General features: G+C 46.7%; 57 protein-coding genes, 3 pseudogenes, 1 CRISPR repeat array and 1 other annotated feature. Of the genes and pseudogenes, 3 read left to right on the forward strand and 57 right to left on the reverse strand.

The genetic code is table 11. From position 1 onward, the window contains the following. The 12 genes and pseudogenes from AN618_RS03985 to AN618_RS04035 form a co-directional block, all read right to left on the reverse strand. Window positions 1-790: pseudogene (locus tag AN618_RS03985) on the reverse strand (IS200/IS605 family accessory protein TnpB-related protein); the annotation flags it as partial. A gap of 48 nt (window positions 791-838) precedes the next feature. Beyond that, window positions 839-925 (reverse strand): annotated as a pseudogene (locus tag AN618_RS13025) (IS607 family transposase); the annotation flags it as partial. A 56-nt stretch (window positions 926-981) separates the two neighbouring features. Next, entirely contained in the window at window positions 982-2,739 is a 1,758-nt protein-coding gene (locus AN618_RS03990) for an ASKHA domain-containing protein (RefSeq protein ID WP_066352387.1), read from the reverse strand. Between the two features lie 148 nt (window positions 2,740-2,887). Beyond that, on the reverse strand, window positions 2,888-4,282 hold the full coding sequence (locus tag AN618_RS03995) for an MFS transporter (protein WP_066352389.1): 1,395 nt from the start codon (window positions 4,280-4,282) through the stop codon (window positions 2,888-2,890). A 63-nt stretch (window positions 4,283-4,345) separates the two neighbouring features. Then, entirely contained in the window at window positions 4,346-5,566 is a 1,221-nt protein-coding gene (locus AN618_RS04000) for a uroporphyrinogen decarboxylase family protein (RefSeq protein ID WP_066352390.1), read from the reverse strand. Between the two features lie 6 nt (window positions 5,567-5,572). Then, a complete protein-coding gene (locus tag AN618_RS04005) occupies window positions 5,573-6,205 on the reverse strand; it encodes a cobalamin B12-binding domain-containing protein (RefSeq protein ID WP_066352391.1) in 633 nt (210 codons plus the stop codon). A gap of 253 nt (window positions 6,206-6,458) precedes the next feature. Then, complete coding sequence (locus tag AN618_RS04010) at window positions 6,459-7,631, reverse strand: MFS transporter (protein WP_245628388.1); 1,173 nt, start codon at window positions 7,629-7,631, stop codon at window positions 6,459-6,461. A gap of 139 nt (window positions 7,632-7,770) precedes the next feature. Further along, window positions 7,771-8,994: a uroporphyrinogen decarboxylase family protein gene (locus tag AN618_RS04015; protein WP_066352392.1), complete on the reverse strand. Its 1,224-nt coding sequence runs from the start codon at window positions 8,992-8,994 to the stop codon at window positions 7,771-7,773. Window positions 8,995-8,997: 3 nt separating this feature from the next. Next, window positions 8,998-9,630: a cobalamin B12-binding domain-containing protein gene (locus AN618_RS04020; protein WP_066352393.1), complete on the reverse strand. Its 633-nt coding sequence runs from the start codon at window positions 9,628-9,630 to the stop codon at window positions 8,998-9,000. Window positions 9,631-9,657: 27 nt separating this feature from the next. Continuing rightward, window positions 9,658-10,887 (reverse strand): uroporphyrinogen decarboxylase family protein, encoded by a 1,230-nt coding sequence (locus AN618_RS04025; RefSeq protein WP_066352394.1) that lies wholly within the window; start codon window positions 10,885-10,887, stop codon window positions 9,658-9,660. 76 nt (window positions 10,888-10,963) lie between these two features. Then, window positions 10,964-11,587, reverse strand: a complete 624-nt coding sequence (locus AN618_RS04030) for a cyclodeaminase/cyclohydrolase family protein (protein ID WP_066352395.1) — start codon at window positions 11,585-11,587, stop codon at window positions 10,964-10,966. A 45-nt stretch (window positions 11,588-11,632) separates the two neighbouring features. Then, the gene (locus AN618_RS04035) at window positions 11,633-12,427 is read right to left on the reverse strand and encodes a formate/nitrite transporter family protein (protein WP_066352525.1); all 795 of its coding nucleotides are present in this window, start codon (window positions 12,425-12,427) and stop codon (window positions 11,633-11,635) included. A gap of 338 nt (window positions 12,428-12,765) precedes the next feature. Here AN618_RS04035 and AN618_RS13950 point away from each other — a divergent pair, with 338 nt between their 5' ends. Beyond that, entirely contained in the window at window positions 12,766-12,975 is a 210-nt protein-coding gene (locus tag AN618_RS13950) for a methyl-accepting chemotaxis protein (protein ID WP_425402669.1), read from the forward strand. A gap of 114 nt (window positions 12,976-13,089) precedes the next feature. Here AN618_RS13950 and AN618_RS04045 read toward each other — a convergent pair whose 3' ends face one another. From AN618_RS04045 to trxA, 20 genes and pseudogenes are all read right to left on the reverse strand, one after another. After that, complete coding sequence (locus AN618_RS04045) at window positions 13,090-13,560, reverse strand: HAD family hydrolase (protein ID WP_066352400.1); 471 nt, start codon at window positions 13,558-13,560, stop codon at window positions 13,090-13,092. 359 nt (window positions 13,561-13,919) lie between these two features. After that, on the reverse strand, window positions 13,920-14,138 hold the full coding sequence (locus AN618_RS04050) for a transposase (protein WP_066352402.1): 219 nt from the start codon (window positions 14,136-14,138) through the stop codon (window positions 13,920-13,922). 102 nt (window positions 14,139-14,240) lie between these two features. Next, a CRISPR array of direct repeats spans window positions 14,241-15,278; the repeat unit is 30 nt; unit sequence GTTTCAATCCCACTATGGTTCGATTAAAAC. 99 nt (window positions 15,279-15,377) lie between these two features. Then, on the reverse strand, window positions 15,378-17,570 hold the full coding sequence (locus tag AN618_RS04055; RefSeq protein WP_066352403.1) for a CRISPR-associated helicase/endonuclease Cas3: 2,193 nt from the start codon (window positions 17,568-17,570) through the stop codon (window positions 15,378-15,380). Beyond that, a complete protein-coding gene (gene cas5, locus AN618_RS04060; protein WP_066352404.1) occupies window positions 17,555-18,271 on the reverse strand; it encodes a CRISPR-associated protein Cas5 in 717 nt (238 codons plus the stop codon). The genes AN618_RS04055 and cas5 overlap by 16 nt, the downstream gene beginning before the upstream one ends. Beyond that, window positions 18,250-19,179, reverse strand: coding sequence for a type I-B CRISPR-associated protein Cas7/Cst2/DevR (cas7i, locus tag AN618_RS04065; protein ID WP_066352405.1), 930 nt, complete (start codon window positions 19,177-19,179; stop codon window positions 18,250-18,252). The genes cas5 and cas7i overlap by 22 nt, the downstream gene beginning before the upstream one ends. After that, window positions 19,172-20,683, reverse strand: coding sequence for a hypothetical protein (locus AN618_RS04070; protein WP_066352406.1), 1,512 nt, complete (start codon window positions 20,681-20,683; stop codon window positions 19,172-19,174). Before AN618_RS04070 ends, cas7i begins: the two co-directional genes overlap by 8 nt. Before the next feature lie 14 nt (window positions 20,684-20,697). Beyond that, complete coding sequence (cas6, locus tag AN618_RS04075; protein ID WP_066352411.1) at window positions 20,698-21,441, reverse strand: CRISPR-associated endoribonuclease Cas6; 744 nt, start codon at window positions 21,439-21,441, stop codon at window positions 20,698-20,700. Between the two features lie 10 nt (window positions 21,442-21,451). Continuing rightward, a complete protein-coding gene (gene cas2 / locus AN618_RS04080) occupies window positions 21,452-21,718 on the reverse strand; it encodes a CRISPR-associated endonuclease Cas2 (protein ID WP_066352412.1) in 267 nt (88 codons plus the stop codon). A 5-nt stretch (window positions 21,719-21,723) separates the two neighbouring features. Further along, on the reverse strand, window positions 21,724-22,593 hold the full coding sequence (cas1b, locus tag AN618_RS04085; RefSeq protein ID WP_083515035.1) for a type I-B CRISPR-associated endonuclease Cas1b: 870 nt from the start codon (window positions 22,591-22,593) through the stop codon (window positions 21,724-21,726). Window positions 22,594-22,696: 103 nt separating this feature from the next. Beyond that, window positions 22,697-23,308 (reverse strand): lysophospholipid acyltransferase family protein, encoded by a 612-nt coding sequence (locus AN618_RS04090; RefSeq protein WP_083515036.1) that lies wholly within the window; start codon window positions 23,306-23,308, stop codon window positions 22,697-22,699. A 23-nt stretch (window positions 23,309-23,331) separates the two neighbouring features. Further along, window positions 23,332-24,093, reverse strand: a complete 762-nt coding sequence (locus AN618_RS04095; protein ID WP_066352419.1) for a YlmH family RNA-binding protein — start codon at window positions 24,091-24,093, stop codon at window positions 23,332-23,334. A 108-nt stretch (window positions 24,094-24,201) separates the two neighbouring features. Then, window positions 24,202-24,720 (reverse strand): tryptophan transporter, encoded by a 519-nt coding sequence (locus tag AN618_RS04100; RefSeq protein WP_066352421.1) that lies wholly within the window; start codon window positions 24,718-24,720, stop codon window positions 24,202-24,204. A 45-nt stretch (window positions 24,721-24,765) separates the two neighbouring features. Beyond that, a pseudogene (locus tag AN618_RS04105) lies at window positions 24,766-26,115 on the reverse strand (TrpB-like pyridoxal phosphate-dependent enzyme). Window positions 26,116-26,173: 58 nt separating this feature from the next. Then, window positions 26,174-26,473: a binding site (T-box leader), on the reverse strand. Between the two features lie 101 nt (window positions 26,474-26,574). Then, on the reverse strand, window positions 26,575-26,796 hold the full coding sequence (locus tag AN618_RS13465) for a GerMN domain-containing protein (protein WP_222926305.1): 222 nt from the start codon (window positions 26,794-26,796) through the stop codon (window positions 26,575-26,577). Window positions 26,797-26,805: 9 nt separating this feature from the next. Next, the gene (locus AN618_RS04110; RefSeq protein ID WP_222926307.1) at window positions 26,806-27,558 is read right to left on the reverse strand and encodes a hypothetical protein; all 753 of its coding nucleotides are present in this window, start codon (window positions 27,556-27,558) and stop codon (window positions 26,806-26,808) included. Window positions 27,559-27,579: 21 nt separating this feature from the next. Continuing rightward, window positions 27,580-28,005 (reverse strand): Fur family transcriptional regulator, encoded by a 426-nt coding sequence (locus AN618_RS04115; protein WP_066352423.1) that lies wholly within the window; start codon window positions 28,003-28,005, stop codon window positions 27,580-27,582. Further along, window positions 27,995-28,807 carry a metal ABC transporter permease gene (locus AN618_RS04120; protein WP_066352425.1) on the reverse strand — a complete coding sequence of 271 codons (813 nt, stop codon included), beginning with the start codon at window positions 28,805-28,807 and terminating at the stop codon, window positions 27,995-27,997. Before AN618_RS04120 ends, AN618_RS04115 begins: the two co-directional genes overlap by 11 nt. Window positions 28,808-28,821: 14 nt before the next feature. Continuing rightward, complete coding sequence (locus AN618_RS04125; RefSeq protein ID WP_066352428.1) at window positions 28,822-29,568, reverse strand: metal ABC transporter ATP-binding protein; 747 nt, start codon at window positions 29,566-29,568, stop codon at window positions 28,822-28,824. A 12-nt stretch (window positions 29,569-29,580) separates the two neighbouring features. After that, on the reverse strand, window positions 29,581-30,492 hold the full coding sequence (locus AN618_RS04130; protein ID WP_066352430.1) for a metal ABC transporter substrate-binding protein: 912 nt from the start codon (window positions 30,490-30,492) through the stop codon (window positions 29,581-29,583). A 127-nt stretch (window positions 30,493-30,619) separates the two neighbouring features. Next, complete coding sequence (gene trxA, locus AN618_RS04135; RefSeq protein ID WP_066352432.1) at window positions 30,620-30,934, reverse strand: thioredoxin; 315 nt, start codon at window positions 30,932-30,934, stop codon at window positions 30,620-30,622. A gap of 136 nt (window positions 30,935-31,070) precedes the next feature. Here trxA and AN618_RS04140 point away from each other — a divergent pair, with 136 nt between their 5' ends. After that, the gene (locus AN618_RS04140) at window positions 31,071-31,841 is read left to right on the forward strand and encodes a helix-turn-helix domain-containing protein (protein ID WP_066352438.1); all 771 of its coding nucleotides are present in this window, start codon (window positions 31,071-31,073) and stop codon (window positions 31,839-31,841) included. Here the strand turns inward: AN618_RS04140 and AN618_RS13855 are convergent. The 24 genes from AN618_RS13855 to yabG all read right to left on the reverse strand — a co-directional run bounded on the left by AN618_RS13855 (window position 31,838) and on the right by yabG (window position 56,290). Then, window positions 31,838-32,122 (reverse strand): CC/Se motif family (seleno)protein, encoded by a 285-nt coding sequence (locus AN618_RS13855; protein WP_263870384.1) that lies wholly within the window; start codon window positions 32,120-32,122, stop codon window positions 31,838-31,840. The genes AN618_RS04140 and AN618_RS13855 overlap by 4 nt on opposite strands. A 186-nt stretch (window positions 32,123-32,308) precedes the next feature. Next, window positions 32,309-33,454 carry a mannitol-1-phosphate 5-dehydrogenase gene (locus AN618_RS04145; RefSeq protein ID WP_066352440.1) on the reverse strand — a complete coding sequence of 382 codons (1,146 nt, stop codon included), beginning with the start codon at window positions 33,452-33,454 and terminating at the stop codon, window positions 32,309-32,311. After that, the gene (locus AN618_RS04150) at window positions 33,451-33,915 is read right to left on the reverse strand and encodes a PTS mannitol transporter subunit IIA (RefSeq protein ID WP_066352441.1); all 465 of its coding nucleotides are present in this window, start codon (window positions 33,913-33,915) and stop codon (window positions 33,451-33,453) included. Before AN618_RS04150 ends, AN618_RS04145 begins: the two co-directional genes overlap by 4 nt. A 13-nt stretch (window positions 33,916-33,928) precedes the next feature. Continuing rightward, window positions 33,929-35,980 (reverse strand): BglG family transcription antiterminator, encoded by a 2,052-nt coding sequence (locus AN618_RS04155; protein WP_066352442.1) that lies wholly within the window; start codon window positions 35,978-35,980, stop codon window positions 33,929-33,931. 58 nt (window positions 35,981-36,038) lie between these two features. Continuing rightward, a complete protein-coding gene (locus tag AN618_RS04160) occupies window positions 36,039-37,403 on the reverse strand; it encodes a PTS mannitol transporter subunit IIBC (RefSeq protein ID WP_066352443.1) in 1,365 nt (454 codons plus the stop codon). 175 nt (window positions 37,404-37,578) lie between these two features. After that, entirely contained in the window at window positions 37,579-38,502 is a 924-nt protein-coding gene (locus tag AN618_RS04165; RefSeq protein WP_066352444.1) for a beta-1,2-mannobiose phosphorylase, read from the reverse strand. 107 nt (window positions 38,503-38,609) lie between these two features. Next, window positions 38,610-39,173: an aminoacyl-tRNA hydrolase gene (gene pth / locus AN618_RS04170; RefSeq protein WP_066352446.1), complete on the reverse strand. Its 564-nt coding sequence runs from the start codon at window positions 39,171-39,173 to the stop codon at window positions 38,610-38,612. Between the two features lie 49 nt (window positions 39,174-39,222). Further along, window positions 39,223-39,918: a 50S ribosomal protein L25/general stress protein Ctc gene (locus AN618_RS04175; RefSeq protein WP_245628393.1), complete on the reverse strand. Its 696-nt coding sequence runs from the start codon at window positions 39,916-39,918 to the stop codon at window positions 39,223-39,225. Continuing rightward, entirely contained in the window at window positions 39,915-40,853 is a 939-nt protein-coding gene (locus tag AN618_RS04180) for a ribose-phosphate diphosphokinase (protein WP_066352451.1), read from the reverse strand. The genes AN618_RS04175 and AN618_RS04180 overlap by 4 nt, the downstream gene beginning before the upstream one ends. After that, a complete protein-coding gene (gene glmU, locus AN618_RS04185) occupies window positions 40,837-42,234 on the reverse strand; it encodes a bifunctional UDP-N-acetylglucosamine diphosphorylase/glucosamine-1-phosphate N-acetyltransferase GlmU (protein WP_222926309.1) in 1,398 nt (465 codons plus the stop codon). Before glmU ends, AN618_RS04180 begins: the two co-directional genes overlap by 17 nt. Before the next feature lie 118 nt (window positions 42,235-42,352). Further along, entirely contained in the window at window positions 42,353-42,613 is a 261-nt protein-coding gene (gene spoVG / locus AN618_RS04190; protein ID WP_066352452.1) for a septation regulator SpoVG, read from the reverse strand. Window positions 42,614-42,661: 48 nt separating this feature from the next. After that, entirely contained in the window at window positions 42,662-43,486 is an 825-nt protein-coding gene (gene purR / locus AN618_RS04195) for a pur operon repressor (protein ID WP_066352455.1), read from the reverse strand. After that, window positions 43,483-44,241: an NTP transferase domain-containing protein gene (locus AN618_RS04200; protein ID WP_066352540.1), complete on the reverse strand. Its 759-nt coding sequence runs from the start codon at window positions 44,239-44,241 to the stop codon at window positions 43,483-43,485. Before AN618_RS04200 ends, purR begins: the two co-directional genes overlap by 4 nt. After that, on the reverse strand, window positions 44,238-44,939 hold the full coding sequence (locus tag AN618_RS04205) for a GntR family transcriptional regulator (RefSeq protein ID WP_066352457.1): 702 nt from the start codon (window positions 44,937-44,939) through the stop codon (window positions 44,238-44,240). Before AN618_RS04205 ends, AN618_RS04200 begins: the two co-directional genes overlap by 4 nt. A gap of 11 nt (window positions 44,940-44,950) precedes the next feature. After that, the gene (ispE, locus tag AN618_RS04210) at window positions 44,951-45,805 is read right to left on the reverse strand and encodes a 4-(cytidine 5'-diphospho)-2-C-methyl-D-erythritol kinase (protein ID WP_066352464.1); all 855 of its coding nucleotides are present in this window, start codon (window positions 45,803-45,805) and stop codon (window positions 44,951-44,953) included. A gap of 81 nt (window positions 45,806-45,886) precedes the next feature. After that, window positions 45,887-48,514: a cyanophycin synthetase gene (gene cphA, locus AN618_RS04215; protein ID WP_066352466.1), complete on the reverse strand. Its 2,628-nt coding sequence runs from the start codon at window positions 48,512-48,514 to the stop codon at window positions 45,887-45,889. Window positions 48,515-48,595: 81 nt separating this feature from the next. Beyond that, window positions 48,596-49,402, reverse strand: a complete 807-nt coding sequence (locus AN618_RS04220; RefSeq protein WP_066352542.1) for a cyanophycinase — start codon at window positions 49,400-49,402, stop codon at window positions 48,596-48,598. A 71-nt stretch (window positions 49,403-49,473) separates the two neighbouring features. Beyond that, window positions 49,474-51,093 carry a DUF3794 and LysM peptidoglycan-binding domain-containing protein gene (locus AN618_RS04225; protein WP_066352469.1) on the reverse strand — a complete coding sequence of 540 codons (1,620 nt, stop codon included), beginning with the start codon at window positions 51,091-51,093 and terminating at the stop codon, window positions 49,474-49,476. Window positions 51,094-51,275: 182 nt separating this feature from the next. Then, window positions 51,276-51,503, reverse strand: coding sequence for a hypothetical protein (locus AN618_RS04230; RefSeq protein ID WP_066352471.1), 228 nt, complete (start codon window positions 51,501-51,503; stop codon window positions 51,276-51,278). A gap of 159 nt (window positions 51,504-51,662) precedes the next feature. Then, window positions 51,663-52,313 (reverse strand): CAP domain-containing protein, encoded by a 651-nt coding sequence (locus tag AN618_RS12580; protein WP_083515038.1) that lies wholly within the window; start codon window positions 52,311-52,313, stop codon window positions 51,663-51,665. A 177-nt stretch (window positions 52,314-52,490) separates the two neighbouring features. Continuing rightward, window positions 52,491-53,495, reverse strand: coding sequence for a chymotrypsin family serine protease (locus AN618_RS04240; RefSeq protein WP_066352474.1), 1,005 nt, complete (start codon window positions 53,493-53,495; stop codon window positions 52,491-52,493). Between the two features lie 95 nt (window positions 53,496-53,590). Beyond that, window positions 53,591-53,851, reverse strand: a complete 261-nt coding sequence (locus tag AN618_RS04245) for a Veg family protein (RefSeq protein ID WP_066352476.1) — start codon at window positions 53,849-53,851, stop codon at window positions 53,591-53,593. 134 nt (window positions 53,852-53,985) lie between these two features. Then, window positions 53,986-55,434 (reverse strand): stage II sporulation protein D, encoded by a 1,449-nt coding sequence (gene spoIID / locus AN618_RS04250; protein ID WP_342670461.1) that lies wholly within the window; start codon window positions 55,432-55,434, stop codon window positions 53,986-53,988. Between the two features lie 4 nt (window positions 55,435-55,438). After that, window positions 55,439-56,290, reverse strand: coding sequence for a sporulation peptidase YabG (gene yabG, locus AN618_RS04255; protein ID WP_066352480.1), 852 nt, complete (start codon window positions 56,288-56,290; stop codon window positions 55,439-55,441). Window positions 56,291-56,396: 106 nt separating this feature from the next. Here yabG and AN618_RS04260 point away from each other — a divergent pair, with 106 nt between their 5' ends. Then, on the forward strand, window positions 56,397-57,188 hold the full coding sequence (locus tag AN618_RS04260; protein ID WP_066352482.1) for a glycosyltransferase: 792 nt from the start codon (window positions 56,397-56,399) through the stop codon (window positions 57,186-57,188). Here AN618_RS04260 and AN618_RS04265 read toward each other — a convergent pair. Then, a complete protein-coding gene (locus AN618_RS04265) occupies window positions 57,181-57,651 on the reverse strand; it encodes a ribonuclease H-like YkuK family protein (protein WP_066352484.1) in 471 nt (156 codons plus the stop codon). The genes AN618_RS04260 and AN618_RS04265 overlap by 8 nt on opposite strands. Between the last annotated feature and the right edge of the window lie 20 nt (window positions 57,652-57,671).

A 57,671-nucleotide genomic window follows, 5' to 3' on the forward strand; every position in this document is an offset into this window, starting at 1 on the left:
GCCATCTGTAATATTCCCTCTTATCCGTATTGCCGCTTATAAGTTCGGGCATCGGAATTTTGCCGTGTCCTGCTAATTGCCCGTTCTCATCTGTTTCCGCCCATGCTATATGGTCCGGATATGCGTTGACGTCTATTCCTATAACCCCATTTTCTTTTGTTATCGCAACTTCCGGGAAGTTTTCTTCAATCGTAAAGTAAGCATATACCTTCCCATTTTTGAGCTTTAGCTCGACAGAATAAGGCTGTCCGCAAGTGCTTATTGCTTGTAGTAATTCCTCCCGGCTCTTCCCTTTTTTCCATCCCGGTTGCATCCTTGCATATGCATACCTTCTTTCACCTACGTTGATTCTAAGTACAGCACCATTTTCATCTATCTCGATTCTCGTATTCAGGTTCCCTTTCTTGGTCTTGTCTCCCCTAGAGTAGAGATTGCCTTTCCTTCTTTCTTGCCATTCATGTTGCAGCTTCTTATATGCATTTCCATTTATGTGTTGTTTCTTTAGCTTTTCAAACAAACTCCTGCCACCGAAAATAACTTTGCCTGGATTTTCGCCTCTTTCTTTACAAGACTCTAGAACGCTTTTTGCCTTCATTATCGCATCATCTACATACTTCGAATTTAAACTGAAAATCCCTTGAAGTTCTCTTTTGAGTTCATTTCTGCTATATCCTTCTAAAAGTCTGTTATATGCGAATCTTGTGCAGGATGACCATCTTCTCAAAAGGTCTAATACTTCCTGCTTATCTTCGTTGCTATCAAAAATCAGCTTTGCCTGAATTGTTATCATGCCTTTTAGCACCTCTTTGGCCATAAATCCTTGCTGTATCTATGAGGTTGTTTTCAATCCTTCCTTTTCCCGGTTTATTAGCATTCTTCTGTTGATGCCATATATCTCCTTGATTTTTTGCACACTTAGTAACATTCAACATCACCTAATCAAAATTATGCCTTTTTGCATTATTATTTTCAACTGTTGTATTAAAATTCAATTTTCTTGGCAAAAATCCGGCTGAATTCGCTCACCGCGCTGAGTTCTATATAATGGATCTTGCGGGAAAGTGCAAGTGCCCGCTCGTATTCTTTTTCGGATACAAGCGCAAGTTTTGCCCCGGTCCCGGCGGCATTACCCACGGGTTTAATCCTGCCTTCCAGTTCGGGCGGGATGAGTCCTATCTTACATGCGCTTTCGGGTTTCAGATAATTCCCGAAAGCCCCCGCCAGAAATACTTCCTTTATGTCCTTCACCTTAGCCCCGAAAGTATTTAACAGAATTTCGATTCCTGCGGCTATGGCTCCTTTTGCCAACTGCAGCTCCCTTATATCTTTCTGGTTTATATACACGGGCTGCCCGGTCGGCGTATTCTCCTCTATAATAAATGCCCTTATTCCGTTTATCTCTCTAATTCTGTCTTTGTAAATTTCCCCTTCCCCGGAAAGTTCCTCAGGCTTCAAGATTCTTCCTTTTTTGTCCACGACGCCCACTTTCAGAAGCTCCGCCACAATATCCAAAAGTCCCGACCCGCATATACCTACAGGCTCAACCCCGCCTATCACCGTGTACTTTATTTCTCCGTCTATTTTCGCATGATCTATAGCTCCGGTCGCCCCCCTCATGCCGCAGGCTATGTGAGCACCTTCGAAGGCAGGCCCTGCAGCGGTGGAACAGGCAAAGAGCCTTTCTTTAGTCCCCAGCACCATCTCTCCATTAGTGCCTATATCTATCAGCAGCCTGAGGTCATCGTACTTGTCCATCTCGCATGCCAGGGCCGCGCCAACCGTGTCGGCCCCGACAAACCCGGCAATGTTCGGCAGTGTAAAAACCTTGCCGTTCGGGTTGATGTTTATGCCAAGTTCAGCCGCATCCACGACCATCGGCTCTGAAAAAACGGGCACGTAGGGAGCTAAGGCCAGGTGTTTTGGCTGCACCTTTAAAAACAGGTGCTGCATGGTCGTATTGCCCACTATTGTAACTGCGTAAATGTCCTCGCGCTTAAAATCGGTGCCGCTCAGCGCCTTGTCGATTAAATTGTTGATTTCATTTATCACTTCTGCGTGAAGTTTTTCCAATCCATCCGGCGTCTCGGAAGCCAAATTTATTCTTGAAATAACATCGGCCCCGTACTTAGTCTGCGGATTAAGTGCAGATACCCTTGCTATTTCGCTGCCGGTGCTCAAATTTATAAGATAGCCTGCTATCGTCGTCGTGCCGATGTCGAAAGCCATCCCTAAAATTTCCCGTCTGGTATCCCCTTTTTCAACGGCCAGGACTTCATCTTCCCAGGTTACCACGGTGACTTTAAAGTTGCTTTCCCTAATCCTCTCGGGCAATTCCCTCAAAACTTTAAGGCTGGGCTTCAAGCCTATATTCCCTCTCAATCTATCCCAATCATCCCTGTTATCTTCCAGCGATGGCAGTGGCAGATCCAAGTACCGCTTCTTCACCAGCGGGTCCAACACTACCTTTCGTTCAACACCTTCCGATAAGATCTCGTACTTTTGCTCCTTTTTCGGAATTTCTACGATGACATCCTCAGTAACCTTGAACTGACACGCAAGGACTTCTTCACTAGAATTTCCTTTTACTATCTTAACCTTGCATTTTTTGCATTTCCCCATACCCCCGCACGGAAACTCGAATTTTATGCCGTTTTCGGTAAAAACTTTCTTCAATGTGGCATTTTCTTCCGCTGTTGCATGGATGTTTTCCGGGAGGATTGTAACCGTGTACGTTTCCATAAAAACACCACCTGCAAATAAAAAAAGTTTTTACTTATATTACCTTACCATAATACTGAGAAGAAAAAAAGATGTATTTAAAACTTTATACGTATAATAATAACACCGGTGGCGAAACCCACCGGTGTTATTAACTTTTCCTGCTTATTTACGCTTTTGCTCCTTCAGCTTCTGCTCTCCTCTGATTAATTTCATTTTGCAGCTGAATCAGTTTTTCTCTTGTTAACTTATAACCGAACGCAAGCACTAATGCAGAGGCCAAAGCAAAGATACCAGGAATGAATACAAACACATTTATTACCGCATTTTTCAGAGCTAGGGTGGCTGTAGCCGGATTAGCACCAGGCACAAACCCAGCAGTAGCTAGAACAAAGGGGATTATAGTTCCTCTCGAAATAATTGCGGTTTTCAAAGATAGGTTCATCAATCCCATAACGAAGGGAGATGCATCTTCTCCCGTTTTCCATTGGGCATAAATCGACACATCTGAATACAGACTTACCATAACCGATGCCAAAAGTCCGAGAAATACTCTGGCTATCAAAACAAACACAAAAAACATCGTTATATTCATTCCTACGAATTTGCATATAATTAGCGAAACTGCCAATCCGAATAAACCTACGATAGAAGCATTCCTAGTCGAAAGACTTTTAGATAGGCTACCTGCTATATAGGCTCCTATTACCTGGGCTATGCCGCCGAGTAACAGATAGGTAGGGTAAAGAGCCATATTCTGTGCTACATAGGTAAAGTAGTAAGCGGCTGCTGCTGTCATGATAAAGTTAACCATATACCTGAGAAAATCGGATATAAGAAGCACTATAAGAGGGGGATTTTGTATAAGGCTGTTAATCATAGCTCTAATTGTTACAGTAGAACCTTTTGATGGACCCTGCACTTGACCAGTAGGTTCATAACCTTCAGTTATCTTGAAAACAAACCAGTAACATATCATCATCAGGAATGCCATTATTCCCGCAAGAAGTGTATAACCCAAAATTTCATTGTTAGTAACCTTTCCTAAATATACAGCTAAAGGAGGTCCTGTATAAGAGAAGACTACACCAGCCAGCGATGTGTAGGTAGCACGTCTTGAGGCCAGAAAAGCTCTCTCTTCCGGATTATTAGCCAAAACGGGAATAAGCGAAACGTTAGCTACCCATGGTATATTCCACGCTATATGGCTCAAAATAAACCCCAAACATACGATAATTGCCGCTATTGTTTCACTAGGCCCTATCTTAGTGTACTGAAACATATAAAGGATTACTACTATCGGTGGAGCAATTAACATCCACGAACGGTTTCTTCCCCATTTCATCGGCTTGGTTCCACTAATAATCGCACCGTAAAAAGGAGATAGCAGAGCATCAACTACACTCGTAACCGTACCTATTAGTGCCACCATAGGGAGCGAGAATTTTGCTACGTTTGTCAAGAAGAATACAAACAAGTACAATTCCACACTAGTCATCATGGAAAAACCGAAATCGCCAATGCCGTAAAAAGTTTTTATAGCTTTGCTAAGAGGCTTTTTCATTTTCCCCCTCCTCTTTAATTTCAATACCCGGCCCCGGCTTAAACGCCAGGGCCGGTGCATCTTCTAACCGTATTTTTCTACCGCTTCGATTAAAGCAGTAATATTCTCGGTGGGGGTTTCCCTAGGAGCCGTACCTATGTTAGCGCTGAGTATAAATCCGCCACCCGGCTTTACCTGTTCTAATAAATTCTTTACGTATTCTTCAATTTTCTCCGGGGTTCCGCCCACTATTAAGCTCATCGGAATTCCGCCCATAACGCAAGTATGTCCTTCCAAAACTTTCTTTGCCTTCACGACATCGGTCTTTTCAAAGTATGCAATGCCCCATCCCTTGGGAAGCTCTAATATGGTCTCAAGGTGCGCATCATGGCGTCCCTCGAAAAACACCTGTGCTTTCATACCTTCATCGGCCAGTCTCAGAATCACTTCCTTCAAAGTTGGCCAATAAAATTCTTTGTACAGCTTGGGGGATAGATACTCGTTCAAATGCAGAGGTATCATAACCCACTTTAATCCTCTCTGTTTATAGGAAAGTGCATACTTCACAATTGGTTCAACCAAAGCTTCTGCCGCTTTTTTAACCTTATCCGGATATCTTCTGATGTCCAAAAGTACGTTTTCAATCCCCCTCAAAAAGTCTCCTATTATATCTAGCGGCGCATAAGCCCCGCCCATGGGTATAGACGGGTATCCCAACTTTGCGGTTATTGCCCCAATTTCGCGGCCTGCTGCTCCGTACCTTGCAAATTCAACCCCTAGCCTTACCATTGTAGCCATGGCCTGCCGCGGTGTCTCTAAATTGCGGCATGCCCTAGGCAGCACAGTTTCAGCAACAAATTTGACTGGGTCTTCTATCAATTGGTCATATTCGTCGGCTTCCATGAAGGTTCCACCAATAAATTGTGGAGATGCGTCTTCCGATATCTCCCTTCCCGGATACCGATAATACTTGTCTCCTAACACATCATGCATCGGTCCGGTTATAAAAGTAGTATTCGCCGCAATATCAGGATATTCCGAAAACGCCACACTAAATACGCGTCCATCTAAGCCCGTTATTCCCGAACTGGCCCAATCAAACTGAAAATCGGTCAAGAATTTTTCAATGGCTTTTATAGCCTTTTCATAATCATAGCAAAATTCGTGCTGTGTTATGCCGGAATAAGCCGGAATTATATCTCCGCCAAATCCTCTAAGAGGAACCCTATCCGGTTCTTCAAGATTAATCGCCGCCATAATACGAGCATACCGCTTTTCAGCAAGCTCCTGTGCATTGCTCACCATACCGAATCACACCTCCATCCCCAGAAGTTGTTTGCAGAGCCTTACTCCTTTCGCCGCATCGTCAGCCCAAGCATCCGCTCCGGCGTATTCCTTGACGCTCTCGTCTACCCTGCCTCCACCTATTATTATCTTTATGCCGTCCCTCAACCCCGCTTCCTTCAATTTGTCCACCGTCTTCTTCATCGAGGTCACTCCTGCAGTTATAAGACACGACATGCCTACTATGTCCGGCTTGTGCTCCTTCACCGCTTCCACAAACTTCTCCTCCGGCGTGTCTATCCCTATGTCTATCACTTCAAATCCCGAAGCTTCGGCAAATACCTTGAATATGTCCTTGCCTATGTTGTGCACGTCTTCTTTTACCGTCCCTAATACAATCTTGCCTAACTTCTTCTCGCTTCCACCTTTAATCTTGGGCAGCGTGAATTCCATTATTTCTTTAAAAATCTCGCCACCTAGAATGAGTTCGGACAGGAAGTATTCGCCCTTTTCAAACCTCTCGCCTATTTTTCCCATGGCATCCCTACAAACTTCCAAGAGCTTCTGTGCATCCCCTCCGCCTTCTAGGTACTCCTTGGCTTTATTTACCGCCTCTTCTTCCTCCATTTCGACTATGCTCTTTAAAACATCCTCCAGCACGCTCTAACCTCCTTATAAAAATTCTAAATTATTATAGCGTGTTATACTTGTATATGTTTTATCTTATATTTCATCTTTTGTCAATTTTATGATTTTTTAAATGGCAAAAGCTCTCCATCCCGCACTTTAGTGAGTAAGGCAGGACAGAGAGATTTAATGACTTTTAACAAATATGGTCCAAAAAAGCATCCCATCACAACACTAATAAAGACATAAATATGCGGATGTGACGCTCCAAAAGTCGGGTGCTTTATTAACCTGCTTTTGAAACCGAAGGCGACTTCCTCGCCCCCGTTAATGCGTATATCAATGCACTTATAAAATACGCCACCATTGCGATAAATATAGGAAAACGTATATAACTATTTATCCTCAAAAGAAGCGCTATATAATATGTCGAAATAAATCCTCCAAGGTTCATAAAAGCCATCAGCGTACCGGACGCCGATGCAAAGGCCGCTGGCGGAACAATAGATCCTATTATCATCATCACAGCAGGCATTAAAACGCTAAATCCCAACCCCACGAGGGTGGAACCTACCGTCAGCATCATTAAGCTATTAGCGTAATACACACACCCCATGCCAGCCGATATAACAAGCAAGCTCAATGTAATAGCGTGAAGTTTTAAGTATTGATGTAGTTTTCCGAAAATCGCTCCTCCAATCATTCCTCCGACGGTGAACATTGAGAGCACGACTCCCGCCGAGGCCGCATCCCCCAGATTCCCGGTAATAATTATCGTTGACATATTAACTAGCATAGGGTAATTCAACATCGTAGCAGTACCAAAAAGCGCCGCGATTAAATAAACCGCGCCCGGCATTTTAACCTTAGCCGCTGCGCCTGCTGCAGTTTCTTCCTTCTTCTTTTCGGGTTCGGGGAGCATAAAAAGCACCATGAAGAAGGTTATAAGTGCTAATAAGTGCGGCAAAAAGGCATGTTTCCAACTTATCGTGCACAAAATCGCACCTAACATTTGAAGCACTATACCGCCTAGGTTCATAATTACACCCGAAAGCCCAAGCATATTGGCCCTCTGCTGTCCTTCAAATAGCCCCAAAATTAGTGCAGTTCCAAGGGGGGATATTATACCAAGGCCTATTCCAAATAATGCCCTAGCCACCAGTATAACGGTGAAATCATTCATGACAAAAGGCGCAGCTCCTGCTACAGCAAAAAGAAGGGTACCTATCAATAATAGAGGTCTGTATCCAACCCTGTTTCCTGCAACCATACCGGACCAGGCGGTTGCCGGTATAAGAAAAAGCGATGGCAAAGTAGATGCCAATAAAATAGTGCTGAAGGGAAGTTCCGGGAAGGCTTCCGCTATGTTTTGCAGCGCCGGTGTTATAGTCCCTATACCCATCGCGATAAAAAATACCGACATTACCGCAACAACTGTCGCAGTATTACTTTTTCCCACCACTCCCACCCTTTCTTAAAAAAGTGTAATTGTACAATTTATATTCTTATTAAATTTATTTTATTTCTGATATTTTACTTTACTATCGTGCTTTTAAGTTTGTGCCGATCGCCGGCTTCACCGGCGATCGGCAATTAATTTAACCGTACTTCTCCACAGCCTCTATAAGCGCCTTTATGTTCTCGACCGGTGTCTCTCTCGGGGCAGTCCCAACGCCGGGGGCCAGGATAAATCCGCCGCCGGGTTTTACTTTCTCGAGCAGATTTTTAACGTACTCGTCGATTTGAGCCGGCGTTCCTCCAACTATAAGTCCCATGGGAATTCCGCCCATTACGCAAGTATGACCTTTCAAGACTTCCTTTGCTTTTACAACGTCGGTCTTCTCAAAATATGCTACTCCCCACCCTTTTGGCAACTCTAAAATTGTCTCGAGATGTGCATCGTGCCTTCCTTCGAAGAATACCATTACTTTAAAGCCTTCGTTTACAAGCCTTACGATGACTTCCTTCAGCGTGGGCCAGTAGAATTCTTTATAAAGCTTGGGCGAGAGGTATTCATTCAGGTGGAGTGGTATAAAGGCCAAAGTAGCGCCTATATTCTTGTGAGCCAGTGCATAATTCATTATCGGCTCTACCAATGCTTCGGTCGCTGCTTTTACCTTGTCAGGATACCTCCTGATGTCTAACAGTAGATTCTCCACGCCTCTCAAAAAGTCACCTATCAGGTCCAGCGGCGCATAGGCACCTCCAAGAGCCATTGCGGGATAGCCCAACTCCTGCATCAAACCGACAGTCTGCATCATCATAGCATTAAATTTGGATATTTCGGTGCCGAGCCTAACCATCGTCGCCATAGCCTTGCGGGGTGTTTCCAAGTTGCGGCAGGCCCTGGGTAGCACCGTTTCGGCTATGAACTTTACGGGATCTTCTATAAGTTTGTCGTATTCATCGGCTTCCATAAAAGACCCGCCGATAAACTGAGGGGATGAATCCTCCGAAATTTCCCTGCCCGGATACCTGTAGTATTTGTCCCCCAATGCATCGTGCATCGGCCCGGTTATGAAGGTGAGGTTTATGGAAATATCCGGAAATTCCGAAAACGCTACGTTGAACACACGCCCGTCCAAACCGCTCACGGAAGCTGCAAAAGGCCAGTCACAGGGGAAGTCTTTTAAAAACTTCTCCATCGCCTTCAGAGCTTTTTCGCTGTCATAGCAATATTCGTACATGCTCAGGCCGGAATAAGCTGGAACTATGTCACCACCCACACCTGCAAGGGGAACTTTGTCGGGTTCCTCAAGGTTCATTGCCGCCATTAAACGGGCTAATCTTTTTTCGGCAAGTTCTTTCGCATTGCTAACCATTTTTTAACCCTCCACACCTATAAGTTGTTTGCAAAGCCTCACGCCTTTTGCGGCATCGTCCGCCCACGCGTCGGCTCCCGTGAATTCCTTCACGCTCTCGTCTACCCTGCCTCCTCCAATTATTATCTTTATGCTGTCCCTCAACCCAGCTTCCTTCAATTTGTCCACCGTCTTCTTCATCGAAGTTACTCCAGCAGTTATAAGACACGACATGCCTACTATGTCCGGCTTGTGCTCCTTCACCGCTTCCACAAACTTCTCCTCCGGCGTGTCTATCCCTATGTCTATCACTTCAAATCCCGAAGCTTCGGCAAATACCTTGAATATGTCCTTGCCTATGTTGTGCACGTCTTCCTTCACAGTCCCGAGAACTATCTTGCCTATCTTCTTGACCGAACCGCTCTTTATCTTCGGCAACGTAAATTCCATTATCTGCTTGAATATCTCGCCGCCCAAGATAAGTTCGGACAGGAAGTATTCTCCCTTCTCAAACCTGGCTCCTACTTCGCCCATCGCGTCCCGGCATACTTCTAGAAGCTTCTGCGGGTCCCCTCCACCGTCTAAGTATTCCTTCGCCTTCTTTATAGCCTCCTCTTCTTCCATCTCGACTATGCTCTTTAAAATTTCATCAAGCATCAGTAAAACCTCCTTTGAAAAATTTTTTCAATACCTGCCGTACTTTTCGACAGCTTCAATTAAAGCCCTAATATTTTCTACCGGGGTTTCTCTCGGAGCAATCCCCACGCTGGTCGCGAGTATGTATCCTCCACCGGGTTTAACTTCGTCCAACAGTTCCTTAACGTAGGCATCGATTTTTTCGGTCGTCCCGCCGACTATCAAACTAATCGGCACCCCGCCCATCACGCACGTATGTCCCTTCAAAATTTCCTTTGCTTTCCTGACATCGGTTTTTTCAAAGTAGGCTATGCCCCATCCTTTCGGGAGGTCGAGGATGGTTTCTAAATGCGCATCGTGTCTGCCTTCGAAAAACACGAATGACTTTATGCCTTCCTTTGCAAAGCCCAGTATTACCTCTTTCAGATAAGGCCAGTAGAATTCATTGTAAAGCTCCGGTGATAGGTATTCGTTCAAATGCAGCGGTATAAAAGCATATTTGACTCCCAAAGGCTTTAAAGCCAATCCTGCTTTTAAAATTGGTTCTACCAGCGCTTCGCATGCTTTTTTTACTTTGTCCGGATACCTGCGAAGGTCAAGTATCAAATTGAGTTCATCCCTCAGGCCATCTCCTATGAGATCTAAGGGGGTGTACCCCAAGGTTATGGGGATAGCCGGGTAACCTAATTGGGCCAGTTCTTTTCCAACTTCAATGGTAAAATTCTTTATTTTTTCGGCCTCCATTCCCAGCCTTATCATGGCAGCCATCGCTTTGCGCGGAGTATTCATATTGCGGCAAATCCTCGGAATTATCGTTTCCGCTATGAACTTGACCGGATCTTCTATTAAATCGTCGTACTCTTCCGGTTCCATAAATTTCCCGCCGATGAACTGCGGCGAACAATTCTTTTCGATTTCCCTGCCGGGATACCTGGTGCATGTATCATCTATTATGTCATGTATCGTACCAAACATCGCCATTCCGACCGTCGCCGAAACATCCGGATCATCGGCAAAAGCGTATGTAAACGGTGGCACCCCGACTCCCACAAAACCCGCCGCAAAAGTCCAGTCACAGGGGAAATCTCTGTTGAATTTGACAATCGCTTCTTTAGCCTTGTCATAATCGAAACAAAATTCTTCCTGCGTTATGCCCGCATAAGCTGCTATCACATCGCCACCAACGCCGCTGAAGGGCACCCGGTCAGGTTCTTCCAGGTTTACCGCCGCCTCGATCCGCGCAAGTCTTTCCTTCGCTAATTCTTCCGGACTTTTCATTTTTTACACCTCTTTTTTAAAAATTGTGGAACCGCTACTTGCATATCACCTCCTCATAAGTCTTTTCTAAAGAGGTTTACAATTTTTTCAGCACTTCATCATAAGCTTCATCCGCCAGAGCGTCCGCTTCTTTGCAAATTTTTTCTACGTATTTTCCTGTATTCTCCACGAATTCTCTGTCGTCGATTCCGCCTAGGTTTATGAGTACATTCAGTTTCCCTCCGTGCACCGCTGCTTTTAAAAGGAGCGCACCGACTCCCACGTCGCTTATGGCAAGTTTTGAGCCTATCTCGGCCAACCTTTTTTGAAGTTTCAGGGCTTCGAGCGAATATTCCATTATCTTTAACGGCACCTGGCACGCGTTCTTCAAAGCCCTATTTAAGGCTTCCTTTTTCTTTTGCTTTTCTTCCTCGGTATTTTTAGGAAGCTTGTATGCGGCCGCTACTTCTTTGAAAACCTCGGCGTCCTCATCAACCAACAAAAGCAATTTCCTTTGAAGTTCCCTGGTCTTCTCCAGTATATCCTTTACTTCCGGCTCTACATCCTTGTATTTTTCCTTTCCTATAGTCAGATTGCAGACCATCCCCCCTAGCGCATTTCCCAGCGCCCCAGCAAGCGCTGCAGCGCCTCCTCCACCAGGAACCGGTTCCTTGGACGAAAGCACTTCCACAAAATCTTCTAAACTGCTCTTTATAAACATACGTTAAATCTCCGTCCTTCCTCAATTAGTCGTATTGCAAATGACTTACATTTTTAAATCGCTATTTCTCGCCTCACCAAAATACGCGAGGAAGTACACTAACGGAACTATTAATGCCCCTCCTATCATATTCCCCAAAGTGACGGGGATCAAGTTCCTTGCGAATATTTCTCCCCAGCTTATATCCAATCCCCCGAACTTTGCCAGGGGAAGGAAAAACATATTCGCCACACTGTGCTCATAGCCCGAAAGCACGAAAAGCATTATGGGAAACCAGCACGAAAATATCTTGGAAATTATGTCCTGCGATGAAGTTGCCATCATCACTGCAAGGACCACCAGGATGTTGCACAGTATCCCTCTCACCAAGGGCACCGCAAAATTCGAAAACATCTTGTTTTGTCCAATGGAGAGGGCCAGGTCTTTAACACTGCCTTGTAAATATCCGCCACTTGCAATAAGATATGCGAGAAGTACGGAACCTATAAAGTTAGCCGCATATACTGTAATCCAATTTCTACACAGCGCTGCTCCATCAATTTCCCTTCTCAAAACCGAAAATACCATCAAATTATTCCCCGTAAAAAGCTCGGCGCCGCAAATCACTACAAGCATGAGGCCAACCGGAAAGACCATGGCACCGGCAAATTTCATAAGACCGGCATCGATATTCTTTAATGTCTGCATTATCGTAATAGAGGCGAATCCACCGAAACCTATATAGATTCCAGCCATCAATCCCAAAAGGATCATTTGCAAAAGGGAAAGTTCTGCCTTCTTTTTCCCTATTGCGATAGTAGACTCAATTATTTCCCGCGGCGCTAAAAACCTCTTTTCCATTTTTGACTCCTTCCCCACTATTGTCATAAATATTAACATGTATATACATCTTAAGAATATCACAGAATTATTAAATTGTCAATATTTTTTAATTGTATTTGCATTTTGTGATTTTTCGCAAGCCAAAGTTTTTTAATGCTATATTTTCTTACTTCTATAAAATTTGTTATAATAACAGAAAAATAAACAAAAAGTAATTGTATTATGTCCTCGAAAGTAATAAACGGCAGTATTTCCTCTAAAAGCGAACAAACGGGCGCCAAGGACTTAAGCAGCACAACAATGAACATTTTAGTGATATAGCGGCTAAGTCTCAAATATTAGGTATCAACGCAGCAATAGAAGCCGCCAGGGCAGCTCAGACAGGACACGGATTTGGAGTAATAGCCACAGAGATAAGGAAGATGGCTGAAACCAGTAAAAAATCAATAGAAGAAGTAAAAGCTTTGACTTTGAATGAGAGAGAGGATATCAGAAATAAACGAGGACATCAAAGTTACATTCGAATTTTCCCGCAATCAGGCTGCAGCTTCCCAAGAAATCTCTAAGGCCATTCAGGGGTTGATAGAACACATTGAAAAGCTCGAGAAAATATCAAAATTGTTATAAAAAAATAAAAGGGGTGTTCTGGCCCTTTTTATTTTTAACGTTTTTTAAAATAATTATTTCCTTAAAGTAGCTACGATTCTTTTGGTATTTAAAAACAATTCCAAGGCATCTTCTGGAGAAGTAACAACTATATCGGAGTTCATCAAGGCACCAAAAAAAGCCCCTTCTTTACCTATAACCGCAACTCTCAACCTGGATACCTGGAACATTTTTACATCGTTTTTTCCATTTCCTACAGCCGCAACATATTCTCCACCTAATTTTTCTACGAAATTTTTTTTATCCTCACCTCCATTTAAAGGGTCTACTCTTTGAAACTTCACGGGGAGGCCTTTTATCTCTTCATAAGCACATCCGTAAGTATCAGCTGTGAGCACGTAAATCTCCATCACATTAGAAATATTTTTGATCAATTCCTTTACTCTCTCAGAACACTTCCCGTCCGCTGCCAATGTGCCGTTGTAATCCAACACTAAATACTTTAGTTCTGCGATGCCTTCACCTGGAATTTCTATTTTTAACATAATTTACCTCCCTTGTGCAATTTCAATTTTTTTTATTCACCCCTAGCAAACAAAAGTAATTAATTTTAAAATCGTCTTTTTCATTCAGCTCAACAAAATCCTTCTTCAATGCCCTTAAAATTGCTCTATATTCGAATTTCTCTCCGTTGAACCTACAAGTATTCGCTCGTGTAATATACCCTGGGCCTTTTCATTACTCTTGAAATTCCTTGGATTTAAAAGTAGCGTCTTTATTGCTTCGCCAGTTACAATTTCGCCATTTTTGGTCCTTGAAAAGCCAGGAATAAAGCATCTTTTTTCATTTAACTCCGGCTCGTTTTTTTAATAATTCCTTTAAATAAGCGATTTCCAAGTCTTTATCAACAATTATTGAGCATAGCATAACGTTTTCTTTTCTGAGTTTTAAGTTCATCTTCGGGATAATTTTCAGTGTTCAGGAGATGTTTTTTCCAGTAATCTAAGGTGCTCTTTGATATGCCATACTTCCTACATACAGCAATTTTGGTAGTAGAAGAGCTTTCATCCTCGGCAAGGACAGCAAGTTTTTCTTCGAGGGTAAAGTTTTTACGTGCTGCCATTGAGTTTGACTCCCCCAAGAGAAATTTTAGCATGTTGTGCGTTTTAGTCCAATTCTCTTGAGGGGCCAGCAATTAATGAAAAAATCGTGGCCGGAGGCATCAGTTTCAATCCCACTATGGTTCGATTAAAACTTATTTAGGAGGTAAATTTTTTTTGTTTTGAATTGAATCGTTTCAATCCCACTATGGTTCGATTAAAACGAAATCGTAGGCCAGCTTAAGCAGGACATATCAGAAGCAGTTTCAATCCCACTATGGTTCGATTAAAACAACGAGAAAACGATTTTTCAATCCGTTATAGCAGTCGGGTTTCAATCCCACTATGGTTCGATTAAAACTTCTGGAGATTTTGGAATAAGTTGTTTTGATTAACGCCCGTTTCAATCCCACTATGGTTCGATTAAAACGATTACCAACACAAAACTAAATCATGCCCTGTTCTCGTTTCAATCCCACTATGGTTCGATTAAAACGCTCGTAACTTACAACAACATGGTTAAGATGCTTGAGTTTCAATCCCACTATGGTTCGATTAAAACTTAATACTTCTGCCCTCAAATTTTGCGGGCCCGGATATGCGTTTCAATCCCACTATGGTTCGATTAAAACAATCTCTTGTTCAAAGTCATTAAGTTCTTCAAAATTGTTTCAATCCCACTATGGTTCGATTAAAACACTATTGTAGTTTATTGCCGTAGCCGTTAGATTCTGGTTTCAATCCCACTATGGTTCGATTAAAACCCGTCAAACCGCAGTAAGTACGTTGTCCACTCATCCACGTTTCAATCCCACTATGGTTCGATTAAAACTCAGAGTGGCCAGTTTGACGGAATGCAGGTTACGCGTTTCAATCCCACTATGGTTCGATTAAAACTCATATTCCGGCTCCCATTCCCATGAAGGAATATCAGTTTCAATCCCACTATGGTTCGATTAAAACTGTGACAGCATGAATGAAGAAGCACTTATCCTTCGCAGTTTCAATCCCACTATGGTTCGATTAAAACTACTAAAACCGGGTGCGGAAAAGTTGTGCGAGCTATAGTTTCAATCCCACTATGGTTCGATTAAAACTGAAGCTAAAGATGATTTTAATGAGCGAATGTTGCGGTTTCAATCCCACTATGGTTCGATTAAAACCAAGCAAAAAAACTAGACTTTATAAGGCTTTGCAGCCTTGGATATGCCGTCGACCTCCGGTACTTGAAAAACCCCAGGGGGTCGACGGCAGTTTTTGTATTAGTCAATAAAAACAAAGCTATTACTTTTTTCTTGGCTTGGTGGCATTAATCCGAATTCAGAACTATATTCCAATGTAGTTTGAATGCAATTAAGGTCTTCTATAAATGTAAAGTATTCGCTCTGTCGTAACCAATATATCGGCACGGGGACCAGCAGCTCCGGTAATCTCCAGAATTCCTCTTTTTGCTTTAGCTCATAAGCCTCCTGCACATAGCCCGAAGGAATCACATCTACCGACAAATGGCCCCTCCGCGCAGTAAAACGTTCCCGCATTTCTTCATCTGACAGATTTATTGTGTAACATCCCAAAATTCGTTGAACCTCATCAAGGGTATTTCGCCCTTCTAAAAATTCTTTTTTCCAATCATCTGAAGAAAAGACTTGTTCATAGAGTGTATGAGTAAGTTCGGTTAAATCGCGATCTGTTGGGATTTCCGATATTTTTTCTAAAAGCTGCAAACTTAATTCCAGCACATCCTTACCGTAAATCCGCTCCGACCCTTTGCTCCATTGCTTAAAAATAAATACCGGAGAATGTAATTTTTCCCCACGGCGATTTACCCGTCCTAAGCGTTGAACCAAAGCATCAATAGGTGCAATTTCTGTTATCAGAACATCATACGAAATATCCAAACTTACTTCAACCACTTGGGTGGAAATGAAGATCGTCCCTTTGGGGGGATTCCCCACCATTTCTTCTTTCAATTGCCTGTCGCGGAAAATAAAACGTGAATGAAGCAGATAGCAGTTTTCCCACTCATATTCTTCCTTCAGTTTTTTATAAAGCGACTGCACATCGCTAATCGTATTGGCTACTACTAGGACATTTTCTCCCTTTTGAGCATAATCCATTGCCAGGGATAAGCCGCCTTCTAGCGAACCATTTTGAAGCTTCAATCTATGCCTTTTGCGTTCCCAAAGATTATCTTCAGCTTCAATTAATTCTCCTTTTGGGAATAAATTTAACAGTGCAGGCGGCAATGTTGCGCTTGCTAATGCCAGCCGATACGGTTTTTCTCTTTCTAATGCTTCCACCAATAACCCAAGCGTATAAGGCTCGTATGCGTGGATCTCATCTAATATAACTGTTGCTTGTTTTGAAAAACTCCGGCGCTCTTCCCAGTGTCGGCCATTCAGATGGGCCAATATGTATTGATCGATAGTTGCCACCGTAACAGGTTTTGCGAAGACCGAACCGAACAAACGGGTATCCAGAGGATCTTCATCTAGATTCAAATCTTTGCGCATAATGTAATTTGCACGGCCATGAGCGAGTGCTACCGATTTGTCGTCAAAAATCTTGCGCATTCGCTTCCACATAGCATTTACCGTAGCCTGAGTCGGCAAAAGATATATGAGTCGCTCTGCGTCACCGGCCCAAAGAAGTAGTGCTTCGGTTTTCCCCGATCCAGTCGGAGCCCTGAGCCAAATTACATCGGAACCGCTGTTTGCCGCACGCTGCTGAAAGCCGCGCAGTATGAAACCCTCTTCTTTTTCACGCCGACGAACGTTTGATTCAACCTTCGACCTTCCACCATCCAAAAAAATCATAGAAGAACTGAATTCACCTGATGAAACCAGCCAATCCGATATATGCAAAATTGCTTTAATCTGGGCAAATTCCTGCGGTATAAGATCTTTAAAAATACCTCTCAACGTTTTATTTTGAATAACCCTTTCATCATCGAGCATTGCAGCGGGCGAATCCTTTATCAAATTTTGTATAATCCACAAAAATTCTTCATCTGCGGGAATCCCATCCATGCCAGCATTTCTGAGCATCTCCAAGATAACCTTAATAATTTGAGAAAGTTGCGGATGAAAATTGGGAACGGCATCAAAACCTTTGTAAAGCCCGGGACTTAACGGAGAATGATGCGTCAACACCGCAGCGGTGGCGTAAAGATCGAACTGATTCCATTTTAATTTCTGTCCTAAAAGGCTTTCCGCCACCATTATGAAAGGCATTGAAGCTAAAGCATGGGGATAAGCTTTTTTACGCTTGCCTCTTATATAATCCTGAAAATCCACGGTAGCTTTGCCGATATCATGGAATGCGCAGGCGAGTAAAACTTTCATCTGCAAGCGCTCATCCAATTTCATGCGTTTTGCGATCTCATTCCCCACATGCAAAACACTCCGCAAATGGTCTTCGAGGGCAACATCTGGTTTCGCTAGGAGTTCATCCACGTGAAGTTCCTCCCCCGGTATTGCAAAGCGGGTATCGAAGGCACTTCTACTTCATACTCCATCCCTAAAGGAAGGAAGCTCAGAATTACCGGATTATGCGGATGGCGGATTCTTCTTCTTTCATCTATGACGAAACTCAACGGCAATATTTCAACTACCGGCGGCTCTGCACTAACCCCAGGGCTTAATACGGGTTTGATTCTCATTTTCCGGATGTCTCCGGGAATTACAGTTCCGTTAAAATGCGGATTTCCTTCATTAACGCCTTCTATAGAAATTTCATCTATAATAATCAGTTCGTCCTCTCTCCCCAGAGAAAGGGGGAACACAGGATCAACAAAAGCTCTTTTTAACTGCTCAAGTAAGGTTTCTTCCCCGCCGTAAAATATAGTGTAATACCCAAAGAACAGTAGCTCTCTCATGTACGGCGATCTTTCCATTTTATTCCCTTTTATTTTTAATAAAGTCCACATATCCCGCGAACGCCCCGGGTAATTATCCATCAAAACAGCTACTTTTAAATTTTTCAAAGGACTATTTTCGCCCCAAAGTTCATAATCAGGAAGCCCTAAGGCCGCACCCGCCAGACCTATTAAAGTCGTCGGCGGAGGCATCGGCAGGGTTCTCTGGTAATTGTGATCCAGAGGACGCCTGAAAGATACAACGGGCGCCTTCGCCGCTATTCTGAGGATTCTTTCCATAATCCCGACACATCTCCTTTGGCTTCGGCAATGGCTTCATGTACGGCAAGTATCTTCCCGTAGCCCGATAATTCGCTATGAATTTGATCTTCATTGCCGAAAATACCAGGTTCTAATCCTAATATTATATTTTCAGAATATTCGACGAATTTATCAAGAGCATTCTTCAACGGTTCAATCTCCAGTATGTACTTGCCGTCCTCGTAACGAGCTGCGAAGGCCTCTAAGAATATCGGATGCTTTACTTTAAGTCGTGCGTAAGCAAAAAATTTTGGTGATAAATCAGCTAACATCCTGGCCGTACGTCCACCACCCCAAAGAAGATTCAGAGCATCTAAAAGAGCCTGCAAACGTTTCCTGCGCTCTTCTGCGGAAAGGATTTTTTCATTATCTTCACTTATTTCCATCGGCTTAAATATGCCTACTCGATCTAACTCCACCAGAACTGTTCCTTTAAAAAGGTTGGAATATATCTCCGTTTCAAACATATTTCCTCCGGCAGACATAGCCTGCCCGAAACGCTCGAAAGAACGGGTGCCCAGGTCTCTGTCCCCTTGGAAAGGAAACATACCTATCGCCGCAGAAACTCTTACGGGCGATGTCCGGCGCCGTCCGCCTGAAGGATCCATATATCCGAATAAATCTTCATCAATAAATTCCCAGGGTCGCACCGGCGGCGTTACTTCCTGTCCTTTGACCTCTGAAAAAGGTTCTGATAGTTGGTAACCCAATTCTTCAAGTCTATCGCGTAACATCCGCCGTATAGCCTGCCCTGAAATATATGGAATGGTAGTCCCATCCGCTAGCGTTATCTTCTTGGTAACGACTACATTGCCCTCAGTATGAGAGGCATTTACATTCCCCGCCGAAACTTTAGCAAGATAACCAATAGCGATTGCCTTACTCATTGTCTAGGCCTCCTTCTTGTATTTCTGAATTTTCATTAATCGCTTTTGTCTTTCGCAAATAAGCGTTCATCGAATAAATAGAAAGTAGTGTTTTTACCCGTACCCAAGGGACTCCAGCAATGCGTTCGCCTTTTTCAATTTTGAGGAGCGCTTCCGGAACCGTTATTCCTAGCCGAAATTGTGCATCGTTTAGCATCCGGTAAAAATCTTCAGGATTTTTGGCATTCCTCAGGGCATATAAAAGTCCCATTTCATTATGTTGCTGCGCCGCCTCACCAAGGCTGTGACCAAATCCCGATAAAACGCGTTGAAATTGCTCATCCATATTGAGCACCTCCAATAAATATTGATTGAATAAATCTAAGCTCCCTGCTATAAGCGGGCGTTTGTTTTCTTCCTTAGCCCGCACTTCAAATAGGAATTGCTCTACATAAGGCAATGGATCAGAAAATTCCAATATAGCCCAGCAAATTTTGTCTCTCCAAATTGATTCATGCTTATTGCCCTGGTACGTTTCAAACTGCCTTAAAATTTCCACTATATGACGATGGGAATTGTAAAATTGTCGTTTTTCCCTAATAACGTTCAGCCAGCTCTCATAGAGGCGATATAACTTCTGCAACTTTGTAAACTCTCGTAAAATTTTCATGTTGAATGCCTTCCCCGGCTCACCGCTCACGGCATATAGAGTAAAGGAAGGAGGCGGGGCATCTGACGGAATAGCACCCAAGAGCCTCGCCAAATATAATCGCCCTTCTTCGGAAAGTCCATCCGACTGGTGGACGTGAACGAAAAGTTCCAGCAATAGACCTAGCATGGTTTCATGAATATAAGGGCCGTAAAAGGCAGGGTGGAAATTTCCGCTTTTTTCACCTTCAACGTTTAACGGTTTAATTACAAGTCGATGAAACCGTTCCATTTCCCGCAATTCCGAATAGAATATGAAGAAATGAAAAGCATCCCTCCCCTGTGCTTTCCAGAGCCACCCAAAGTAACCGGCAAGTCCTGCTAGTGCACACAGGGCGCATAATTTTAAGCCTCGCTTTGCTCCCGAATAGAAATTCCCAAATTTATTAGGGTCTACTATAAAAGGAAACATCCACATTTTTGCATCGGTAACTGTAACTTTTTCACCGCACATATCGCATACTTCCGATTTTTTGCCGAGGTCAAGTTTCAGTTCAAATTTGGGTGGCTGAGTTGGATACACATCTTCATTTACTTTTACTTTTTTGCCGGAAGTACCCGAAACCTTTATAAAAAGGTTGATAGGATAAACCCAATTTTCCTTTTCGTATTCACAAAGCTGCCCCGTCGCTTCATCAAAGTAAACTCCCTTATTCCCCGTTTTTTGAACAAGCTTTTCTAACAGCCGCTGGAGGACTTCTTCTACTTCATACTCGCCTTCCCCAAATTCTTCTGCCAGTACCACCATCCCGGTATCAATCCAAAAATTCCCCGTTGGCCTGGAAAGGTCAATTCTCACCTTCGCGTCCTTGGCCAATACCAATTCACCCCCTATCCACTCTTTACAAACCTTAACATCCCGAACCCCTGGCTGTTTCTTTCGCCAATCCCTGCCTCATACGCCAATTGAATCAAATTTTTATCACCTTCAATCACAAACCGCCCTTCATAACCCTTTACGTTGGTCCCCTGAACGGTGAAAAGCCTTGAACGCCACTTCCCAACAGGCTCAAAGTTTATGTTCAACGCATGATCAAACGAAATCCCAAGTGCTTTCGCTTTCCGCAAAAGATTGACCTCAATCACCCGCCGGAAATCCGTCTCATCGGGCGAGAGGAATCGCTTTACAAGCCTTCCCTCCTCTTTAATCCCCGTTGAAGCCACCACCGGCGAAATCGTCTCGCATAACATTCTTTCAGAAATATCGGGAATGCCTTCAACCTCCACCTTCTCAACATAAAGGCGGATATTCCCGAGGCGAACCTCGCCTTCCAAAAGCATGGTTTTAACGAGGGCTTCTATGGGTGCATTAAGCGGCGACGAAAACCACCAGGTGAGAGGAGGGGTTACTTTTAATCCCCCGGGTAAAGCTCTAGATTCTCTCGAAAAAATCTTGGAAAACACCAACATTTTATACCTGTGATTTCCCTCAACGAATCCCTGTTCGTGTAGAAAACTGCCAAATTCGGGGTTGGCCCTGGCTATCGCCCCGTACAAATAACCGTGCAGGAGGTGCGGATAATTCCACGGCAAAACGACCGGTTCTTCTCCCTGAAAAACGACGCGAACGCGCATAAACCATCCCTCAATCCAAAAATTGCTCCAGGTTTGCCTTTTTTTGTCCTATAACTTCCTTATGAAGGTACCTTTCCTGCGGCAACCTGTATATGTATATGCTGTCGCAATCGGGGTCTACGATTTTTTTCAAGCCTGATTTGAGCTTTTCCAGCTGCGCTTCAGTAATTTCTCCTTCAAAGGCGCTGTTTTGCACCCAGTGAAGGTAGCGCCTCAGATATTTGCAGACTTTTGCCACCCTTGCCTGTTCCACATCGTATACAACAATCACGTACATTTCCCCTACCACCAGGCCCGAAGCGACCTATATGCTTCCATCCCAATGAGGTGCCGGACGATTTTATAAGCCTCCAGGCGGATAAGGTGGCGATAAGATACGTTTCGCTTGAGTTTCCGGTGATATACGGTGGTCTGCAAGGTTTCTTCGAATTCCTTCAATACTCTTTTTCTCGCATCTTCTTTTAGATAAATAGCTGGTTCGTCCCCAATTCCTTCAAAATCTTCCCTGTCTATTATGCGGCGGTTCAGCAACCTAAAAATTATTTTGTCACCTATAAGAGGCTTAAAGATTTCCGAAACATCAAGGGCCAACGAAAAGCGTCGCTCGGAGGGTTCATGCAGGTAGCTGATGGTCGGATTGAGCTGGGTTACGTATATCTCGGAAAGCACGGCTGTGTAAATGAGTGTGTTTATAAATGAGATGAGTGCGTTTAACATATTGTCCGGCGGTCTGCGCACCCTTTTTTCAAAAGGCTCATCAAGCTCCAGAATTTCATTGAAAGCGGAATAGTACGCCATTCTGGCCTGGCCTTCTTCGCGCATAAGCTCCGGAATGGTTTTGCAGTCCTTTAGGCGCTGCATGGAAGTCTCTACCGCAGTTATAGCCTCTTCTAATGACTTCCCCCTGTTGCTGTAATAATTCAAATTGCGGCTTATATGGTAGAGGGCCCCTTCTATGAACTCCCTTGCCAGAAAAAGCCTTGAGTTCCCATCGAGATAATGCTGTACCTGCCTTACTAGGAGGTCCCCGCTTACATTCGTTTCCCGCGGATAAAAGCTTCCGGTATAGAAGCCGTAATAATTAAAAAAAATGCCGTTGGTATACAATTCCTCATATTGCTGCTCGTCCACAGAAGACACCTTTCCTACCATCAATAACCAGTAAAAATTTGTTCGCGTTTATTTATTTCTATAAATTTTCAGAAAATCCTCCCTGTACAATAAAAATATTTCGACAAAACAAAATACGCCGCTCCTAAAAGAGCAGCGCCCTTACGCTTTCCTCCACCATCTTGCTCACTTCGCCGAGCCATTCTTCATCCGCCGAGCTTATTCTGTCCTTCTTGCCCACCGAGATGGGTTCCCCCACTTTGAGCTCGATCCTTCCCCTTTTCGGAAAATACCTCCCCACCGGCAGCACATCAGTTGTACCTTTTACCGCCACGGGCAGCACCGCGGCTCCCGATTTCAAAGCAAGATACGCAAAGCCCTGCTTGAAGGGACGAAGCTTACCATCGGGGCTCACGCCGCCTTCCGGGAAAAGGGCTACCGCCCCGCCGCCTTTTAATATACGAAGGGCCTTCTTCAGGGACGAGATATCGCCCCGTTCGGTGTCGTTTACCGGAATCGCCCCGTAAAGTCTCAACAAAATATTGAGTCCTGGAATCTTAAAAAGATAGGCAGCTGCAAGAAATCGCAGCTTCCTGGGAATATAAGCCATGATTACAAGGGGATCGAGGATGCTCTGGTGGTTGGAAACTACTATGAGCGGGCCCTCCTTCGGCACATTGGAAAGCCCTCTTGCCTTTACCCCTCCGGTCAGGGAAAAAAAGCACCTCAGTAAAAGCTTTGTGAGAAAATAAAGCACCTTACCACCAGCTTTGATTTAAATTAACCCGTGAATCTGTGAATGGTCACGTAAATCCTTCCCTTTTTGCTGCTTCCCCCTATTTCGACCACCTTGGCCCTTCCAAGGCGCGCAGCGGAGATGACATCCCCTTCCTTCACCTCCGCAGAAGGGTCCTTCACGGTCCTGAAATTCACCCGCACGTTTTCGCCTTTTATGTAGGGCGCCATTTTGGACCTCGATATGCCGAAGGCGAGGCTCGCGACGGCATCGAGCCGGAGCGAGGCGACGGTGCCTTTTATCTCCTTATACCGCCTTTCGGGGCGGGCCACCTCTTTTAGCGATATCTCCTCGACCTCCACCGGGATTTTGCCGACTTTGGCAAGGTTGAGCCCCACGTACTCGGCCACTTCCTCTTTCAACAAGATATCTGCCCCTTCGGGGCGTATTACTATATCCCCCACCTTATCCCGCGATATGCCGAGGCCCAGCACGGCTCCCAGGTAGTCTCGGTGTCCCGGACGTTCTTCCCGATCCTTCGGCGTCACCCTTACGGCCTTTACGGGTAAAGAAAAGAACTCCTCTCTTAAATATTCGGGGAATACCACCAGTATCTTTCTTTCAGCCTCCTCAAACCCTCCGTCGAAGAAATAGCCAGCGCCTGGAAAATCGCGGGATATCTCTTCTGCTAATTTTTGCTGCGCGGGGTCGAGAAAATTGCTCGCCTTTTTTTCCCCGTTTCTGAGTGCTGTTGAAAACAAATCTCTTATTTTAGCTTCTGCTATCTTTTCATCTTGTTCCCTCAAGCCAAACCCTCCAGCTTTATAACTTTATGTTAATTTCGCCTTTTTATTGCCATTTTTATTACTTTATATTATACCACCAAAAAATAAAGCCCGGGAATCCCGGGAAATTCATCTTACATCTTTCTGTCTTGCGGCACTGCCTGTGGCTGCGATTATGCCATAAAGGACCGAAGTGGCCACCGTATTGATGGCAGCCGTCGGAATCACTATTGTGGTAAACAAAACCGGAAACGCTGCGGGGAGCGTGCCCGTTACCAGCATGGCAACGAGCAAAAAATTCGTACCGCTCATAATAGTGCCTATAAAACCGACCACCGGCACCATTATCTTTTGATTCACGTTCTTCCCTTTTCTAATTAACGCTGCCATTACCTGGGAGGTTATAAGTTCATCCACTATATTGGCTATCTGTCCACCTGGGAAGCTTGTGGTAAGCGCTGCGAATATACCTCCCAACATCCCCGCCAATAAGGCATTTCTGGGAGTAGGATTTATAAAGAGGGAAACAAACAACATCACCAATAGAAAATTGGGCCTCATCCCCGCGACTATAGGCGGTGTGACCTGATGGAGCACCAGGCCTATCGCCATCAAAAGAGAAGTCAGGACCATATCCCTTAATTTCATACAAAAATACCTCCTTAAAATTTTTTATTTTAACTAAACCCCTTCTCAATTAAGGGCTTTGAGGGTTTCTTGTATCTCTTCTTCTGAAAGACTCGAATCCCTCAACGTTCCTGAAAGATATGCATCGTAGGCACTCATATCAAAGTGGCCGTGTCCGCTGAGGCAAAATAGTATTGTTTTATCTTCTCCAGCTTCTCTTGCCATTAATGCCTCATCTATTGCCGCCTTTATCGCATGAGAAGATTCGGGAGCGGGAATTATTCCTTCTGTCCTTGCAAAAAGCTTGGCGGCTTCAAATACGTCCAATTGCCCATAAGCTTTCGCCTCAATCAATCCGTCGTGCAAAAGCTGGCTTTGTATCGGCGATGCTCCGTGGTACCTGAGGCCTCCTGCATGTATACCCGGCGGTATGAAGCTGCTTCCCAAAGTGTACATCATCATCTTTGGAGTAAGCTGTGCCACATCGCCGTAATCGTAAGTAAACTTCCCTTTTGTAAGGCTGGGGCAGGCTGTTGGTTCCACAGCTATTATTCGGGTCTTTTTCCCCTCTTTTATCTTTTCTCTCACGAAAGGCAGAGCTATCCCGCAAAAATTGCTGCCTCCACCCGAACAAGCTATAACTACATCAGGGTAATGCCCGGCTTTTTCCATCTGTTTCATAGCTTCCTGCCCTATCACCGTCTGATGGAGCACTACATGATTTAAGACGCTTCCCAATGCATAGTTAGTATCATCATTTTTTATCGCATCTTCCACCGCCTCGCTTATGGCTATCCCCAAACTCCCGGGAGAATCTGGGTCCTTTTCTAAAATTGCCCTTCCCGCTTCGGTCCTGTCGCTGGGGCTTGGTATCACTTGTGCTCCAAACAGCTGCATAAGGGATCTTCGATAAGGCTTTTGCTGGTAGCTTATTTTTACCATGTAAACCGTGCAATCCAAACCAAAAAAGCTGCAGGCCATGGCTAACGCACTACCCCACTGTCCAGCCCCAGTTTCGGTAGCAAGCCTCTTAATGCCAGCCTTTTTGTTGTAATATGCCTGAGGCACGGCAGTGTTAAGCTTATGGCTACCGGCAGGGCTTACACCTTCGTGCTTAAAATAGATCTTTGCAGGAGTACCAAGTTCTCTTTCCAATCTTTTCGCCCTAAATACAGGAGTAGGCCTCCACAATCGGTAAATTTCCTTTACTTCATCTGGGATTTATATATATCTCTCTTGTGTTATCTCCTGCTTCAACAATTCCTCTGGAAAGATTTTCTTTAGTTCCTCAATTGAGATTACTTCCCCCGTCTTTGGATTTATAGGCGGTTTTAAAGGATTAGGCAAATCGGCTTGGATGTTGTACCAATAATCAGGTGTTTCCCTTTCCGAAAGTAAAATCTTAACCTCCTCCATTGTCCATCACTCCTTTAAAAAATGTTTAAAATATCGGAATAAAAAAAGCACCCATCCCCGAAGGGACGGATGCTTTTCATCCGCGGTGCCACCCAACTTAGCCCGTAAGTAACAAAAAAAGCATTTCACCCACGGGGATGAAATGCTTTTTTGCCACCCTGTACAGGCTCTCTTTTAGGGTACGGCCTTATGGCGATACCCCGCCCTTATGTTAACGGAGGGCTTTCCGGGTGCAGCTACTTGCCTTCGCCGCACCTTCTCCGGGGCCCATTCACCCAACTTCCGGTACCGCGCTCCCACCTACCGCGGCTCTCTTTGACCTTACAGCCGGGTTACTCTTCCCCGTCATCGAATTTGAATATTTGCGACTTTGGTAATATAATATACCAAATTAAATAAAAAAATGCAACCCTTATTTAGAAAAATTTTTTATGCCCTATATTGAAATCCTCAGCACAATTACCTGTTCACCTTCAAAACCTCATCCTTTCCGAAGACAAAATGCCCGGACTCGTATCCCTTACCTTCCACATTTAATATGACGCCTTCTACTCCAAAGTTTTTGCCGTAGGTGTTTACTATGCTGTCTATCAGCAGCGCCTCATATCCCGAACCGGCATTCATTTCGGTGATGAGTTCTTTAGAAAAATTCAGCCTCAGGACGCTTTCTTCCCTTTTCATATCCAAAAGTCAGGTGTTTTTGCTCAGCACCCTGTACTTTTCGTCTTTTAAAAGTTCGGTTATCCTCTCCGCAAGAGTTTCGCCGGTTTTAAACTTCTCTACTACCCTATCTTCCAGCAATTTATCCACGTTTTTCGAAGGATAATAAATTGCCAGCTCTTTTTCGGGCAGGCAGTTGTCTTTTTCGGCATCGCCAAATTTAGAAAGGTTCTCTTCAACGACGTTATCATTAAACACAAATTTCTGCTTGACAAGGCCCACGCCTTTTGCGAAATACCTTTCTACCACCGAATCTCCGGATTTTCCCACTACCTTGATGCATGTAAATTCTCCCGCTGGCACCTTTACCTTTTCCTCCAGGCTCTCGATGGTCCACGTGGTATCGCCGTCCTGCCAGCTAGCTTTTTCTTTCAGAGGCGATTTTAAATAATACCTTTCCTGGGCAGGCTCTTTTGCAAGATAATTTATCCTGTAATAACTTTCTTCGATAGAATTGACCAGTTTCACCCCTTCGTCGCTCACTTCAAATACTTTAGCCACAACGGTGCCCCCATTGTTTTGGGCAAGCTGGACCCTGTTTCCTTCGATAAATTCCGTATCCACCCTGCCCCCCGCGAACTCATTGCCAATGCCTTCGTATTCCCAATAAAGATTTTTCGAAACCGGAAAGTAATCAGCAGCGCTTTGATTTTTCCTAGTGCAGCCCGTAAAAACTACCGACAAAACCAGCACTATCGCGACGGCGAGAAAAGTCCTTTTCACCCTCAAAACCTCTTTTCTTGATTATTTTTTCAAACCAGAACCCTCACAATCCCTGCAAAATCCGTATACCACGAATTCATGTTCAACGGGCAGAAATCCTTTCTTTTTCACCTCTTCCCCCATAAAATTCATCGGGCAGTATTCTATTACGACGGATTTCCCGCACCCCTTGCAAATGAAATGGTGGTGGTGTTCTTCTTCCACCCGAAGGCCGTAAGAGGGTATCCTCTCGCCTCTTATCACTGTACATAGTATACCCCTTTTTTTCATAAGCTCAACGTTCCTGTATATCGTGGAGAAATTCACGCCAGGGAGGATTTCCTTAACTCTTTCGAATATCTCCGTCGCCGTCAGCATCGAACTCGAACTTTCAAGTACCTTCATTATGGCGAGTCTCTGGCTGGTGACCTTAAGTCCTTTCTTTCTCAAAAATTCCTCAAACTCCACGGTAGCTATACCTCCTTTTCACGAGAAGCACCACAAATAGCACTGCAGAAGCTATGAGCACTATCGTGCCGCCCGGTGCCAGATCGAAATAAAAGGAAAGGTAAAGGCCCGTTATCACCGAAAAAGCGGCCACCATATTTGATATGAAAATCGCCGAATTGAAACTCCTGGCAAGCTGAAGGCTCACGGCAGCGGGGATGACTATGAGCGCCGAGACAAGCAGCGTACCCACTATTCTGACCGATATAGCCACCGTAAGGGCGGTAAGTATTGAAAAGAGCACATTCACCGTATTGACGGGTATCCCGGAAAGTCTGGCCGTTTCCTCGTCGAAGGCTATGGAAAAAAGCTGCCTGCGCAAAAGATAAAGAGCAGCCATGACGAAAATTCCCAGGATTATTATCAATTTGATGTCTTCTTCCGTTACCGCCATCAGGCTGCCGAAAAGGTACGAGAAAAGGTCCGCATTAAACGACCTGCCCAGGCTTATCATCACCACGGCCGCTCCCATGCTCGCCGACATTACAACCGCCAGGGCTACCTCGGCGTACCTTTTAAAAGTAACCCTGACCATCTCAACGAGCAAAGCGGCCAGGACCGAAAACGCCACGGCGCCGTAAAAGGGATAAAAACCAAAGAACATCCCGGCCGCTACCCCCGCCAGAGATGCATGAGACAGGCTGTCGCCCACCATCGACATGCGGCGCAGCACCACAAACACCCCTATGGAGGAAGTAACCAAGGCGGAGGCGATTCCGGCCGCAAAGGCCCTGACCATAAAGGAATACTGAAATATCTCCATGGTAATTCCTTCCTTCATCTTTCAGTCTGGCGTCTGTTTTTCATGCTGTAGCCCATTATTTCGGCTATGTGGTCTTCGGTTACATCCTTCGTATTTTCGTGGACGTCCACTTTGCCGCTTTTCACGCACCCGATTTTATTCGCCATGCCGCAAGCCATGCCTATATCGTGGGTTATCATCACCACCGTTAAGCCCTGCTCCTTATTGAGATGCTCTAAAAGGCCGTAAAATTCCTCCTGGGATTCGGCGTCGATACCGGTCGTGGGCTCATCCAGAAAGAGCGCTTCCGGATTTCCGACGAGGCTGCGGGCCAGAAACACTTTTTGCCGCTGTCCCCCTGAAAGTTCCCCTATAAGTCTTGCCGCAAGGGGTTCTATGCCAACCGTAGCCATGGCCTTTCTCACAGCTTCATCCACCGATTTGCCCTTCAAAGATCCTGCCTTTCCAAAAAGCCCCGACGCCACAATCTCCCTGACCGTCGCCGGAAAGGATAGATTTATTTGCCCTCCATGCTGGGGAACGTAGGCGATTTTTTGCCACTGCCGGAAACTGCGCACGTTTTTGCCGAAGAGCTTTACCTCGCCTTCATCGGGCACGACAAGGCCCACCATGATTTTCATAAGCGTTGTTTTTGCGGCGCCGTTGGGCCCAATCAGTGCGAAAAAATCGCCCTTTTCCACTTTCATGTTCACCTTTTCCAGCACTCTGGGACCTCCGTATGAAAAACTAACATCCTTCAGCTCCACCACCGGAGTGTCCATGTCTCTCTCCTCCTATTCATTGAGGGCCCTTTTTAGATTCTCCAAATTTTCCAGCATGATAGAAAAGTAATCCTTGCCGGCCTTCATATCTTCCTCGGTTAAATTCTCCAGAGGATGCAGGACCAAAACCTTAGTGCCCGTCTCTCTTGCAAGTACGTCGGCCAGTTTAGAGCTCGAAGCAGCCTCGACCATTATATACCTTATATCCTTTTCCTTGCATAACTTCGAAAGCTCAGCGAGTTTTTTAGGCGAAGGTTCCTGCTGGGGAGAAAGGCCGCTTATGGCGATCTGGTTCAGATTATATCGCCTTGCCAGGTAGCCGAAAGCCGCATGGTTTACCACAAAATCCCTTTTTTTGGCCGGCAAAAGGGAATTCCTGTATTTTTCATCAAGGTCATCCAGGCGCTTTTTCAGTTCTTCGAGGTTTTTCCGGTAATAGGCGGCGTTTTCCCCGTCTTTTGCAGCTATAGCTCCGGCAATCCTTTCAGCCATGGTCTTTGCAACTACAGGATCGAGCCACACATGGGGATCTTCATCACCATGAAACTCCTCCTGGAAAAGGCCTTCTCCTGCTTTTACTACCGTTACGCCCTCCTTTAAAAGCTGCTCAGCCAGCTTTTCGGCCCACGGGTCTATCGAGCCTCCCAAATAGACGAACACATCCGCTTCATAAATTCCGGCCACAAGCTTGGGCGACGGCTCGAAGTCGTGAACTTCCACCCCCGCCGGTACCACCTTTTCCACCGCGGCCCTGTCGCCCGCTATTTTGGCAGCAAAGTCATAAAGAGGATATATGGTGGTATATATTTTTATTTTCCCGCGCTCCTGAGGTGCCGGACGGCTTACCCCAGACGAACAGCCGGTTATTAGAAAAATGGCGGCCACGAGTATCGCAAGTAAAGAGTATAATCCTTTCCTTTTCAAAGCGGCCACCTCCTAAATGCAAATTATTTGCATTAAGACTCAAAAATATATTATACCCTAAGGTAGTTTTTGTCAACATGAAAAAAAAATAACCGCCTTTTATGAGGCGGCTTTTTGAAAAACCGTTTTAAAGTCCGAGTTCCGAAACTATTTCGTTTTTCGGCCTGAAACCTATCATCTTTTTGGCCGGCTGGCCGTCCTTGAAGAGTATGAGCGTGGGAATGCTCATTATTCCGAAAGCACCCGCACTGTTCGGGTTCTCGTCGACGTTCAGCTTTCCTACTTTTATCCTGCCTTCGTATTCGGCAGCCAACTCGTCGATGACCGGCGCCATCATGCGGCACGGGCCGCACCAGGGAGCCCAGAAGTCCACCAGCACCGGTATATCGGAATTGAGTACTTCCTGCTCGAAATTATCATCGGTAAGGGTAATGGGTTTCATTTTATTTCCTCCTCCATGAAAAATATTATTTTCTCTTATTATAACCGACTTTAAAAAGGAATCCCAATTTATTTTTTTCGATTATTTTGTTATACTATAATCAAATCTTAGTATGACTAAAACGAGGTGAAATTCGTTGATTTGCGGCAAAACTATCCGCGAATTTCGCAAAAAGAGAAACATGTCGTTAAAGGAACTTGCCGAAAAGGCAAACCTTTCCGTATCTTACCTTTGTGAAATAGAGCGCGGCAAGAAACAGCCATCGCTCGAGGTGATCGAAAAACTAGCAGCCGCTTTAAATATATCGAAAGATGCCCTCTTCGATGAACATTCTCCAAAAGGCAGCGGCACAACTTCACCGGGCGAAAGGATAAGCATCCTGCGCCGCGAAAGGGGTCTTTCCCTTTCGGAACTTGCGCAAAAGGCGGGCATTTCGGCTACGTATCTTTGTCAGATTGAAAACGGGAACGTACTTCCTTCTTTAGCCACATTGAAAGCCATCGCCCGGGCTCTAAACGTCAGTCCCCAGGATTTTCTGTCCTCGTCCCACGTAGGTTACAAAATCAGGAAAATTCGCCAGGAGCGCGGCATTACTCAGGCAGAGCTGGCCAAAAAAGCAGGGGTTTCAACAGGACTCATAGGACAAATCGAAAGCGGCAAGGTAGAACCTTCCATCAAGACTCTTGAAAAAATAGCCAGCGCCCTTTCTCTTTCGCCCTGCTACTTCGTAAGCGACGATGACGACATAACTTCCCTTTTAAGGCCAATGAATCCGGAGCTCAAGCAGCTTTTGGTCGACCCGAAAGTGAAGTCCTTTTTGGAAATGGTAGCCGACTGCACCCCGGAAGAATTCATGTTCATCATGAAATTTGTCCAGCTTTATAAGGAGCATCGAAACAAGGGCTAATATCCGCTGGCTACGGCCAGGTTTTTAAACATACCAAAACCGGAAAGGTAAATTTTCAGGCCATCTCTTGTATCCACAAAGGGGCTGACGTATACCTTTATCCCGTCGACCTCGTATACTTCGTATTCGTTGGCGTCCGAGGGCGCGCCTACGTACACGGTAGGCAGATACCTGCAGCCCGCTCATCCTCCACCGTAGCGCTCCAGTTTTACCGTTACGGCATCGGCATTTTTCTGTCGAATGAAGTTTTTGGCCTTTTCATCTATCTGTATTTTGACCATCTTTTTCACCTCCAACCCAGTTTTATTATATTAAATAATTTTTTCGCTGTCAATGAGTATTTTTAAATTTTTCAAATCGCCTTCAAAAGCAGTATCCCCCACAGCCGGCTTTTGTATAATCTGCAATTAAAAAAAGCACCCCTTTTGAATTTCACTAAAGGAGTGCTTTTTTTGACATTCTGAGCTTTATTTAATTTTTATAAAATATCCCTTTATAATCCCGCATAATGGATTTTCTTCCGATATACCGCACACCTTTTTCAGAACCTGATCTATCCCTTCCTCTTTAATCATTCTCTGCAGCTTGCGGGCTTCTTCGTCTTCTTCGTGGTCGAATTTAAGCGCTGCAGCTATCCCCCGCGATAGATTGAGCGGAGTTATCCCGAGCTCCTGGGCTTTAAGTGCGGGGTAAACTAGGCGGTCTTTAGGCCCCAATTTTCTTAAGGGGTTTCGCCCCACGCGAACTACCGGGTCTTTCAGAGCCGGGTTGAGAAAGCGCCTCAGCGTATTTTCGATGTAATTGCCGTGCTCCTTTTTATCAAATCCAAAGCGGGTCGTCAAGTAAGCTCCCGACTCTTCCATGGCTCCCCTTACCGTCTCAAGTATACTTCCGTCCTGCAGTGCCTCGAGAATGGTGTCGTAACCTTTTTCGTAACCGAGGTAAGCCGCTACGGCATGCCCGGTGTTCAGCGTGTAAATTTTTCGCTCCACGTAAGCCCGCAGGTTATTAACGGATTTCATCCCCGGGATTGGCGGTATTTCGCCAGCAAAGCCGCCGGCATCCACGACCCATTCGAAGTAAGGTTCTACCGCGACGTCAAGGAGAAAGGTCCCTTGCTGGGGGGGAATTATCCTGTCCACCGCGGCGTCAGGAAATCCCACCTTTTTTATCGCGTCCTGCCTTTCCGCCGGCGAAAGATGTTCCATGACCTTTTCTTTCAAAAAAGTAGATGCACCCACCATGTTTTCGCAGGCGATAACGTTTAGCGGTTCCGATGAACGCTTTAACCTGCGGGAAATACCCGATGCTATAACGGGGGCTATAGCCTTCAAGACACCCGGTCCCACCGCCGTTGTGACCATCTGAGCCTCACTTATCTTTTCAGCGACCATTTCTTCGTCTGTTGCCAGGATGCCCTCCACGCCTTCGACCAGGTGGACCTTCAGCTCATCGCCCTTTTCCACAACCCTGTAAGAACCGCTTTTATTGAGCGCTTCTACCAAATCGGCGTTTATATCGACAAAGACCACGTGGTATCCGGCCCTTGCCAACAAAAACCCTATAAATCCCCGCCCAATATTACCTGCACCAAAATGAACAGCCGTCTTCATCTTGAAAACCCTTCTTTCAGCAACTTGATGATTTCCTTCGGATCCTTAGTTTCTATGAGTTTATTAACCCTCTTTTCATCTTCGCAAGTCGCCGCAATATTGGAGAGAATTTCAAGGTGTTCGTCGCCCTTTGCTGCTATTCCTATGACTATATACGCTTTGTTTCCATCGCCGAAATCGACTCCTTCAGGAAACTGGGCCACTGCAAGCCCGCTCTTTTTGATCTTTTCTTTTGCTTCGCTTCCCCCGTGGGGAATGGCGATTCCGTTCCCTATATACGTGGATAAAAGTTCCTCTCTCTTTTTCATTTCATCTATATAAGAACGTTCCACACGCCCTTCTCTGACCAGCAACTCACCCACTATTTCTATAGCTTCATATTTATCTTTAGCCTTTGCACCCACTGCAACGGCCTTTTCGCTAAGCACTTCATCTTTTTTTCTGAAAAAAGCAAATGCCAACTTCACTACCCCCTCATTTTAAAATTCTAATAAATGACCTTATCACTTCCACATCAGCGCCGAATTTAAGCAATTCGACGAAGCCTTCTTCTTCTATCAGGGCTGCGCTTATACGTCCCATTATCTCCATCTCTTTCGGCGAAGATTTTTTAGGAAGGAGCATTAAAAGACATGCCTTGACATCCTCTATTTCACCATCCATATTTTTCATCTTAAGAGGTCTTTCCAGGCGAAAAAGCCCCAAAAAAGGCTTTTCCACCCCAGCGGTCCTGGCGTGAAGCACCGAGATTCCCGCCCCGGGCACGGCAGTCCCCGACTTCAATTCTCTTTCATGAATATCCTTTTTTACTTCTGATGCAGAAATGATTCCTGGCTTTGCCCTTATCTTCTCCTCTATGGCATCCAAGAGCTCCTCAAAGCTTTCCGCACTTACTGTTTCTACCAAAAAATATTCCAAGAGTTCAAATACCATATTCCCGCCGGCCTTTTGCCTTTCGCAGCTTTTTTTATCCGAAAAAGTCCTCTTCCTGATAAAAGCCCTGATATTTTCCACATCCTCGGAGGACAAAAGCGGCGATACCACGATTACCGGCAACCGGTCTTCTTCTAAAGGCACGGTAGATATTACAGCCTCCGTTTCGGGGTGTCTTTCCAGAGTCCTTTCCAAATCCAGCAGCGATACCACATCGATGATTTCCAAATCCGGCAGTTCCTTTCTTATGCGGCTTGCCAGCATCCTGGCGCTTCCGATGCCGCTCGGGCATACCAGCACCACCCCGGCCCTTTCCCTTTCCCTCTCCCTCTCCAGGGCAGCACCTATGTGCATGGCGATGTAGCCTATTTCCTCTTCCGGAACCCGAACGCCGAACTTTTTTTCCAAAACCCGAGCTGCCTTTTCAGCCACCAATATGAGGTCCGGGTATGCGTCTTTTATCTGGGAAAGAATGGGGTTTCTGATTTCCATTCCCATCTTCATCCTTACAAGCGCGGGCTTCAGGTGCATGGCCAGGTCTTCGACGACCCGTGCATCCCTCACCAGGTCCCGTTTCAGTTCCCTGCCCGCTTCTTTCAAAATTTCTAATGAAGCTTCCATCGCTTCCCGGTGGTCCATTGCAAAAAGTTCCCTGGAGTCATCGTACCCCGCGCGGAGCTTGGCCCCCAAAAGGTGCATGGTTATATAGCCGAGTTCCTCTTCGGGAATTTTTACTCCAAAGGCTGATTCCAGCTTACCCGCGAGCCGGGCTGCCAGTTCAAACTCCTTTGTCCCTTTCAATGTAGAAAGGAGGGCGCCGTCCATGGATATAACCTCACCGTTTTTCAACCTTTCCAGGGCAAGGGCTATGTGAACCAGCAATCCGGCATAAGCACTGTCCGCCAGGTTCATTCCGTTTTCTTCCATGGTCTTTTTCAAAATGCCTTCTATGCTTTCGAGCCAATTTTTCTCTATAAAACCAAAAAACCTGTTTTTTATCCTTTCCATCCAATCTTCGCTCTTCACGGCGCCCTGCAGATTATCTTTTATGAGCCTCACCAGCCGGGCTTCGTCGAAGTACTTGTAAAAAAGCTCGGTTATGAGGTGCCTTATGTTTTTTTCGGGGCCTTTGATCCAGACCCCCATTCCCGGTCTGCGCATGAGCTTTAATCCGTACCCGGAGAGCACCTCTTCAACTTTGTCCAGATCGTTGCTTATCGTGGCTTCCGTAACTCCAAACTCCCTTGCCAGGCTGTATAGTTTTTGAGGCCCCTTGTTCTCCAGCAAAAACAGAATGATAAGCTTCTGCCTCTCGCCCGGAGTTATCCTTTCATCTTCGGAATCTTTCTCTATCTCCCGCTTCAGACTTTCCAGCGAATCGCTTTCGCCTTCCAGGCTGATGCCCTTCCCTGATTTTCTGTTGAGTTTTATCCCAAAGGGTTTCAATTTCTCGGAAAGCCCGGGTAAGTCCCTGAGAATCGTTCGCCTGCTCACTCTCAGAATGTTCGAGAGCTTCTCGGCAGTGGCCTGCCCTTCGAGCAGCACCTTTATTATTTGCCTTTCCCGCCTTGTAAAATCCACGTTCATCACCATCTTGAAAAAATGAGAGTAACAGCTTTGAGCTGTTACTCCATATTATTTCCTTTTTTCGTTATTTTTTCAACCTCTTGACCAGTTCATCGTATATCGGGTTGTTCACGAAAGTTTCGATGGATACGTGCTCTGCACCGGGGGCTTTTGCTTTAGCCCTCGCAGTGAGTTCTCTGTGCGTAATCACGATATCGGCGTCATCCGGTATTTCGTTTATGGCGGTGTGCACTACTTCTATATCCAAACCGGCTTCCTTGATTTTCCTTCTCAAGACCGAAGCACCCATGGCCGAAGAACCCATGCCGCCATCGCAGGCAAACACTATCTTTCTTATTTTTGTCCCTTTTGCGGCATCATGTACCTTGCCGCCTTTAAGCTGGCTTACCATCTGCTTTGCGGCCTCCAGGTCTTCTTCGTCCTGACCGAAACGCTTGAGAAGCAGCGAAGACACCAGGAAGGACACCAGAGCCGAAAACGCGATACCTGCCAGCACCGGAATGAGGCCGCCTTTGGGGGCCATGGCTATTTCCGCGAAGATGCTTCCCGGCGACGGAGTCGCCACAAGTCCCGCACCAAGGGCGGCAAAGGTGAATACGCCGGTAGCCCCGCCCAAAATCACGGCGATTACCAGTATCGGATTCATGAGTACGTAGGGGAAGTAAATTTCATGGATTCCGCCAAAAAAGTGTATAATTATCGCTCCGGGCGCAGACTGCTTAGCCATCCCCTTGCCCACGAGCCAGTAGGCCAGGAGCACTCCCAAACCGGGTCCCGGGTTAGTCTCGAGTAAGAAGAAAATGGACTTGCCTTTCTGGGCGACTTCCGCCACTCCCAGTGGTCCCAAAATCCCGTGGTTAATGGCGTTGTTTAAAAACAGTATTTTGCCGGGCTCTATGAATATAGAAGCAAGAGGTAAAAGTCCCATGTTTACTATGGCCTGAACTCCTGCAGCCAGGACCTTGTTGAGACCTAAAACCACCGGGCCTATGGCAGAATATGCCAGCAGCGTGACTATCATGCCCACGATTCCTGCAGAAAAGTTGTTCACCAGCATTTCGAATCCGGCCGGTATTCTGTCCTTCAGTGCTTCGTCCACCTTTTTTATGACGTATCCGCCCAGTGGCCCCATTATCATCGCACCCATGAACATAGGTATGTCAGAGCCCACGATTACGCCCATGGTAGCCACAGCGCCGACCACGCCGCCCCTCACATCATGCACCATCTTTCCGCCCGTATAGCCTATGAGCAGGGGAAGCAGGTAAGTGATCATGGGTCCTACCAATTTGCCCAGGTGTTCATTGGGAATCCAACCCGTGGGTATGAAGAACGCGGTAATAAGACCCCACGCTATGAAGGCGCCGATGTTGGGCATGACCATGCCGCTTAAAAATCTTCCGAAAGCTTGAATTTTAGCCCTCATCATCCACCCTCCTCTTAAATTTTGTCACCGACTCTTGGTGACATTATTTTATGAATTTCTTATATTTTCTGACTTTATTATATCCCCACATTCCCCATAGCGCAATAAAAAGATGTTGAAATCGTGTCCTCATAAGACGGTGACAATTTTAAAAGCCGGCGTTTTTCCGCCGGCTTTATCATGCTACAGCTCTCGCCCTCCTAAACTTTATGTCTGCTTTGTTTAAATATGCCACGCCTATAGCGCTATCCGCCCCTGCATAGTACACGTATATGTCGTCGCCCTTTACAGCATGTCCGCAACTGAAGACTACATTCGGGACATACCCTTCTTTTTCCCATGGAAGCTGCGGCTCCATAATGGGTTCTTCCTGCCTTGCTAAAACTTTCGAAGGATCTTCGAGGTCCAAAAGGGCCGCTCCCAGCCTGTACGTGTTTTTTGAGTCGGCCGCATGGTATATCAAAAACCAGCCGTCTTCAGTCTTTATGGGAGGGCCGGCTATGCCTACTCTGGCGCTCTGCCACGTGCCCTTGATGGGCTCCAATATGGGTCTATGGTCGTGCCACGCTTTCAAATCTTCGGAGAAAGCTATCCATATATTCGGGTATCTGCGGTGAAGCATGACGAACTTTCCGTTTATTTTTTCCGGGAATAGCGAGGCGTTTTTATTGGGCTCGTCGAGCACTATTCCGTGTTTTTCCCACTTAATGAGGTTTTTGGAAGTCGCAAGGCAAATGCGCCAGTCGCCGTCGAATCTTCCGCCGAATGCTACGTACATCATGTAATAGGTATCGCCAATCTTGACTACCCGTGGGTCCTCACAGCCCCTCTGTTCGTGAGGCTGGTCGTTGGTGATTATTGGAGCCCTCAGCCTGTTGAAATTCAGGCCGTCGGTGCTTACCGCGTAACCCAACCTCGAAATGTACCGCCCGTATTTCTCGTGAGGGCCTATGTTCGAGGCCCTGTAAATCAGGTGGAAAAGGCCGTTGTCGTAAATGGCAGCACAGTTGAACACCGCCGCCCTCTCCCATTCGCTCTCCGCTTCCCCGTTTCGTTTTGGCTCAAGAATCGGTTTTTCGGTAAGCCTCTCTAACCTTATCATGTCCCTCTCCCTCTGGAAGTTGTTTAAACCAAAATACAGTATTTTATTATAACAGGGGATGTGGTTTAATTCCAGGTAACTGTATGCCTTTTATAACAATATATGGTTTAAGGTGTAAATCCGTTATACCGGTTCATGGCCTCTTCCACTCCCTCCCTCACTATGGTGAGGGCAGCTTCAGCCGCAGCTTCTATTGCGGATTCCACAGCTTGCTTCTCCTCGGGTCCGAAACTTCCCAGCACGTGGTCCACCACATCGCCTTTCGGCCTTCCGATACCCACCCTTACTCTAGGGAAATCCTCGCTGGATATGCGGGATATTATGGATTCCATGCCCTTGTGTCCACCCGAGCTGCCCTTTCGCCTTATCCTGAGCTTCCCAACCGGCAGGTCCATGTCGTCGTAAATTACAATGAGGTTTTCTGAAGGGACTTTATAAAACCTCAGCGCCTCCTCTACGCTTTCGCCAGAAAGGTTCATGAAAGTCATGGGTTTCAGCAGGAGGACTTTCTCTCCTCCCCAAATACCTTCCCCGAAGAGTCCCTTGAACTTAATCCTGTCCACCTTTACTCCGAGTTTTTCCGAAATTTTCTCAAGGACCATAAAACCCACGTTGTGCCTGGTATTCTCGTATTCTTTGCCGGGATTCCCCAGTCCAACTATCAAAAACAACACTTTCCACCTCCGGTAAAAGAAAAGCGCAACGTTTGTTGCGCCAAAATCACTCCTCTTTCTTTTCCTTGCCCTTGCTCACTACTTCCGGCTCCGCAGATTCTCCGGCGGGCGCTTCCTCTTCTTCCATGGCCGGTGCGAGCACCGTGACGACCACTTCTTCCGGGTCATCGAGGACCGTTATCTTGTCGCTCAGCTTGATGTCCTTAACCATCAAAACATCGCCTATCTTAAGGTGAGAAATGTCCACTTCGATGAATTCGGGTATGTCGGCCGGTAAGGCTTCTATAGTCAGTTCATGCAGCTGGTGCTGCAGCACGCCGCCGGCCTTGACGCCCTCCGGCTCGCCTTTCAGAATAATGGGCAAGTCCACCTCGATTTTGTCCGTCATGGACACCCGGTAAAAGTCTATGTGGGTAATAACGCCCTTTAAGTGGTCCCTCTGGATTTCTTTAATGATAACCGGGTATTTTTCCTCACCCAGTATTAAATCGATAAGCACGCCTTCGCCGTGAGTCTTGAATAATTTATTTATTTCTTTGGCGTCCACGGCGACAGCTTTTGTCTCTATGTTCTTTCCGTAAAGCACCCCGGGTATTTTGCCGCTTTTCCTGAGTTCGTTCAAATGGCCTTTTCCAGCAAGCTTTCGCTCCTCGGCCGCAAGACTTACCTGAGCCATCATCCTTCCTCCTTTCTTAATTACGAACATTAGTATAACCTTTTTGTCGTCATAAATCAATATCAATCAAAAAGAGTGCTCACCGATTCGTTGTTGTGGATGCGTTTTATGGCTTCTGCAAATATCTGGGCTACCGACAAAACCTTGATTTTCTCTATCTTCTGGTGTTCTCTCAAGGGTATGGTGTTAGTCACCACCACTTCCTTTATCGGCGATGCGGAAAGCCTCTCGATGGCCGGCCCCGACAGCACCGGATGGGTACAGCAGGCATAAATTTCCCTTGCCCCGTGTTCCAGCAGCGCCTGGGCCCCCAGCGTTATAGTGCCCGCCGTATCTATGATGTCGTCTATCATTATGACGGTCTTGCCCTTCACCTTTCCTATTACGTTCATTACCTCCGCCATGTTGGGTTCGGGCCTTCGCTTATCTATTATGGCGATGGACGCCCCCAGCCTCGTGGCCAATTCCCTCGCCCTGGTCACTCCGCCCACGTCGGGCGACACCACCACCGGTTCTTCTATTCCCTTTTTCTTGAAGTAGTCGGCCAGTATCGGCACCGCCATCAAGTGGTCCACGGGAAAATTGAAAAATCCCTGGATTTGGCCCGCATGCAGGTCCATAGTCAATACCCTGTGGGCACCCGCAGTTGAGATGAGGTCTGCCACCAGCTTTGCGGTTATGGGGTCGCGCGCCCTTATTTTCCGGTCCTGCCTCGCATAACCGTAATACGGTATTACGGCCGTGATGCGCCATGCCGAAGCCCTTTTAAAAGCATCCAACATTATTAAAAGTTCCATCAAATGGTCGTTCACGGGATAGCTCAATGGCTGAATTACAAAGACGTCGGCACCCCTTACGCTTTCGTTAATCTTGACCTGTATTTCCCCATCGCTGAAGGTGTTTACCACCGCATCCCCTACCTCTATCCCCAGGTTCCGGGCTATCTCCCGTGCAAGTTCCACATTGGCGTTGCCCGTAAAAATTTCAAGCCTGTTTTCCATCGCTTTTATCTCCTCCTTCGCGTTCTTTGCGTTTCCTCACCCATCCGGGTTTGTTTTCCTGCCGCGACCTGGCTATTGCCAGGGCGCCTTCCTCCACATCCCTGGTGACCGTAGAGCCGGCGGCTATATAGGAGCCATGCCCGATCCTCACCGGGGCAATCAGATTGGAGTTGCACCCTATGAAAGCCTCGTCTTCCACCACGGTTCTGTGCTTTTTAAAGCCGTCGTAGTTTACGAAAATCACTCCCGCGCCGATGTTGACATTGTTCCCTATATCGGCATCTCCCACGTAAGAAAGGTGCGGCACTTTTGAGTTTTCGCCAACCTTGCTGTTTTTAATCTCCACGAAATCGCCCACCTTGACCCCCGGCATCAAATGGGTCCCCGGACGCAGATTGGCAAAGGGCCCGATTTTCACTCCATCTTCGATTACGCTTTCTCTTATATGGCACATGGTAATCTCCACATTGTTACCTATGCTGGAGTCTATTATCCGGCTGTAGCCCACGATAGTGCAACATTCTCCTATCCTGGTGTTCCCCTCCAGGATGACGCCCGGGTAAATGATGGTATCCCTTCCGATTTCAACTCCGGCATCCACAAGACAAGAGTCGGGGTTCAAAAAGGTGACTCCCCGCGCCATCAGGCGATGAATTATCCTCTTTTGCATTACAGCCTGCGCCTGCGCCAGCTGATTTCTGTCGTTTACCCCCTGCACCTCGCTCGGGTCTTGAACTTCATAGGCTAAAACCTTTTCTCTCTGCCGGTTCAGTATCTCCACCACATCCGTTAGGTAGTATTCGCCTTGCACGTTGTTATTATTTACCTGCCGGAGCGCGTCAAAAACCTTTTCCCTACTGAAGCAGTAAATCCCAGAATTTATTTCGTCGATGGCCTTTTCCTCCGGCGAGGCATCCTTTTCTTCTTTTATGGCGAGCACCCTATTCCCTTCCCTTATAATCCGCCCATAACCCGCAGGGTCCTTCACCCTCGCCGTCATCACCGTCGCCGCGGCCAGGTTCCGGCTGTGAAATTCGACCATGGACCTTAAGGTTTCGCTGGTAACAAGCGGCATGTCTCCGTAAAGCACAAGGAGGGTGTCTTCCCCTTTTACGGCATCTTTTGTTTGCTGCAGGGCATGGCCCGTGCCTTTTTGTTCGGCCTGCAGGACAAATTCCACGCTTTGCCCTTCAAAAGCCCTTTTTACCTCCTCGGCACCCCTACCCACCACCACAATTATTCTTTTTGCCCCGGCCTCTCTGGCCTGAGAAATCACGTGTCCCAGCATTGGAACACCGCATACTTTGTGGAGCACCTTAGGTATGCCGGACTTCATTCGCGTTCCTTCGCCGGCTGCCAGAATAACCGCAGTAAAATCCACAGCCCGTTTCCCCCCATATCGTTCATTCCAAAACACAAACCTTCTCGTACTTCGACATTTTTCGTAAAAATCCTTTCTGGTTTCAAAAAGAAAAATATAGGACAGGAACTGCCCTATATTATTTTCCACCATCATCTTCATATTGTTTTAAAATGGCCCGCTCAATCTTGGCCCTCGAAGCTTTATTTATGGGATGGGCCACATCTTTGAAACGGCCGCTTGCGGTTTTGCGGCTGGGCATGGCGATGAAAAGGCCTTTTTCCCCTTCTATAATCCTTATATCGTGGACCACAAACTCGTTGTCGAACGTCACCGAAACTATGGCCTTCATCCTGCCCTCATTTTCTACCTTCCTTATACGGACGTCGGTTACCTCCAAGGCCCCGCCCTCCCTGACCCCGTTTTTTTAGTAGTTCTATAAAAATTATCAAATTCCTTCTTCGTTTGCCGGAAATTTGACGGGTTTTAAGTTTATTTGGCCCAGTTCAGCATCGATTTTTTCAAGCACCATGAGCGAGATATAGTTTTTCACCAGTTTTTCCGCCGGCAGGGCCGTCGTCACCAATACCGCCACTCCCACCACTTCCGCCCCGAACTGCCTTACAAGCTCCATCATGCCTCGGGCGGTACCTCCGCCCTTCATAAAGTCGTCGACGATCAGCACCCTGGCATTTTTTGACAGGGCCCTGGTGGGTAACGCCATATTTTGAATCCTCTGGCTGGAACCCGAGACATAGCTAATGTTCACCGAAGGTCCTTCGGTAACCCTGCTGTCCCTTCTCGCCACCACCAGAGGCACTCCCAGGGCTTTTGCCGTCATCAAAGCCAGAGGTATGCCTTTAGTCTCCACGGTAAGGACGCAGGATGGTTCTTCTTCCACGAAAATTTGGGCGAAAATCTCGCCTATCCTGGAAGAATACTCCGGCGAAAATATTATATCCGTCATATAAAGGTAACCCCCGGGGATTATCCTGGACCGGTCGGATAAAACGCTGCACAGTTCGGAAAGAAAATTTTCGATTTCTTTTTGTGGTCTTTTAATGCGAAATCTGACGCCACCCGCCGCGCAGGGAATGGTCTCCAACACGCCTTCTCCGCCTTCGTAAAAGGCATCCTTGATTATGTTCAAATCTTCGCTTATGGAAGATTTGGCCGCATCGTACTTTTCGCCGAAAAATTTCAATGTGAAGATGCGGTTGGGATTATCGCTCAGGAATTTGGATAAAAGCACTAGCCTTTTGCTCCGCCTCATGGAACAACCTCCCGCGCCAATACTCTCCTGGCAAGCTCCAGGTCGCTTTCCTTGTCGACATCGCTGCCTATCTCGGGAAACCTGCTTATTACAGCCCGGGCGTTTATGCCAAAGAGTTCGAAAACCCTCTTTTCGATTTCGGAAATGGTAAGCCGTCCCAGTAAGAATTTCAGCACTATGGGAATTCCCAAAATACCGGCAAGTTTCCACGGACTTTTCCTGTAAAGGAAAAATTCCCTCGCTCTGTCAAGGCAGCGCTTCGCACTGCCAACTCTGACTAAAACCGCGTTGCCACCGGTAAAGGTCCCCTCTTTAACCCTGACGTAAGTCCTCTTCACCCCCGGATACTTTTTCTCCGTATCCTCCTTCGGAATTATGGGGTATGCAAAATCGGCATTTAATTCTTTTGCCCTTTTTATGAAATCATCCAGGGCTTCCGGGGTTATCATCGGAATGTCGGAAGTTATAATTAAGACTTCGTCTTCATCAGAAAAACACTCCAGCCCTTTCATCACGTTATCTATGAGTTCGGCCCCTTCCTCCACCACGTCAACATCGAAATTTTTAAGTACCGATCTCAGCTTTTTTTCGGGTCCCACCACTACGATTTTTTCGATGTAATCAAGCTTTTGCAGGGCATCTATGATGTAAAGAATCATCTCGCGCCCGTTGATTTTAATCAAGGCCTTCGGGCTTTCTTCTTTCTCTTTCAACTTGTCGCTCTTCCCGCTTCCGGCCAAAATAAAGGCCTTCAGCATGGCAGTTCATCCTCCATATTCAACTGTTTTCTCAATATGTTCATCACGTTGTTCTCCACCTTTTCTATGTGCTCTTCCGCCAATTTTTTGGCAAGTTCCACGTTCCTTTCGGTTATGGCCTCCACTATCTTTTTGTGCTCATCCATCAGACTCTTTATTCTCGCTTTGTTGGCGAAGGACTGAACCCTGAAGCGGTCTATCTGTTCTTTCAGGTTATTTATTATCTGCACCAGCCTGTCGTTGCGGGTTGCCTTGAATAATACCTGGTGAAACTCCGCGTCTTTTTTTATCACCATATCCACATCTTCTTTTTCCGCCGCCTCGTTGATTTCCACCAGAATTTTTTCGAGGCTGTCTATTTCTTCCTCGGTTATTCGCTCCGCTGCCAGCGCGGCGGCAAGGCCTTCCAGAGCCTGCCTTATCTCGAATACATCGGCGGCATCCTTCAGGGACAGTCCCGCAACGTACGCCCCCTTTCTGGGGATCATCACCACCAGGCCTTCCAGTTCCAGCTTGCGTATGGCTTCCCTCACGGGCGTCCTGGAAACGCCCATTTCTTCGGCGAGCTGAACTTCCATCAGCCTCTCTCCGGGTTTTAAATCCCCCGAGATTATGGCCTGTCTCAAGACCTCGAACACGATTTCCCTCAAGGGCTTGTAATTGTCCAGCCTGATTGACCTGAACTTCCCGACCATTTTTCTCCCTCCTAACCCATGCAGGATATTAAAATTCTGCACCCCGGAAGCGACAACGAATCGGCCGCTTTTTCGGCATCCTTTTTTGCCTCAAAAATACCGTATACAGCAGGGCCGCTGCCTGACATAAGACTTCCAAAAGCCCCCCTCGCCTTTAGCATCTCCTTAAACTTTTCGAGTTCCGGATGTTTTGCAAAGGTAACCTCCTCCAGCACGTTGCACAGGCCTCTCGAGATTCCCTCCAGATCTCCTTTTTTTATGCTTTCTATTACGGCCTGGGTGTCGGGTCTTTTTCTAATAGAATTAATTTTCAGTCTATTATACACCTCTCTGGTGGAGACGGAATAGGGAGGCTTAATCAAAACCAGGCTTGCAGGCGGAACGGCAGGGAGGCGGGTTAGCTCTTCCCCTTTACCGCAGGCAAGAGCCGTACCTCCCATGACGCAAAACGGCACATCAGCACCAAGCTTTTCCCCGAATCGCATCAGGTCTTCCGTCGTAAGACCCAGATCAAAAAGCTCGTTCATGCCTTTTAAAACCGCTGCCGCATCGGCGCTTCCTCCGGCGAGCCCTGCCGCAACGGGAATCTCCTTAAAGATTTTTATTTCAACCCCCGCATCGAGGTCAAATTCGTCCATAAGCAGTTTGGCGGCCTTGAAGGCAAGGTTCGCCTCACCGTCAGGGATGGCTTTAGAATTGCTCACAATCCTTATATCCTTCCCGGGCAGAAGGGAAACAACCAGGTGATCCTTCAGGGAAATCTCCTGCATTATCATTTCTACCTGGTGGTAACCATCGGGCCTTTTGTAGAGCACATCCAGCGTCAGATTTATCTTGGCCTTTGCCTCCAGCTCAACCGTGTGCAAATCCTCTCCCTCACTTTAAAAAAGCTCTATTATATATTTCAGGGAAAAATATCAAAATCCTGCTCTTTTTAAAAAAAATAATTATACTATGCCTGCCACAGCAGGGCTCTCCATGCGGCTTCTGAGCGCTTCCCTTATGGTTTTCACGGCGGTTTCGTATTTTTCATAAAAAATAACCACCAGGTCGCCTTCCCGGGCGTTTTCAAGCGCAAAAGCTATGGCCTCGCTCTCTTTTAAGATAACATCAATCTGTTCTTTTTTCAATCCGGCGCTCAAAGCTCCCCGCACGAGCAGCGATGCCACCTCGCCGGGCCTCCGGCCCCGCAGGTCTTCATCCTCTTTTACAACCAGTCGCTGAAAACCCCGTCCCGCCACTTGCCCCAGCATTACGATAGCATCGTCCATCCTGTCCCCCGGACTTGCTATAACCCCTATCATGCGTGCAGGATTCATGGCTTTGGCGGTTGCTATAACTGCTTCCAGCGCGGCAGGGTTGTGACCGTAATCGAGGATTATTCTCACGCGGCCGCCATCTATTATATTCAAGCGTCCGGGGTTATTGTTTTCGTCGCATTTGAAAGCCAAAAGGGCCTTTTTTATGGTTTCGAAAGGCACGTCCAAAGCCCAGCCCGCGGCCACCGCAGCCAGCGCATTTTGAGCATTGTGCTTTGCTTTTCCGCCCAACGTTGCCGGTATTTCGGCCACTTTCATCAAGGGTAAAAAGTCCTTTTCGGAGTGCAAAACGATGACGCCGTCCTTTACGTAAACGCCCCGCCCTCCTTCGCAAAGGTGTTTCCGGAGTACGAGATTGTCCTCCTCGAGGCTGAAAAAGATTACGTTACCCTTTAGCCTCTTTCTCACCTCCACCGAAGCGATGTCGTCGGCATTGAGCACCGCATACCCTTGGGGTTTTACCTGTTCTGCCACCAGCGACTTTACGAAAATCAGGTCCTCGAGGGTATGAACTCCATCCTGTCCCAGATGGTCACCGGTTATGTTCGTGATTATGCCCACGTCGGCTTTGTCGTATGAAAGTCCGCCGCGTATTAGGCCTCCCCTTGCGATTTCCAGGACTGCCGCTTCCACCGAAGGATCCAAAAGCACCATCCTGGCGCTTTCAGGCCCGCTGCAGTCGCCCTTTTTTACGCATAGTTCTCCGATATAAACGCCATCGGTGCAGGTCATACCAACTTTCAAACCGTGATGCGCCAAAATGCCGGCTATCATCCGGACGGTCGTGGTCTTCCCGTTGGTGCCGGTAACCGCCACCAGTGGAAATTTCGGGGGGGTCCCCGGGAAAAGCATGTCAACTATAGCTTTTGCCGCAGGCCTGGACTCCCCTTCGGAAGGATAAAGGTGCATTCTGATTCGCGGCGCCGCATTGACCTCTATCACCGCACCCCCGCTTTTTTCGATGGGCACCGATATATCCTCTGTTGTCACATCTATTCCGGCCACATCCAGTCCCACCATGGCCGCAGCCCTTTCGGCCAGGGTTTTGTTTTCCGGGCACACCAGATCCGTCACATCTCTGGCAGTGCCGCCGGTGCTGAGATTGCAGTTTTCCCTGAGGAAAACGACTTGTCCGTTTTCGGGGATCGAATCGAGGGTATAGCCGTGCTTTGACAGGACCCGCAGCACCACAGGGTCGATTTTTATTTTGGTGAGGGGTTTCTCGTGCCCTTCGCCCCTCCTGGGATCGCTATTCACTATTTCTATCAGTTCCCTTATGCTGTGGATTCCGTCCCCCACCACATGGGCCGGTATTCTCTCGGCGGCGCAGACGAATTTTCCGTCCACCACGAGCAGCCGGTAATGCCTGCCCCGGATGTAGTTTTCCACCAGGACTTTAGGGCTGTACCCGGATGCTATACGGAAAGCTTCCCTCACTTCTTTCTCGTTTTTTAAATTCAGGCTCACACCTTTGCCCTGATTTCCGTCCACGGGTTTCACCACCACCGGATAACCAATTTCTTCGGCGGCCTTTACTGCTTCTTCCTCGGTGTAAACCGGGATACCATCCGGAACGGGAATTCCCGCCAGTGAAAGCATTTTTTTAGTCAAAATTTTGTCGCAGGCTATATCCACTGCAACCGAGCTCGTCCGGTTCGTCAGGGTAGCCTCCACCCTTTTTTGAAAGGCCCCGTAGCCTAAGATGAGGAGGCTCCCGTCACCAATCCTGGTAACGGGTATGCCGCGGCTTTTTGCTTCGTTTTCTATGGCCGAGGTGCTTGGGCCCAATTCCATTTCCGCCGAGTAACGCTCTATCTTCGAAAGCTCCCCCGGAAGGTCCACATCCTTTCCGCAAATGAGGTCCTCGACTAACCGCACGGCAAGCTTTCCGGCCTCAAGGGCCGCATATTTCCCCTCATAGCCGAACACTACGCTGTAGATGGTTTTTTCCCACCACCTGGCCCTGCCGAATTTTACGTCCTGGCCCAGGAGGTTTAAAAGCTCCAAGGCCACGTGCTCTATAACGTGGGGAAGGTACGTCCCTTCCTCAAGTCTTATCAGAAAGCCGCCGGGTCTATCAAAGCAGCAATGGTGCAGGGCAAGGCCGGGGAGTTTTTCTAGAAGCCTCTCTTTAAATCCTCCCAAATCTTTTGTGGAAACGTCATCCCACTTTCCTACGTCCACCAGCATCCTTACGACCGGTTTCGGGCTGTAAATGTTGGGCCCTTCAAGGGCCCTTATGTCGACTATCCTCATCCATTTTCCTCCTTCTAAAACTTACAGCAACTCTCAGAAATATACTATCCATTTCTCAAACGTATATGCATTTTTTGCCTTTCACTCAAGCAACGGTTTCCTCTTTTTCATGTCAAAGCCCAATCCCGGCGATAGGACATGTAGTGCGGCGTTGCACATGGCCAGGGGTTCACCGGGCCTGAGCTCCGATACATTCGTAAAGCTGACGCAGCTTCCGTCCAATACGGTCACGGTATTAGAACCTATCACCCAAAAATTCCCGTCGGGGTGGACGATTATCGCCGTGTCCTCGTCTATGCCCACCCCCAGAATAAATGGGTTCTGGGCAACAGCCAGCAAAAGTCGGGCCATCCTGCCCCTCTGAGCAAAATGCTGGTCAATTACCACTTCTTCCAGCAGCCCAAGGCCCGGCGCCATGCTGACGGTGTTTCCTTTCGGCGCCTCGTCCCCTGCTCCTCCTATTATCATGGTATCGCTCATGGCCGCAGCCCCCGCACTGGTCCCCGCAATAATAACACCCTGCCGGTAGGCTCTCTCGAGCGCATGGTAGGCTTTGGTACCGCCCAGGATGCTGGTAATGCGAAGCTGGTCACCGCCCGTAAAAAATATCCCCGTGGAACTCGCGATGCGCTCTGCGACCGATTCCTTGTTGGCATCACTCCGGCTTTTGATGTAGAGGGCTTCCACATGCCCTATCCCCAGCTGCGAAAAAATTTCGACGTACATTTCTCCGACCCCTTTCGGGTCCTGGGATGCGACGGTAATCACCGTAACGTTCGCTTTGCCTTGCCCCGAAATTTCGGCGAACTTTTTCAATATCTCTTTGTCGCCGCTCCGGTCTTCCGCCCCTCCTATAATCATCAAATATCCCCTGACTTTTTCTCCCAAAAAAATCACCCCGGCGTTATTTTTCCCACAAAAAGAAAATAATAAAATTCCCGCATTCTGCGGGAATTTTTTCAATACATCTGCCTCGGGATGATTAGCCTCTGTCCGGGGTATATCAAGTCAGGATTCGTAATGTTGTTCGCCTTTATTATTGCGTCCAAAGTGACGTTGTACCGTTTTGCTATTTTCCACAGAGTGTCGCCCTTCTGCACGATGTATATGGTCATGTAAGGTTTATCTTTATATTCTTCCTTTTTCTCCCCTTTTTTCTCTTCCTCTGCCGCTTCTTCCACGTCTACAACTACATCCAGCTGCACCATTCTGGTAACCTTCGACACGAGCTTCAATACCACCCTTACCTCATACCTGCGAGCATCATTGGGGTCAACTTTGGAAGATACGTGCTCCACTTCAACTTCAAAGTCAAGCGTCATGTCTTCTTTTGCTCCGGGAATTTCCACGAAAATGGTAAACGGGGTCTCATTTTCAACAAAATGAACCGGCTGCTGCGGGGAACAGTATGGAGCTTCGGCTACATACAGGGTCTCCAGCTTCAGGACGCCTTCCACCACGACTTTATCCTCGATGATTCGAGTTTCCGTAACTTTCGCTCTGGCTTCGGTCTTGAAAACCTGCTCAATGGGCGGCTTTTCCAGGGGTACTTTAAAGGCTTCCTTGACGATTACCTGGTTTTCACCCTCGCCAATAACTTTATCTACTTTTATTTTTGTTTTCTTCACATCCAGCTTTTTCGACGGGCTGAAAAGGTCTTCCACAACTTCTATAGTCTTGGGCTCCAGCACCTTTGCTTTTATGTCAAGGACTGCTTCCACCGCCATGCTTCTTTCGTCTTTTTTTCGGGCCCTTATGTGCTCCACGCGCACCTTGACCGTTTTAGACATGTCCTGCCTGCAATCCGGTACTTCCACGAACTCCGTGAACGGTATTTCGGCTTCCATGAAATGAACCGGCTGCTGGGGAACGCCCTCAGGGACATCCCCCACATAGAGGATGTCGACCTCCAAAACGCCTTCTATTACAACCTTGTCGTCAAGAGCCTTCGTTTCCGTGGTCCTGACTTTACCTTCGGCCTTTAATATCTCGAGGATGTCCGGTTTTTTGGGCGGCACGTCGACTTCGCTCTTTACTATCTTCTGGGCCCTTCCCTCGCCGACCACGTGGTCCACCCTGATGCTTTCTTTTAGGACCTGGAGGTCTGAGGGACCTTTAGCGTCGACCACTATCTCAAGCTGCACCCTCTTTGTTACTTTCACGAAAAATTCCACTATAATCCTCACGTCTATTTCGCGGGGCCTTGCGTCGTTGTGGGAAAATTGCACGTGTTCAACCCGGGCTTTTACCTTGACGTCCATGTTTTTCCTGGCACCGGGGATTTTAACGAAGATGCTGAAATCCACCGTCCCTTCTACGAAATGGACCGGCTGGGATTCGGCGGGAACCTTGCCCACATAAAGTGCTTCAACGTCGATAGCACCTTCAATTACAACCTTGTCGTCTATCACGTTTATATCCAGGTTTTCGGTATTCACTTCTGCTTCGACCGAGAGAACCCTCTCTATGTCGGGCTTGCCGTAAGGGAGCACTATCAAACCTTCGACGACGGTTTGCGCCTTATCTTCTCCGACCACCTGGTCCACTTTGACCAATTCTTTTTCCAACCTGACCCCCATAGATTACCCTCCCTTTTGTAAAAAATGGGTCTTCCTGAGTTTTCTCTATTACTCCTAATAATATATATGTATGGCCGGATAAATATGTTCCACCGAAAAACAAAGACGGACATCCTTCGACATCCGTCTTTTATAAACATTTACTCCTCCCACGGTTTTTTGTGTTCTTTTTGTTCTTCTGGCTACTTTATTTCCTCTTTTTCAGATAGCTTTGCCGTATCCTCATTATTTTGTTCCGGTATTTCGGGAAGCTTTATGTCTTCGCCCTCAGGAAATTTGGGAATGGGGTCTTGCAATTTGTCTTTAAAAGTTTCTTTACTGCAATCCTTTTGACTAAAAGCCCTCCTGAAATAAAGGTAAACCACTACGGCGACAATCCCAAAAACCACCCCGAATAAAAGCCATGCCAATCGGCTCACCTTCTTTCATCGGATTGGTAATAACAGTATATGAATTGAGAGGGAAAACTGAAAATAAAAAAACCCGCCTAATTTTAAGCGGGTGAAATCCAAAAAATTACTCACAATATCCACATGTTATCCACAGGAAATGCACACCTGTGAAAAACTCTATTCCGTCCCGATGAAAAGCTGGGTAAACATCTTGCCGTACGGCCCGCCTTCAACGACCCCTATACCTATGCGGTTATAGTTGGGACTCAAAATATTGGCCCGGTGGCCCGGACTGTTCATCAAGCCCTCGTGGGCTTTCTGTACGGTGGGGGCCCCTGCCAGGTTTTCTCCGGCATACCTGTACGTTATGCCCGCCGACTTCATCATCTCAAACGGCGTTCCGTAGACAGGGGATGTGTGGCCGAAGTAATTGTTCTGTATCATGTCCCTGCTTTTCTTCCTTGCAAGGTCCACCAATCTCATGTCGATTTGCAGGGGCTTTAATCCCGCTTTAATTCTTTCGGCGTTTACCAAATCCAGCATTTGTTTTTCATCGGCCGTTAATCCCTGGGCTGGAGTAGTTACTGGCTTGTCGTTCGCTGTGCTGGATTCGCTTTGGGGCTTCGGCTCGAAAAGCTTAGAAACATTCAAGATGAACGTGTACCTGCCGCTTTTTAACAAACTTTCAAGGGGAATGCGAAAAGTCTTTACGGTGCCATTATAAGTGATCTTAATGTTTACCCATCCGGAAGCGAAGGCGATTCCGGGCAGCGTCGCCAGAACGGCGATCAAAAAAAGCACCGCAAAATTTCTCAAGGCTTTTTTCATTCATCCCGCCTCCCAAGCCAGATTTGTCACTTATTATATCTTTTTATCCTTCATTGAACAAACCGCCGATATCCCCCTAAAAATAGAACAAGGGGAATGTCCATCCCCTTATTTCTCTAAAATCGCCCCGGCGCCGGATATCCCGCCAATGGATTATATGTCCTTCACTGGCATATTTTAAAAGGTAACCCTCAAGAGTTTCAGCACCAGCGATATGGGATTGATCAAGGTCGCCACTTCGGACCCGGCAAATAGCAGGCCCACCGCTTCCATCCTCTCATTTACCACGAGAGAACCGCTGTCTCCCGGTTGCGCCATCGGACCCGCAAGCAGCTGGTCGTGGAAGGTGGCTTCTTCTCCAGGGCTCATTATCACCCTTATCCTTACGCTCAGAGCTTTTATCTCGCTTTTGGATACACCGCTGGTGCGGCCGCTTTTTATTAAAGTCATCCCTATGCTGGGCTCTGCTATGCCCTTGATCTCGCCCAGCTCCATAATCTCGGCTTTGATGTAATCGGGATTTATCGGCTTTGCTACCGCCGCATCCACCAGATTATAGGCGGGATTTTGTTTCAGGAGCGCAACCCGGTAGTCCGGTTTCAGGAACTTTAGAAAAAAATTTATAAAATTCTCACCCCTCCTTGCTACGGAGCACCTGCTGGGAGCTAAATCCTTTTCAACGGGAACAAACCTGTAAAGGCGGGCTATGACGTCCTCCGGCCCCCCTCCGTCATAAGGGCCGGGCTGCAGTATGGGGTCTCCTATGGAGGCTCTGCCGTCCTTGCCGTTGCTGGCATTGGCAAGCACGTGGTTGTTGGACAAAATTAACGGTTCCCCCGTGATCTCGTCTTTCACCACCGCACCGAAAGTGCCTGCCGTGACCTTATAATGCCCTATGCTCACACCCGGCATCGCCGGCCTTGATTTTTGCGTCCTGACATCGAGGAATCTCACCTCGCCGACTTCTATCACGTCGGTCATCACATTTTCCAGCTTTTTGGGCAGAATTTGACTTCTCGGCAGCTCTCTTTCGGGTTTTTTCTTCTTCACGAGGATAATTACGGCAGGCTCGTTAGTGGTCCTGCCCTCGATTATCTTGTAGCCAAGGCCGGTCCCCACCACATTTTCTACCGAAAAAAGCTTTTTTTCGTAGCGCCTGAGTATTCTTTCAGCCCGTAACACAAAGACCCCCCTTTGCCTGATGAAGGCAACTTTAGTATATAATTATTCAGCAAAGGGAGGTTTTGTTTTAAACAAAAAAAAAGTCCTTTGAAGGACTAATTGGCACTTTTTTCTTTTGGACAGGGCATAAGCTGGACGGTTTCGGTAAGTATATCCGAATAGCTGTACGATATGCGCCTTATTGAGTCGGGCGCCTCCTCCACTCTGACCACGAAGATGCTGGGATATACCTTTTCCAATATGCCCTCCTGTTCGAAAATTTTCTTTCGCCCCCGATTGGCTTTGATCTTTACCCTCTTCCCAACATAGGGTTCAATGCTTTTTTTTATTTTGAGGAGAGTGTTCTCGGTGGCCATAAACCTCACCTCACAGAAAATACAAAATACGTATTAAAATTATATCATTTATTTCCCCCGATGTCAAATGTTATACTATTTTAGCAGCCATTATATCTTTTGTCAACTGCTACATTCCAAAAAAATAAGACCTTTTAACCAAAATGGCCCTGATAATAAGCCTTTATCCCGGCTAATATAGCGTTAGCCGCCCTTTCTCTAAATTCTCTTTCGGAAAGCAATCTCTCTTCTTCCGGATTGCTCAAACAGGCTACGTTAATCAAGGTCGAAGGGATTCGGGTCTCCCTCAAGAGATAAAGGTCCGCTTCTTTCACCCCTAAATCCGCCAGCTTCAATTCCGAAATCAGCTTCTTATGAATGCAAAACGAAAGCCTCCTGCCCTTTTCGTCTCCCGGTAAATAGAATAGTTCCGTTCCGCCGCTTTTTTCGTCGTCCCAAAAATTTTGATGGATGATTACGGCGATATCCGCATTGCTTTCGTTTATCACCTGGGCCCTCTCCGGAAGACTTTTGTATTCATTTTTATCCCTGGTCATTACCACCCGGGCTCCTTCTTTTTTCAGCAAGGATTCAAGGCTTCTTGCTATCTCAAGGTTTACGTATCCTTCAGACAATCCCATGGGCCCGCAGTGGTTGACTTCTCCGCCCCTTCCCGGATCAATGGCTATTACTTTGCCGGAAAGCGGTTTTGCCATGGTCGGTTTTTCCAATTCCGACAATTCCACGCCGGTAAAGTAGAATTTCAAAATTTCATCCAACGGAAATCCCATAAGCGCCATAGTGCGGGCGCCGTGCTGGCACATCCCCAACCCATGGCCCTTCCCCATAATCTCAAAAGTTATTGCGGATATTTTCCAGCTTATCTTCGTCGAGTTAAATCCCAGCAGTTTCTTGACATCGGCACCGTCGAAAGCCATATCCCCTATTTTTATCTTCTTGATTCTACCGGATGGAGTACTTTGAACGTTGTCTATAAGGCCCGGAACACGACTTTTATCAAAGCGGTCTTCATCCAAAGCTATTCCGAGCTTATTTTTTAGCTGCCTTGCGGAAAAAGTCCTTACCGTCCGCCATGCGGGGGAATTTTTGCAATAATCGCACTCCACCCTTCTCAGATAGCTTACGCTGTTGCCCCAGACGTTTTCCGAATCCTCGGTACATCCCCCGCACGCCCGGTGATACACGGCCTCGATGGGCTTGCCGTTATAAGTCAGGATTATACCCGCTGTATCCGTAACCGCCTTTTCGACTTTACTGTTATACTCCTCAAACCTCGTGCCCCAGAGCTTTTTTCTTTCTTCTTCATCTAAAAAACCCTGACAATGCTCCGGGTCGGTGCAGACTTCAAAGCCTGGGTACCTGCGGCATCCGCTGCCGCCGAAAACCGTCATCCTTCTTACCGCTATGGTCCTCGAACATACAGCCTGAGCTTTTAAGGCTTCTAAAGGAAACTCCGCCGGCATGGCGTAGGCCACGGCACCTTCCACGTACTTTTCCATATCGAGTACAATTTCTTTTTTTGCCCCCACATCGAAAATTTTAATCTTTACATTTATTTCTTCTCCCTCCATTATGCGCACCACCTCGTTATTCGTAAGGAGAACGGGGCAATCCCTGCCGCAGTTTACCCCTCGTCTTGACCCCGCCTATGCCTTTAATACCTGTTATAGTGGCGTCTATCACATCCTGTACCGAGACGACCTGGTCAAAAGGCGTATACGCTATTTTTTCGATTACAAAAACGGGGTCAAGGGCGTGAATAAATACCCGGTGAGGGGAACTTGCAAAATTGGCCCCCGCCTTTATGAGCTCTTCGTAGTGGGATTGGCAGGCACCGGCGAATATCACCAGGTCGTCCAGCGAAGGCTGGTATTTCCTGACCTCCCTGACGGCCTCTATGAAATATTTGGAATTCCTGTAGGCATCCACGTTTTTAAAGTCGCTCCTGTTTTTCAAAAGGCCGTCGTGACCTGTTATCACCAGAATATCGGGATTGTACTCCATCACCAGCTCTTTTATTTTTTTAGGCTGGTCCTTTTCGGCCAGGTTCACGCCGTAGGCCTCTATTTCCAGCTGTTTGTAAGTGGAAAGGCAAAATTCCAGATAGTCCTGGTCACCGTCTACATGGAGCACTCTCCCAGGTATATAAAAAAAATCGTTTTCTTCAGAATTCCCCCGCTTTAACCTGCTGATCTCCAGTTCCCGGCGGTAAAAAATTCTCTCCATGCATTCATTTGCCTTTTTAATATAATCCTTCCTGTACTCACGCACTTCCGCTGGGGAAGGGTGAACGAGGTCATCCAAAGGGGCATCGGCAATTATCCTGACGTTTATGCCTTTCAATACGGCGATTTTTTTCTCTTCCCTTATTTCGATCACCTTAAAAAACACATCTTTCCCGTAGGAAATCCTAGCCACCACATCCCCAACCCTCACCATCCGGTTTTCCACCTCTTTTCGCCTGCCCCTGATGAAATCTTTAAGCTGTTAATACATAATATGTTAGGAGGAACAGCCGTGTTAACGACAAGGGTGGTGAGCTATATTGAATATAGCGGTGGTGCCTGCTAAGGATGAAAAGGGAAGAATTTCAAAAGTTTTGGATACCTTGTCAAAGGCGCCGGTGGACCGGATTTTAGTCGTCTTAAACGGCAGCAGTGACGGAACACTGCAAGAAATTAAAGAAAAAAACATCCCCACCGTGGATTTATTAATTTTCGAAGAACCTTTAGGATATGACATCCCCAGGGCAGTCGGTGTCTTCTACGCCCTCAAAAATAACGCCGACTGCGTGATTTTCGTCGACGGCGATATGACAGGCGACCTTGCGCCGGTGATTAATAAACTCGCGGAATCCATACTTTCAAAGAATGCGGACCTGGCCCTCACGCTCTGCATTCCTGACAAAATCCGGGAAAACAAAATAGCAAAGGAGCTTTACTGTTTCCGAAAGCTTTTTAATGCGCGCCTCGGGATTTACGAAAAAATCAATGTTGCCATCCCCTCCCATGGACCCTGCGCCGTCTCAAGAAATCTCATGAATCTGGCCGACATAAGGGATTTCGCAGTCCCCCCTGTGATATCAGCTCTTGCCGTAAAAAACTCACTGGACATAGAAGCCCCCGTAACAATTCAAAGCAGGGCGCTCGGTTCGAAAGAACGGGGTTTTTTTCACGCAAAAAAAATCGCCGATACGATTATCGGCGATATAATCGAAGCCATGAATTATTTTGAAGGGAAGCCCAGGACCCGCACCCTGGGTTCGAAAGAATACCAGGGATTCAACCCCTTACGGCGTTTCGACCTTCTGGAAAACTTCATAAAGACTTTCACTTAGTATATTTATCCGCAACCTTCGTGGCCCCGAAGGCCTGGGGCTTTATCTTGACTTTATAACCGCTGCTCATAACCCAGCCCACCACTTCGCGAATAAGCTCCTTGGTGTCGCCGTTTTGGCCTATATCTACGTGGATTTCCACGTCCATATTCCGGTAGCTGGTCTTTGAAAGCTCTCTTTCCAGCAAATTCACGACTTCCAGGGAAAGCGAAGTCTCGGTATATACTTTGTGCCGCAGGCTTTTTACCTGCGACATAAATTTCTTCCGGTAATAGTACCTGGCCCCCTTCCCCACACGGTGTATTATTATGGCCGTTACAAAGCAGACCGTATCCCGGGCCTGGGAGTCGGTGCCGATAATCAATTTGTAAGCGGCGTTGGGCTCCTCTTCCATAAAGGCGATGATATCCTCTACTACTTCTTTTAATGTGATTTTTCCTTTAGTAGGGCTTATGAAGTACACGTCGATCACGTCCTCAAAAC

It is taken from the genome of Fervidicola ferrireducens, assembly GCF_001562425.1.
Lineage (GTDB): Bacteria > Bacillota > Thermosediminibacteria > Thermosediminibacterales > Thermosediminibacteraceae > Fervidicola > Fervidicola ferrireducens.

Bases quoted from the DNA above. Each gene is read 5' to 3' on its own strand.
- AN618_RS03990 (WP_066352387.1), bottom strand. From the start codon at position 2,739: ATGGAAACGTACACGGTTACAATCCTCCCGGAAAACATCCATGCAACA.
- AN618_RS03995 (WP_066352389.1), bottom strand. From the start codon at position 4,282: ATGAAAAAGCCTCTTAGCAAAGCTATAAAAACTTTTTACGGCATTGGC.
- AN618_RS04000 (WP_066352390.1), bottom strand. From the start codon at position 5,566: ATGGTGAGCAATGCACAGGAGCTTGCTGAAAAGCGGTATGCTCGTATT.
- AN618_RS04015 (WP_066352392.1), bottom strand. From the start codon at position 8,994: ATGGTTAGCAATGCGAAAGAACTTGCCGAAAAAAGATTAGCCCGTTTA.
- AN618_RS04020 (WP_066352393.1), bottom strand. From the start codon at position 9,630: ATGCTTGATGAAATTTTAAAGAGCATAGTCGAGATGGAAGAAGAGGAG.
- AN618_RS04025 (WP_066352394.1), bottom strand. From the start codon at position 10,887: ATGAAAAGTCCGGAAGAATTAGCGAAGGAAAGACTTGCGCGGATCGAG.
- AN618_RS04030 (WP_066352395.1), bottom strand. From the start codon at position 11,587: ATGTTTATAAAGAGCAGTTTAGAAGATTTTGTGGAAGTGCTTTCGTCC.
- AN618_RS04035 (WP_066352525.1), bottom strand. From the start codon at position 12,427: ATGGAAAAGAGGTTTTTAGCGCCGCGGGAAATAATTGAGTCTACTATC.
- AN618_RS04045 (WP_066352400.1), bottom strand. From the start codon at position 13,560: ATGTTAAAAATAGAAATTCCAGGTGAAGGCATCGCAGAACTAAAGTAT.
- AN618_RS04050 (WP_066352402.1), bottom strand. From the start codon at position 14,138: ATGGCAGCACGTAAAAACTTTACCCTCGAAGAAAAACTTGCTGTCCTT.
- cas5 (WP_066352404.1), bottom strand. From the start codon at position 18,271: ATGGAAAGAATCCTCAGAATAGCGGCGAAGGCGCCCGTTGTATCTTTC.
- cas7i (WP_066352405.1), bottom strand. From the start codon at position 19,179: ATGAGTAAGGCAATCGCTATTGGTTATCTTGCTAAAGTTTCGGCGGGG.
- cas6 (WP_066352411.1), bottom strand. From the start codon at position 21,441: ATGCGCGTTCGCGTCGTTTTTCAGGGAGAAGAACCGGTCGTTTTGCCG.
- cas2 (WP_066352412.1), bottom strand. From the start codon at position 21,718: ATGTACGTGATTGTTGTATACGATGTGGAACAGGCAAGGGTGGCAAAA.
- cas1b (WP_083515035.1), bottom strand. From the start codon at position 22,593: ATGGTAGGAAAGGTGTCTTCTGTGGACGAGCAGCAATATGAGGAATTG.
- AN618_RS04100 (WP_066352421.1), bottom strand. From the start codon at position 24,720: ATGAAATTAAGGGATATGGTCCTGACTTCTCTTTTGATGGCGATAGGC.
- AN618_RS13465 (WP_222926305.1), bottom strand. From the start codon at position 26,796: ATGAAAAGGGAAGAAAGCGTCCTGAGGCTGAATTTTTCTAAAGAACTC.
- AN618_RS04120 (WP_066352425.1), bottom strand. From the start codon at position 28,807: ATGGAGATATTTCAGTATTCCTTTATGGTCAGGGCCTTTGCGGCCGGA.
- AN618_RS04125 (WP_066352428.1), bottom strand. From the start codon at position 29,568: ATGGACACTCCGGTGGTGGAGCTGAAGGATGTTAGTTTTTCATACGGA.
- trxA (WP_066352432.1), bottom strand. From the start codon at position 30,934: ATGAAACCCATTACCCTTACCGATGATAATTTCGAGCAGGAAGTACTC.
- AN618_RS04145 (WP_066352440.1), bottom strand. From the start codon at position 33,454: ATGAAGACGGCTGTTCATTTTGGTGCAGGTAATATTGGGCGGGGATTT.
- AN618_RS04155 (WP_066352442.1), bottom strand. From the start codon at position 35,980: ATGGTGATGAACGTGGATTTTACAAGGCGGGAAAGGCAAATAATAAAG.
- AN618_RS04160 (WP_066352443.1), bottom strand. From the start codon at position 37,403: ATGATGAGGGCTAAAATTCAAGCTTTCGGAAGATTTTTAAGCGGCATG.
- AN618_RS04165 (WP_066352444.1), bottom strand. From the start codon at position 38,502: ATGATAAGGTTAGAGAGGCTTACCGAAAAACCGATTCTTGAGCCAAAA.
- AN618_RS04180 (WP_066352451.1), bottom strand. From the start codon at position 40,853: ATGGAAAACAGGCTTGAAATTTTTACGGGCAACGCCAATGTGGAACTT.
- purR (WP_066352455.1), bottom strand. From the start codon at position 43,486: ATGAGGCGGAGCAAAAGGCTAGTGCTTTTATCCAAATTCCTGAGCGAT.
- AN618_RS04205 (WP_066352457.1), bottom strand. From the start codon at position 44,939: ATGGTCGGGAAGTTCAGGTCAATCAGGCTGGACAATTACAAGCCCTTG.
- cphA (WP_066352466.1), bottom strand. From the start codon at position 48,514: ATGAGGATAGTCGACATAAGGGCCCTTGAAGGGCCCAACATTTACAGC.
- AN618_RS04225 (WP_066352469.1), bottom strand. From the start codon at position 51,093: ATGGGGGTCAGGTTGGAAAAAGAATTGGTCAAAGTGGACCAGGTGGTC.
- AN618_RS12580 (WP_083515038.1), bottom strand. From the start codon at position 52,313: ATGAAAAAAGCCTTGAGAAATTTTGCGGTGCTTTTTTTGATCGCCGTT.
- AN618_RS04245 (WP_066352476.1), bottom strand. From the start codon at position 53,851: ATGGCCACCGAGAACACTCTCCTCAAAATAAAAAAAAGCATTGAACCC.
- yabG (WP_066352480.1), bottom strand. From the start codon at position 56,290: ATGGTGAGGGTTGGGGATGTGGTGGCTAGGATTTCCTACGGGAAAGAT.